Below are 57,614 nucleotides of genomic sequence, written 5' to 3' on the forward strand. Positions count from 1 at the left end.
TCAATTTCCAGCTGCTTTGGGCTTCCCATCGGAATCATTCGCATTAAGCGAATAACGGCCGATGACACTAAATGTATACTGGTCGACTCCAGAGGCTCAATAAAGCCGCTCGACAAGCCAATTGCCACACAGTTCTTACGCCAAATTTCTTTGCGCCTGCCCGGCTTAAAGCCAATAAATCTTGGCTCGTTAATACACTCGCCTTCAATATTGTTTAACAATAAACTACGCGCTTGCTCATCGCTTAAATATTTACTGCTAAACACCAGACCATTACCCACCCTGTTTTGCAATGGAATACGCCATTGCCAGCCACTTTCATGGGCTATGGATCGCGTATAAGGCACAGGGTCTTGGACGGTTTCGGTTTGTACGGCTACCGCTCTATCGCACAAAAAGTAATCGGACCAATCTTCGTAACCAGAGTGCAGTGCTTTATTGATCAATAAACCTCTAAAGCCTGTGCAGTCTATAAACAAGTCACCTTTTATTTCATCCCCTTGTTCCAATAAAAGCGATTCAATATCGCCCGCTGGGGATAACTTAACATGGTTAATATCACCTTCAATTCTACGCACCCCGCGCGACTCACTGATTTTGCGTAGGTACTGCGCGTACAGCCCGGCATCTAAATGGTAGGCATAGCCCAACCTTGGATTTTTGGTAATGGCGAATTTATTGGCGAAAGCCGCCTGGGCTTCAGCGGAATAATCAGCGTACGCTGTATGCTTGCCGGATAATGTTTCTCGCAACCAATAATGTTGAAACTGTCCGGCCCAAAACTCATGGCCGGTATCCCCAAATGAATGAAAGTAGTCTTTTCCTACCTCACCCCAATTTTCGAACTGAATCCCCAGCTTAAACGTGGCATTGGTGGCGCGGATAAAATCTTGCTCGGGCAACTGCAACAACAAATGAAAAGTCTGCATGGTTGGGATAGTTGCCTCACCTACCCCAACGGTTGGAATATTGGCCGATTCGACCAAAACAACGTCTACACAGTGCCCCATTTGGGAAACCAAAGCACAGGCTGTCATCCATCCAGCTGTTCCACCGCCCGCCACCACAATGCGCTTAATACCTGCGTGCTGATTATTATCCATTGAATCCCCCATGGCCGTATTATATTTTGCTCAGTCGATGTTCCAAGATCGCGGTTAAAATTTCGCGATTACTGGGAAGTCCGCTTAGATGTCTGTCGAGTTTCTTTTCGACCTCCGACACGGCCGCCACCCCACGTTCGATATTGGCGGATGATCTCAATTGATTTATAGGCGAGGTTTCAAATCCCATGCCGTATAACACAAAGGCATAGCTTGCGGCGGGAAACAGCTCTTCCACATGCAGAAAATCGCGCATACTGGGAGGTCGATCTTGCCACAGCAACAAAAACTCTTGTAGCGACGGAGGGCACGATTCTATTGCCGTAACATCGCGCCAGTATTGTGTGTCTCGACGTTCACTCAATACATAGTGAAGTTTTAAAAATTCAATTATTCTCTGCCAACGATAAGCAAATAGTGCATTAAAGCGTTGACTGACGATATTCATTGCATCGCGAGATTGTGGAAATTCATCGCGAATCATATTAGCTGACAGCTCAACCAAGGCTAAAGCAGAAGCCTCTAAGGGTTCAATAAAGCCTGCCGACATTCCGACAGCCACACAGTTGTGGTGCCAAAATTTTTGCCTATGCCCCGGACTGATGGTTAAGGTTCGAGGGGTCAGTTGATCAAGTACATCTGCCGATACGCTATTTTCAAGATATTGCCACAACTGAGTTTTTGCTTGCTCTTCGGTGCTGTGGGCACTGGAATACACATAGCCGACACCGCGCCGGGTGGTGAGGCCGATATCCCAAGTCCAGCCCGCCTCTTGCGCCGTTGCTATGGTGGCACTGGCAATGGGTGTTTGATCATTAGCATAGGGCACCTGTACCGCCATTGCTCGGTCATTAATTGAGTAGTGAGAGCAATCTATAAAAGGTATTTGATAGTGCTCACCCAGTAACAAACTGCGTGAGCCCGTGCAATCAACAAACAAATCACCGGTGATGGCACCGTGCTGGCGCGTTACAACAGCGGCGATATCGCCGTTTTCGGCGTTTTCTACTTGTTCCACATGGTCTTTAATATGTCGAACATTTAAATTATTTGTGCAGTGTTCTTGCAGTAATTGCGCAAACTTACCTGCATCCAGATGATAACCGTAATTCAGTGCGCCCGCATATTCGGGCATTGCCATACTTTTTGGCGCGCAAAAACTCTCGCTAACTTGTGCCTGCATACCAGCCACATCGGCAAAGGATTGCTCGGCATAATGTGCACGCCATACAGCGTGAATATCTGACTCACCAGTCGCTGTGGGCAAGGTGAATGGATGGTAGTAATAATCATCAAGCCCCCCAACGTGCCAGCCGACAAACTTTGACCCCTGCTTGAATGAAGCTGAGCATTGTCTGAGAAAATCCGTTTCAGATATTCCAATGCGCTTGAGAGTAGTGCGCATAGTAGGCCAGGTTCCCTCCCCCACACCAATGGTGCTCACCTCTGGGGATTCAATCAATGTGACAGAAACTGTTGCCGCGCTTTTAAACTCCGCCGCTAAAATACCTGCTGTCAGCCAGCCAGCCGTGCCGCCGCCAACAATAACGATATCTTTATTCATACCCACACTTCTTTTTTGTTGTCACAGGTATTCGATTCTCCCATGAAAAAAGCCGCTGTTTCCAGCGGCTTTTAACAATCGACTCTCTAATTAGATTAGAAAGTGTAGCGAGCGCCAACGGAGTAGCGAGCACCTAAGTCTTCCAGGCTAAACATTTGATTCTCAGAACGACCGTACAGTCGTGAATCTTCACCTGTAACATTCAGACCTTCAGCGGAGAGAGTAACGTTGTCGGTCACTTCATAACTGATAGAGAAGTCGATTTGGGAGTAATCGGCAACATAACCTGGCGCATTGTTGCCACCTTGGGCAAGGCTGGTCAGGTAAGAATCACGCCAATTGTAAGTCAAACGAGCTTGCAAGCGATCGTGGTCATACATCAACGCTAAGTTGGCTGTATCACTGACGCCCAGCATCGCAAACTGCTCATCTTGACTGGTGTTATCCACGTCCAGATCAGACTCTACGAAGGTGTAGTTCGCTTGAACACCGAACCCAGTCTCACCAAAGAAATGCTGCACGGAAAGCTCAGCACCGGTAATGGTGTCATCTTGGAAGTTGCTCGGTACCGATACATTCCACTGCTGAATAGGATCACTTGAATTTGCCACAATAGATGTGGTTTCGTCATTAGGATCCAAGCCTTCGTTGATCAGCATCATATCGTGCTGATGGGCTTCACTGTTAGGATTCCAAAGTGTACCGTCGCGGTTCAAATCGCCATTAGACCGTGCAGACTCAATATCTGCAATAGCTTGATCAAAGCGTGGCCCCATACGTGGGTCGCGCAGATCGTAGACTGGCATTGAGGTTACACCGGTTCCAATAAAGTCAGACACTTCTTTTTGGAACAAGGCTACCGACAAGTAGCTCGCGTCGTCGTAGTACCATTCAGCCGAGATATCGAGGTTTTCTGATTCCAGCGGAGTCAGCAGCGGGTTACCACCACTTGCACTGCGATCATATTGGCCGCCGATGCTAACAGTAGAGCTTAAGTTACCATAAGATGGACGAGCAATGGTCACACTGTAAGAAGCGCGTAACTTGATGGCCTCTGTCAGAGCAATGTCAAAATCGACATTAGGCAGGAAGTTATCATAGCTGTTTTCTACCGTTACAGTAGTCAACGGACCTGGGTTGTAAATCAAGTGGAAATCGTTATCACTATCCCAGCTTTGCTGATCAGGGGTGTTAACAACCGAACTTGAGATCAGGTCAGTTTCTTCTTGGCGTAAACCAACAACCAAGTTGGAAGCCATATCACCAATATTGAATGAGCCTGAGAACTGAACGTAAGCTGCTTGCACTTCTTCAACAATGGTACGATCGGTGTTGATAACATTGTTTGGCTGAACTTTACCATTCGGGAAGTCCGCGAAATTGGCACCAATTGCCGGATCAGTCAAGCCACGAGCATACATCCACTCCAGGTTATCAATGATTTTATCGATATCACCTTCAACACCACCACTTAAGAAGTTGGGATTGTCGGTTGTTTCACTGAAGCTTGGGAAGCCTTCAGAAAAATCACGGGGCGAGAAATAACTCTGCCAGTCAGAGCCAAACAAATCGGGATCAACACCACCCCAGTTACCCATAGTGATACGAGGTGAAGTACCTGTATTTACCAGAGCTTGGTTAGTATCTTTACGATCTTCAATACCGAAAGTAACGTCAGCTTGTTCGAAGAAAGCAAAACCACCTAGATCTAAAGAGCCGTCGATACGCAGCTGTTCAATGTCGGAATCTACGCTGTCCCAGCGGGCAGAACCCATCGCAGCCGAGATATCACCGCCGTCGATATAACCATTACCATTGCCCTTATCTTCAGGGGAGTCATCAATGGTGCTACCCATCACTGGAAGATCTGGACGGAAATCAGCATATTCGCCCACAGTAACGTTAGCGTTTAGACCGATTTCAGTTTGCGTGGTGTAGTTACGAGCACTTGAGTTATGGTAATCCAAAGCCAATGCAAAGTTGTCGGTTACATTCCACTCTAGGTTTAGACCCGCAGACTCCATTTTACTATTCGCGGCATATGCTTGCTGGGCAAACGAGGTGTCTTTACCGCCACCAACAGCGTAAACTTCATTATAAATAACAGGCGTATACACTTCTTGGTTGGTGTCGAAAGTTAATGCGGTAATCGCTGATTCGTTAAACCAAATTGATTGTTGCGCGCGTTCAAAATCCAAATCATATTCTGTGTAGGTGTAGTCAACAGTCGCCGTGAAAGAGTCTACTGGGCGGAACTGCATGGTCATCTGACCATTAGTTCGCTCACGGTGACCATCTTCCAAGGCGTAACGCAAATCGGTAGGAAGCGCGTATAGATCGCCAGGCGACAGTGGGTTGGTAATAGATGCTTCGGCTGGAGTATTACCGTGGGTGCCATCGGCCGCCACTTCACGCATTTGCCAGTTGTTTACAAACGCGTTAGAGCGAACATTATCGCGCTCTTGGTAAGCTGCACTAAGCGCCACACCAAAGGTTTCATCGTCGTTTGCCCAGCTAAATACACCTGATACTTCTGGGGTTACTTCACGACCATCGCCATCACGGCCAATGGTTGTGTCGTGAACGGCTTTTACACCCACCGATGCTTTAGTATCACCCACATCCAATGGACGAAGAGTCTTCAAGTTAACGGTTGCACCCAAACCACCACCAGAAAGATCCGCGCGGCCAGTTTTGTAGATTTCTGCGCCACTCACACTTTCAGCGGCCAGTGATGCAAAGTCAAAAGCGCGGCTAGCGCGGTCGCCAGCGCCGCCATCGTTGGTTACCGAAGGCATGTTACGGCCATTCAAAGTCACCAAGTTCATCGATGGGTCAATACCGCGGACGGTTACACGCGCACCTTCACCATTACTTCGAGTGATAGACACACCCGCCACGCGCTGTAGCGATTCAGCCAGGTTGGCATCGGGCATTTTACCGATGTCTTCGGCAGAAATGGCATCAACCACACCGGTTGATTCACGCTTAACATCCATTGCGCGATCCAAAGATGCACGGATACCAGTTACTACGACCTCTTCGATTTGACCAGCGTCGTCTTGTGCGAATGACGGGGCACTAAACCCAGCCATAGCACAAGAAGCCACCGCTGAGGCGATCAACTTGCGCTTAAAGTTGGCATTATATTTAGACATGGGACTCTCCTTCGTATTATTAAGATTATGCTGTGCTTTAAATTGTGGTGCTTAACATTATTAATATTTAGTGTTCTTTGCACTTAATCAAACAGGTGGTCATTCTTTAAACAACGAACCATCCCATCGCGTACAGCTGTGCATTTGTCATTGTTATGCGTTTACCAAGATGATGTTTAAACCAACCTTGCGTTCAGAGTTAACCCTGTTTTTTTACCGCACCCATTGCATCAATTGAGCAATAAGTAGGTTGAATTTGAATTTTATTTTGGCTCTTAAACACGCTTTATAACTTCGACTCGTCAACCAATTTACGGCAAGGATTTCCACTATTCAATACTCCAGTTCACATCACCACAAATGTATCCGGTTACATTTCCTATGTTAACAATAACGCAAACATTAACGAGGCCTAATGGGCCCCACTTTTCACGAGTTAAAGCAAGCCGTTGAAATTAATCCTAGTTAAGCCATGTTATGTTCCATCATTAGCTTTCCAACACTGAGATATACCCATAACCTGTTGTTATTATTAGATATATTATCCATCTAGTAGCCGCCACGCTCAATGCCAGCGTCGCCACCAATGACAGCGCTACCATTGCTGTAACTCCAAAGGCTACTTGATTCATTGGTAGAATTAATTTTTTTTAACTTTTTTTCTTGTTAACGCTAACATAATCATCTTAGTATCGATGGTAGTGGGAAATCATTCTCAACCACAAGTAAAGCCGCACCAGATAAGGCCTACAGAGGGAAACTTGAGCCCTCACTATTCAGCAATAGCAATGTAATCGTTTACACTTATGACAGCGGTGTCAATTTAGCCTTAAAAATGATCTGAAAGATCGAGAAATGGCGCAATTATCAACACAAAGAAGGTAACTAAAGGCTCAATCGAAGACGCAGAAAAATACAGCGAAACCGCCTTAACAGGCATTTAAAAGATGGATAGAGCCACACTGAAAGTACTTCCCCACCACCGGTGGAATCGAACTAAGAGTGGTTAGTCTGAAATAGAAACTTGATAGCGGGTGAGTAAACGTACGAATAAAATTTGGGGAGAGCGTTGCAACGAACTAGGGGCCCCGCCGATACAATCAACACTGCGCTAGACGCTTAAGCATTTGACCTTGCCAGACACCAAGGTCAATTTTCATACCTGTACCACGACCCATTGCTAGCGCCGACGCTAAACCGAGTGAAAGAAACCGTAGATTTCTTCAGCTAAAGTGCGGCTAATCCCTTTGGTTTTGGCCAAATCAGTAATGCTCGCCTTTTGCAACTCCTGCAATCCGCCAAAGTGGCGCAGTAACTCCCGACGCTTGGCGGGCCCTACTCCGGGTATATCATCCAAAGTGGAACCCCGACGTTTTTTATCGCGGCGGTTTTTATGCCCGGTAATCGCAAAGCGGTGCGCTTCGTCGCGAATTTGCTGGATAATATGCAGTGCGGGTGAGTCGCTGCCGAGCACAATCTCCTGCCCTGTTTGGGCATTGTACAGTGTTTCGAAGCCGGGCTTGCGAGTGGTACCTTTCGCCACCCCCACCAATTGCACACCGCTTACCCCCAGCTCGCCCAATACGCGCTCTGCCACCCCCATTTGCCCTTTACCACCATCGATAAACAAAATGTCGGGTAGCTTGCCCTCACCTTTTTGCAAGCGAGTATAGCGGCGAGTGAGGGCTTGCTCCATGGCGGCGTAGTCATCACCGCCGGTAATGCCGTCTATATTAAAACGGCGGTAATCGGATTTTGCCGGGCCTTCCTTATCAAACACCACACAGGAGGCCACCGTAAGCTCACCACTGGAGTGGCTGATATCAAAGCACTCCATACGCGCTGGGATTTCATCCAGGCCCAGTACATCCTGTAACGCCAGCAGCCGCTCGGTCACGGTTTTACGGCTATTAATGCGAGCAATAATATTCTGCTCGGCCGCTTTTTGCGCCATATCCACCCATTTAGCCCGATAGGAGCGCACCTTATGGGTAATCATCACTTTGGCCCCCCTGGCGGTTGCCAACGCTTGGCTCAGCAGTTCGGCGTCCTCCAACGGGGCGCTAGTTACCACCGCTGCGGGCACTTCGCGCCCTGCGCTTAAATAAAAGGGGGGCAGAAACTCACCCAGCACATCGGCATCTGTCTCGCCTAGCCCGAGCTTGGGGTAATAACTACGACTGCCCAGTATCCGCCCTTGGCGAATAAACAATACATGCACGCAGGCGTTACCACTTTTGAGCGCGACCGCCACAATATCCATATCGCCGGTGCCTTCTTCGACACTTTGCTGAGCTTGTACGGTGCGCAATGCACTGATTTGATCGCGCAATTGAGCCGCCCGCTCGAAGGCTAATTGCTCCGAGGCCGCGTCCATTTCATTGGCCAGCTCTTGCAGTAATTGCTGGTTCTTGCCCTGCAAAAATAAGCGCGTATGGTGCACATCCTGAGCGTAATCCTGCGGGGTAATCAGATCCACGCAGGGACCGGTACAGCGATCAATTTGGTATTGCAGGCACGGGCGTGAGCGGTTGCGAAATACGCTGTCCTCGCACTGGCGTACTTTAAAGGTTTTTTGCAGAAAACCGAGGCTATCGCGCACAGCGCTAACATTAGGGTAAGGCCCATAGTAATCGCCGGTTTTCTTTTTCGCACCGCGGTGCAGCGCAATCCTAGGATAGGGCTCGGCGGATGACATAAATACGTAGGGGTAGGACTTATCGTCGCGCAGTAAAATATTATACGGGGGGCGGTTCGACTTAATTAAATTCTGCTCAAGTATCAACGCCTCACTTTCGCTGGTGGTGATGGTCACCTCAACCCGAGCAATGCGGGCCACCAGCGATTGTGTTTTTGGTGCCAGGCCTGTGGCTCTAAAGTAGCTCGCTAAACGCTTTTTTAAATTCTTCGCTTTGCCGACATAGAGAATGTCCCCCTCGGCATTAAACATTTGATATACGCCGGGGGCTTGGGTCTGATGAGACAGGAACTGTTTGGGGTCAAAATGAGCATCTACCATGGGGGTATTATACCCATAATAGTAAGCCTAAAACCCACACGGATAAGGCTATCGTTATACTACGGCCTCTGGATCTAAATAGTTGTGCTTGACTGCCAGAAGTGCCAACTCAACATCGGAGTTGATGCCCAGCTTTTCGAATATTCGATAGCGATAACTGTTAACCGTTTTAGAGCTAACACAGAATATATTGGCGATATCCTGCGCTTTACGGCCGCCGGCGATTAGCATTGCAGTTTCCAGCTCACGTCGCGAGAGCAGTTCGAAGGGGCTGACATCGGCCTGACCAGAAATATTCTTTAAGGCAAGCTGCTGAGCAATGGCGCTGCTCATATATTGATTGCCACGTACCACTGTATCAATAGCGGTTGTGATATCGCCAAAGCCGGTACCTTTGGTGACATAGCCAACGGCGCCGGCTTGTAGTAATCGGGAAGGGTAGAGATCATCATCACAGGCCGTCACGGCGATGATTTTAACCCCGGGGTTCGCGGCCAGCATTTTTCGGGTCGCCTCTAAGCCCCCAATACCGGGCATTTTCACATCCATCAGTACAACATCTGGGGTGAGCTCCCGAGCCTTAGCAATGCCCTCCTCACCGCTTTTGGCCTGACCTACGACTTCATACCCATTAACGTCGTCTAGCATACGGACAATGCCCATACGCACTAGGTCATGATCATCTACGACCAGTATTTTCGTCACCGGATACTCCCCCGCAAAATAGGCACTGCCTACCTTGTTTTTAATACGACTCGGGCTGTATAAGCCACTTTATGTTTATGCACAGAGAATATTAGCAGTTTATAGCTAAAATGGGGAACTGTTATCCTTAACTATCCTTAACGGAGGGCTTCACCAGACGAAAGGTTAAGTTAATTCTAGGCTTTAATAATCGCTGAGATTTGACCAGTTGGTGTTGCCAATGATGTTGTAAGCGCCCCCCCATTAGCAATAAATCACCGGAGGCCAATGCCACCCGGCAAGTGTGCCGACTTGTTTTGTGACGCAATGTGAAGTGGCGTGTTTGCCCCAAGCTAAGCGAGGCTATGGTAGGCTCTGGCCCCAGTTCTGGCTCATCATCACTGTGCCAGGCCACACTGTCTCGGCCATCGCGATATAAGTTAGCCAGCACACTGTTAAATTCACATTCACAAAAATCTTCAAGCTGGCAGCGCAAAGTGTGAAGTTCTGCCGTCCAAGGCTTGGGCGTGAAACTCGCTCCGGAATAACGGTAATGAGCACTGGGCTCACCATACCAGGCATTGAGACGCGGTATAGGCATTGATTTGCCATACATCCTAAGGACAGTCTGCTGCCAAACAAGCTGATCACTGAATATCGACAATAGCCGCTCAGCCTGTACCTCGGGCAACCATTGCCGGTGCAAGGTAGCCCAACCATCATGCTCGACCAATACCTCGGGGCCTGAACGGGCAAACAAATCACGTTGCATAAGAGTCAGTGGGCTTCTAGGGGTAAATACGCGGCTCTATCTCTAGTGTTACTTCAAACCGATCCTGTATCTCTTTTTGTATCGTGCGGGCAAGCGCCAAGACTTTTTCGCCCTCGAGCTTAGCCGGGTTGGTAAGGACCAAAGCTTGCTTATTGTGCACACTTACCCCATCCAAGCTACGACCTTTAAAGCCGGCCCGGTCGATCAGCCAGGCGGCGGCCAACTTTACGAGATCATCGCGTTGCGGGTAACCCACCACGCCTGGCTCAGCGCGGCGCAACTGCTCAAAGTGTGAACGGCTGATGACGGGGTTTTTAAAGAAACTGCCCACATTGGGAAGCGTGTTAGGGTCAGGTAATTTCTCTCGGCGGATATCGCAGACTACATCGCTTACCAACTGCGCGGTAATCTGACCAGGGGCTACCGACTCTAAGCGCTTGCGCAGCACGGGGTATTGCAGTTGTAGATCCGGGGTTTTACTAAGCTTAAACAACACACTGGTAATAATGTATTGGTCGCGCAGCGCCTGCTTAAAAACACTGTCGCGGTAAGAAAACCCACAACCGTCCCGCGTAAAAGTTACCGGCAAGCAGCTATCGATATTCACCGCACTTAATTCAGCAAAGACCGACTCCAACTCGACCCCGTAGGCACCAATATTTTGAATGGGGGCGGCCCCTACCGTCCCCGGAATCAGCGATAAATTCTCCAAGCCGAACCAATTCATGGCAAGGCTATAAGTCACAAAGTCATGCCAGTTCTCACCAGCCTGTACCCGCACCCATAGATGTTTATCATCTTCTTTTTCGAGCTCTATACCCTTTAGGTTAATGTCCACCACCATGCCGGGAAAGTCGCCCACCAACACAATGTTACTCCCCTCACCCAAAGGCAATACCGGCCAGTTTTCTGCGCGGGCAAGTTGGATGGCCTCGACTAACTCCTGCGTTGTCTTAACCGATACATAGGCCTTCGATTTGGCCGGAGCTGCCAATGTGTTCAAGCGAGATAGGTCGAATTCAGGGAGTATCAAGGGCATGGTGTTTCTCTTGTGGCTGCTGCGGCTTCGAGCTGATAAAGCTCAGGTCAAATGTCGTTGGCGAATATCGGCGAGCAACCCCTCGGCGGCCTGCTCGATTAAGTCCAATACATGCTCAAAACCTTCATCACCGCCATAATAAGGGTCAGGCACTTGTGTTTGCGCGGTATCCTGAGCGTAATCTAAAAACAGGCTCAGCTGGCCGGTAAAGCCCTCTGGCCTAAGCGCCTGTAGATCCGACAAGTTGGCGCTATCCATGGCCAGCACATAATCGAAACGATCAAAATCAACCGCTTGCACCTGGCGTGCACGCAAGACACTGATATCAATTCCTCGTTCAGCGGCCGCTGAAATAGCGCGTTTATCTGGCGGGTTGCCCGTGTGCCAACCGCCAGTACCGGCCGAATCGGTGGCTACCACATCCTCGAGGCCAACCTTTTCCAGCTGAGCCTTAAACAGCCCTTCAGCGGTTGGAGAGCGGCAGATATTACCCAGACAGACAAACAAAACACTAACACTCATAGTGACTCCTAGTAAAAACGGCCGCCATTAAGCTTTCGAGGATAACAAAACGGCTTGAACCCGGGCCAGATCTTCCGGGGTATCTACCCCGCCGGGTACCGCGGCAACCGCATCCGCCAAATGGATTTTTTCACCGTAGGCCAACACTCGCAGTTGCTCCAAACTTTCGGTTATCTCCAGTACGGCGGGCTGCCAGCCGACAAAGCGATTTAATAAGGCTACCCGGTAAGCGTAAAGACCTATGTGTCGACGAGCGGGAAAGTTTACCGGTAGAGCGAGATCACTATCCGTGTCTTTATCATCGCGCGGCCAGGGAATAGGCGCACGGGAAAAGTACAGGGCGTAGCCATTGCGATCACACAATGCTTTGACGATATTGGGATTGCGAAAATCGCCATAACTGGTCAATGGTTCACACAGTGTGGCAACGCTTGCCTGAGGATGTTCTGCTAAGTTTACCGCCACCTGATCAATCACCTGCGGCGGTAGTAAGGGCTCGTCGCCCTGCACATTAACGACAATCTCTTCATCGCCCAGCCCCAGACTTTGAGCCACTTCTTGTAAACGGTCGGTACCCGACACATGGTCAGCCCGTGTTATTAAGGCCTCACCGCCAAAAGCCTCTACCGCCTGTTTAACTCGGGCATCATCAGTCGCCACCAAGACCCGGCTCGCCCCGCTTTGTGAGGCGCGCCGATAAACATGCTCGATCATAGGCTTGCCGGCAATATCGGCCAGCGGTTTGCCCGGCAATCGGGTGGAGCCAAAACGAGCGGGAATAACCACGGTAAAATTCATAATACAGGTCCTGAAGGCGCCGATGTTGAACTGTCTTCCACGTGTTTAAGGGCGGCATCCAAGGCGGGCCAGAATTTCTTATCGATCACGGCATCTACTTCCAGTGCAAGCCAATTAGGTGACGCAAAAGGCTGACATTTTACGGCGTCTTTGCTGGTCATCACCACCGGTAAAGGGGCTTTAAAGGCAAAGTTCGCGACAGTAAATTGATGATGATCGGGGTATATGTGCGGTTGCGGAGCTAAATTTAAGCGCGCCAGTGTATCGAAAAAGCGCTGCGGGTTGCCAATACCCGCCACAGCGTGCACTCGGGTACCCGGGACTAGAGTATCGAGCGGTAGGCGCTCTAAGGTTTTGACCCGAAACCAATGCCTTGGCTGTAACCGCATATGATAAGCGCCGGTGGCGATATCAACCTCACCATCTAACTGAGTTTGGTTGGCAATGACAAAATCCACACTTTTTAAACGCCCAGGGGCTTCTCGCAGTGGTCCCACCGGCAAGCAGTGGCCATTGCCCATACCGCGGGCGGCATCCAGTACCGCTATTTCGATATCGCGCCCCAGCCGGTAGTGCTGCATGCCATCGTCGCTAAGCAGCAGCGTGCAACCGGACTGCACTAACGTATGAGCGGCGGCCACCCGGTTGGCATCAATACAAACGGCACAACCGGTGGCGCGCCAAATAGACAGAGGCTCATCACCGGCCTGTTCGGCGCTGGAGGCCGCGGTAATCACGTAAGGGTATTCAGGAGCGCGCGAGCCATAGCCGCGACTAATCACCCCAACCTTGTGCCCGCGTGACTGTAGGTATTGAACCAGAGCGATAATAACGGGGGTTTTACCGGTGCCGCCCACCGATAGGTTACCCACCACAATGACCGGCACAGGGATTTTTTTCTGGCAGTACTGACGGATAAAAAAGCGTCGAATAAAGCTGATACCACGAAATAACCCTTCCAGCGGTAGCAGCCAGTAAACCCAGCGCTTACCACCGTACCAAGCCTCTAACCAGCGGGCTTCCCGGTCATTATTCATAGTTTATTCGGCGCTGCCCTCTGGGCGACGTGTAGTGAGACTGAGATTAGAAAACCCCAACTGACCGGCGGTGTCCATTGCCCGCACCACATTCTCGTGGGCGGCCTTGGCATCGGCGGTAATGATAATACGCTGCTCGGTATCCCCACCGGACACCTCACTCAGTGCTGCACTCAAAGTCGCCGACTGGTTGTTCACCAAAGCTTGACCGTTGATGGCATAGCCGCCTTCGGCACTGATAATGATCTCCAAAGGTTCGCTAACCTCTGGTGCTGGTGCACCCACCGCTTCCGGCAGATCCAATTCTAAATGGGTTTCTTTGGTGAAGGTGGTCGACACCATAAAGAAAATCAACAACAGAAAAACCACATCAATCAATGGCGTGAGGTTAATAGAGTCTTCATCGCGCGACTGTCTGCGAAACTGCACTATGCTTTCCCCGCTCAGCTTTTGGTTTTGACGTCGACACGACGGTCGCTGTGCAAGGCATCAACCAACTTAATGGCCTCTTCTTCCATGGTCACAACCAGCGAGTCGATATGGCGCTGAAAATAGCGATGAAAAATCATGGCGGGAATCGCGACACACAAACCCGCAGCGGTGGTGATCAGCGCCTGCGAGATACCACCGGCAAGCACACCGGCATTGCCCGTACCCTGCAGCATAATCGCGTTAAACACCTCGATCATGCCCAGTACCGTACCCAGAAGCCCGAGCAGTGGAGTAACCGCGGCAATCGTGCCCAGTATGCCGATAAAGCGCTCCAGCTCATGGATCACTTTATTGGCGGCCTCTTCGATGGAGTCTTTCATGATCTCTCGGCCGTAGCGCGAATTGGAAAGCCCAGCCGATAAGATTTCACCCAGCTGCGACGATTGCTTTAACTCTTTTAAGCGCTCGGCATTGAGTTCATTGTTTTTAATCCAACCCCACACCTGTGCCAAAAGATGACGCGGTGCAATTTTATTGGGGTTGAGACTCCAGTAGCGCTCAGCGCTGATTGCCACAACGGCGATTGAACATAGAATGATCGGCAGCATTAACCAACCGCCAGCGGCAATCACTTCAAACACTCAGCAAACCCTCTTCAATGGTTTTATTATTGCCCGTTGTACAATTCGGGGCGTCAATTAGTAAAGGCGGTAGACTACCACAGTCCTAGGGCCTGTTAACACTAATTAGATGCCGACTGTTGCGCCTAAAAATTTGCCAATTAAGGCGCGAGGCCAATGGGTTATAGCGCCGGTTCACACTTGCTCGGCAAACTTCAACGCCAATATCGTTGCGCCATTTGACGCTGCCCGCGAATGATAAGTTCCCCCTGCGGCGTGCCCGTAACAATCACTGCCCCATCGGTGGCGGTATTGTGTAAGTGGGCCCCCGCGCGCCGGTAACGCGCCACCACATCCTCATGCGGGTGACCGTGGCGATTGGCAAAGCCTGCCGAGAACACAACATAATCTGGTTGCAATGCGCCCACCAACGCAGCACTGGAAGAGCTGCGACTGCCGTGATGCGGCGCGACGACCACATCAACCGCACCCACCTTTGCCGCTAAAGCAGGCTCCAGTACCGCCTCGGCATCGCCTGGCAACAACACTCGATAGCCGCGCCACTGCAACAGGACAATACACGAGGCGTTATTTCCTTGCGCGCCGTGCTGCTCGGGCAGCGACAGTATCTCAACGTCTAACTCACCCAGTTGCAAAGATTGTTCGGCATCACAGCGCTCTGCCCGCCCACTATCAGCGGCCTGCAAATACTGCAAGGGCTCGCCAATTATCAACCTTGAGACAGGCAACTCTTCGAGCAGCCCCGCCGCCCCACCGGCGTGGTCACTGTGATGGTGCGACACCATCAAAAGCTCCACACTCGACAAACCCAGACTGCGAATATAAGGGGTCACAATATCTGCCCCGGCATTGAGATTTTCCCCAAACCAAGGGCCGGTGTCGTATACCAACGCTTGCTGTTGCGACTGCACCACCACGGCCAAGCCCTGCCCCACATCCAATACCGTCATGGCAAAACCAGGTGGCCGTGCCGGTGGCAGGAATAAAGCCGAACTAACCAAAAGCACAGCCAAGCTCCTAAAGCGCAAACCCACCGGCAGAAGCAATAACAAACACCCCAGTGCCAACAGAATTAGCGCGCCGTCAGCCAACTGCAGGCGCAGAGTCGCCGCTGCGCCGAACCACTTCGTTATCGCCACTAAATGCTCCAGCCACCACCAGAGTACCTGCAAGCCTAAATCTGCCCCTTGCAACAGCCCGTTAGCCGCAGCGGACCATACAAACGAACAGACAGCTGAGGCAAACAATAAGGGCACCACCCACACACTCACCAAAGCAATCGCAACAATATTTGCCAGCGGTGCCACCAGTGAAAATTCACCAAAGAACAATAACAAGGGCACCAATAATGCGACAAAAACGGCCAACTGCGAGCCAACCCAAGGGATCCAGCGCCGGCGAACAATCGGTTTTTGCCCAGCAAACATCAACAACAGACTAAATACAGCAATAAATGATAACCACAGCCCCGCATCCAGCACCGCAAGGGGATCCAACACACCCACAATGATCAGAGCTCCAGCCAAGACCTGCATGCCCGACAGTGGCATACCGCGCCAGCGCCAGAAATAAAATAGCAACAGCATAGCCAGGGCCCGCTGAGTGGGCAGCGCAAAACCTGCCAAAGCGCTGTAGACGATAGCCAGTAGTGCACCACCGGCAAAAGCCATATACACCGCAGGCCACGGACAAACAAGGCTCAAACATCGGCCCAACCACACGCCCAGGAAATAACCGATAGCCGCGGCTAAACCGACGTGCAAACCAGAAATTGCCATTAAATGATTGGTGCCGGTGGCGCGAAATAACTGCCACCGCTCATCACTAATGGCCGAGCGATCCCCCACCAATAGCGCTGCCAACACATCGTCGTTATTAACCTCTGCCCGAGCCAGCCATTGGCGTAAATAATCGCGCGGGGAAGAAGATGTCGCCGCTTGTGCAGCCCCCCTAAGTGATATTCCATTGCGCACATAACCCACTGCACCTACCTGACGGCGCAGCTGCCAGAGTTTGTAGTCAAACCCCTGCGGATTTAAAAAACTGCGCGGCGGCTTAGCCCTCACCACCAACTCCAAAGGCGCCCCCGCTGGCAGACGCGTCAGCCAATCGGGAGCGCCATACCAACTAAGCTGCCAGCGCTGTGGCAACCCGGGGGCTTGCGTTTGCAAATCAAAACGCCAGCGCCGCCCTTGACGTTCAGCCTCATTGACTAAATGTCCTTGTAGCGTGATATCTTGCCCGGTCAGGTGATTCGGCAAAAGGTTGGCCGTTAACTGTAACCCGTGCCACACCGCTAATACCAAACCTAAACTCAACCCCAACAACGCAGGACGGGCTGAGCGGTAACGCCAGGCAAGCATTAACGCGATGGGCACAGCGAGATAAATACCGATCAACGGGGGTAATTGGGGCGCCAAGGCAATGGCGAATAAACTTGCGGTAAAGGCGATGGCAAATAAATACATATTCATCCTTGAATACGGGGTTTTGTGCCTTCAGTGTAGCAAGGGTTGCTCAGTTATGCGGTTATCGGCAATGAGAGATAGCGACCCGACACATTTACGGGTAAAATGCGCGCACTTTTGAGGTGAAGAAGTAACTATATGGCTCGCAAGGTAATAAGACGGTATCTACCTGACCCTGCCGCCTTCAAAGAAAAACCAGCCCTGCAGTTTTTAGGCGACCTGCTCCACGACCCTAATCTGTTCCACTTAAACCGTCACTCGGTTTCGCTGGCCTTCTTTTTTGGGGTGTTTTTTGCATTTCTGCCGCTTCCAGGACAGATGGTGCTTGCAGCCCTGTGCGCCCTTTGGGTGCGTTGCAATATGCCTATTACCCTCGCGTTGGTGTGGATCACCAACCCTTTGACCTACGCGCCGGTTTTCTTTGCCACCTACCAACTGGGCCGCTGGATACTGGATGCGCCCCCGCTCGAACGAACATCGGAACACAATTGGGCTTGGCTGCTAGAGGAGTTTTCACTGATTTGGAAACCCTTGATGCTGGGCTCGATTTTAACCGGCCTGGTGTTAGGTGGGGCCAGCTATATAGCGATGCAATTGTTTTGGCGCTGGCATGTCGTGCGCGCTTGGGAACAACGTAAACGCACACGTCAAAACCGCGAACAATAAACTATTCGTACCGCAAGGCCTGGGCCGGTTCAATTCGCGCCGCTTTTAGCGCTGGATAGATGCTAGCCACCACACTCAACACCACCGCTGAACCACAAATGTAAGCAACGTCCTGCCACAAAATTTGTGAAGGTAGGTAGCTGACTGGATACACATCCGAATGCAAAAACTGAATGCCGGTTAGCCGCTCTAAGCCGGCCACCGCCGAGGTAACAACCTGCGACAAAGCAACCCCTAAGAACGCACCGATAACCGTTCCCAATAAACCAATGATCGCCCCCTGTACCACAAAAATACCGACAATATCACCACGGCGTGCACCTTGAGTACGCAAGATAGCTATGTCCGATTCTTTATCCACCACCACCATAACCAAGGTGGCAATTAAATTAAACGCAGCAATACCAATCAGTAGCAGCAGCAATAAAGCCACCAGCTTTTTTGACATTTGAATGGCTTGGTAAACATCGCCGTGAGTGCGCATCCAGTCGCGGCCGTAATAGCCCACCGGCAATTGCGCGGCAAGATCAAGAACCGTTTGATTGGCTTTAAATAAATCTTTAACGGTAAAACGAATACCGCTGACCATCCCTGGATGCAAAGTTAGCTTTGAAGCCGCCATTAAATTCATCAGGGCGAGGTGTTGATCAACCTCTGTGCCGGAGTCAAATATATCGACTACAGTTAAAGCCACAGTATTGGGCGCGCCGCGAGCACCACCGCGCGGTACAATTAACGTGAGCCGGCCGCCCACATCAAGACTTAACTGTTGAGCTAGAGCGCCGCCTAAAATAACCGCTCGTGGATCATCGGCGAGAGCATCAAGTGCTTTTAAGCGCAAAAAATTATCGATGGTAGACGTTAGCCGCTCCTGCTTAGGTACTACCCCAAACGCCTGTACCGGCACCACCTTACCGCGTGCATTCATTAACCCCTCTAGACTGACATAAGGGGCGCTGGCAACGACTTCTGGGTGATCTTCTATTTGCGCCATAACAGCGCCCGGGTTTTTGATCCCACTGTAATTATAGATAGTGCCCTGGGGCATCAATTGCAGAATTTGTTCGCGTAATTCGCGGTCAAAGCCATTCATCACTGACAATACAGTAATCAGCAAAGCCACCGAGATAATCAGCCCGCCCACCGACATGCGGGAGATAAAACTCACCAAATGACTGCCGCCTCTGGCCAAGGCGTAACGAGCGCCCACCTTTACTGTAAACCGATTAAACACTCTGTTCGACCTGAGTGGCTGAGGGGGTTGCAGTCAATGTCCCTTCGTGCAAGGTCAGGGTACGATCCATTTGCGCGGCCAGGTTTAGATCGTGAGTCACAATAATAAAACTGATGCCGATGCGAGTGTTCAGCGATTTGATTAACGCCTGTATATCCGCTGCGGTATGAGTATCGAGATTACCGGTTGGCTCATCCATGAGTACGCAGGCAGGTTCAGTAACCAGCGCTCGGGCAATCGCAACGCGCTGTCTTTCACCGCCGGAGAGTGCCGATGGTTTGTGACCGACCCGAGACTCCAGCCCAACACTTGCTAACATAGCCCGGGCACGCTCTTGGGCTTGGGCTGGGCTTAGCTTGCCAATCACCAATGGCATGGCGACGTTTTCCAGCGCGGTAAATTCGGGCAGTAAATGATGAAACTGATAGACAAAACCCAACGCCTGATTGCGCAGCCGCCCGCGGGCATTATCACTCAGGCCAGACAAGTTTTGCCCGGCCACCTTTACCTCACCAGTGTCGGGGGTATGCAGTCCACCTAGAATATTCAGCAGCGTCGATTTACCCGAACCCGAGGCACCAATAATAGCAACCCTTTCGGCCCGCTCGATGCTCAGGTCAACGCCCTGTAAAACAGAGACTGCTTCGGGCCCCTGCCGATAGGTTTTTGCCACATCCCGACACATCAGCACCGGTGAATTACTCATAACGCAAAGCCTCTGCGGGTTGTATTTGTCCGGCCCGCCAAGCGGGGTAACAGGTTGCCAATAAACTTAAAATAAAAGCCGCCAGACAAATAATAAATACATCTGACAGGTACAACTGTGAGGGTATTTCACTGATGAAATAAACACTGGGGTCGAATACTTTAAGCCCCACCATGGTCTCAATCGCACTGACCAGAGCACTGATATTGACCGCAACCAGAACACCCAAGACACCACCAATGGTGATACCCAAAAGCCCTACGCCTACCCCCTGCACCATAAAAATCTTAATGACTTGCCCTGAGGTCAGCCCCATAGTGCGTAAGACGGCAATATCGGAGCGCTTGTCGGACACCATTAACACCAAAGACGAGACGATATTAAACGCGGCCACGGCAATTATGGTACTGAGCAAAACCCCTACAATCATTTTTTCCATTTTAACCGCTTGAAACAGACTGCCTTGACTGTGACTCCAGTCGGTTAGCGTCATATTTTGTTGCAGGTCTGTGGCCATTTCCGATTGCAATTGAGCCAGCACCCGCCCCGTCTGATAGATATCGTTTACCTCTACTTGCAGCCCAGTGGGTGCGCTTAATCGCAACAAGCGCTGCATGTCGTCCAAATGCAACAAAGCCATGCGTTGGTCCACCGGCGCTCCGACTTCAAACACACCTACCACCTCGAACCGTTTTGCCCTTGGGTAGACACCTGCCGGGGTGATGCGTACCTCAGGCAAGGTAACGGTGACTTTATCGCCGGGCATCACCCCGAGCTGACGGGCTAACAACACCCCAAGCACAATACCAAAACGCCCCGGCTGCAACTGCTCCAAATCCCCGAGAATCATACTGCGCGCTACTTGTGACACCTCGGGCTGTAAGGTCGGCTCTACAGCGGCGTACTCAATTCCCGTGGTGCGTCTTGCGCTACTGGCCAGGGCATAACCATTAATACTGGGCGCCGCACCCACAACATCGGGGTGCTGCAAGACGTTTTGACGCAGCGTCTGCCAATCGTCTATTCCGTTTGGTTGCTCAATAAAGCCGTGTGGAACCACTTGCAAGACGCGGGATTTCATTTCCCGGTCAAAGCCATTCATTACCGAAAGCACCACAATCAGCGCCATCACGCCCAAAGCCATCCCCAGCAACGAGAAGCCACTGACGAAAGAGATAAATTGAGTGCGGCGCTTAGCGCGGATATAACGCAAGCCGATCATTAGAGGGACGTTTTTTAACATTCGCGCATTTAACCTTAATGGCGGCACTATCACAAGAGACGCCGCTTGGCAGGCTGTGCTATTGTGAGATAATCGGTGTCGTGTTGGCGGAGAGATAACAGTGAAAGAACGTCGCGAATACTTCCGAATGGAAGTACAGGCCAGTATCAATATGGCAACCCTAGCGGGTAAACCCACAGAGCAGGCTGATCCTGCCAGTCATTTTTCTGCCAGCCCAGTGCTGCGCACCATGGCCGAACTTAAAAAGCTCGATGGCGATGCCATGCAGCTACAGCAGCAAATCAAAGTCACTGATCGTGCCTTGGGCGAGTTTCTGCACGTTTTATCGCGCAAGATCGATGTACTGGCGATGTACTGCCTAACCAGCAGTGCCGAGGAATTAGGTAGCTACCACACCACAACACTCAGTGAAGGCGGCATCAGTTTCGCCTACTCCACCCCTGCCCAAGTGGGTGACTGGGTCGCCCTGATGGTGATCTTCAGCCACCCTACCATGGCAATTGCCTTACACGGCCAAGTAACACGATGTGAACCAGATCCAGACACAGGCTACCAACTTGCGGCAGAATTCAGGTACGAAAACAGCGCGCAACGTCAACAGATTAGCCAGCAGATTATGCGATCCCAGATGGAGTCCATCCGCAGCAGCAAATCTTGACCGCGCCCCTTTAACGTTTAGGAGACGCCAGATGAAACACCGGTATAGCGTTTTGCTGCTTTCATTGATAGCAACTTTTATCACAAGCACCAATGTCAGTGCCGACGTAGTGGAAATACCTATCGGCCAGCAAACCGAGCAAGCCGAGCTAAAAACCCCAACCACCGGTCAAACCAAAGACACCGTCGAGCAAGCGTTTGGTGAACCCGAGTACAAATCGGGGCCAACTGGCGAGCCCGCTATTTACCGCTGGGAGTATTCAGATTTTGTGGTCTACTTTGAAGATAACTGGGTAATTCACTCAGTGGTAAAATTTACCCCCACGCTCACCAGCAGATAGAGCATCGTTATTAGAAACCGATGAGGTTCACAATATCGGCAAATAAAAAAGGCGACTCAATAGGTCGCCTTTTTTATTTGAGCGCTGAACGCTCGAGAACATTGCTCATGCTTTTTGAGTTTGGTAACAGTGGTCACCAGTTCAAAGTCTGAATCTGTGCCCTACCCAGTTAAAAGCTATAGTTGACCGACAACCGGATATCACGCCCCGCCTCCCAAGGACCAACCACCAAGCCATAACCCTCTACCGCTGAATAATCCCCCACACTGGAGTGATCGCGGTAATGCTCGTCAAACACATTGATGATAGCGGCATTGAGACTCAAGCCATTAACAACTTCCCACTCGGCAAACAGATCAACTGTGGTATAGCCTTCCTTTTCTAATTCATAGAGTGAGGGCAACCAACCTGCATCAAAATCTTGATAAAGTGTACCGATGGTTAAATCGTCAACGTAACCGATGTTAAACCCCGCTTTAAAACTCTCTACCGGACTGTACTCCAAACCCAGGTTCCAAGTGTCACCGCGGGAATTACCCAAATGTCTAAACTCATAGGCACTTAAATGAATAGTGCCAAAGTCTTGCGTATAAAAGCCCGCTTTGGGGTCGAACTCGGAGTCGACATTGGAGTAACCCATATGAGCATAGAAATCACCCAAAACGTAACCGAGATCGAACTCAACGCCACTGGTGTTTACCGTGCCCGCATTGTCGTAGAACGGGCCGCCGTAGAGTTGATCAAACATAGCGTTTTCAATTTCCGAATCGAAAATCGCTAATTTTGCATTCAAGTTTGACCCCGTGTACTCCACCGATGCTTCCACATTACTGACCGTTTCACCGACGATATCCTCAGCAAAGGGAGAACCTGCCGCTTCAGGCGTTTCAATGGTAAAACCATCGCCAATTTCTTTGCCTCGAAAGGCTTCAGCGTAACTCAAACCCAGCGCCCAATGCTGAGTCACTTCATACAATAGGCCGGCATTGAAGCTGACATCCGAGTCTTCAAATTCACCCGGCTCGCCCGCGGCCCCGGCCAGCACCTGCTGTTGGAATTCATAGTTGTCGTAGCGAACGCCATAGCTTAGTAACAACTGATCAGTGACTTGCGAGTAAGCCTGAACATAAGCGCCGAGCACTTCACCCTTCTCTTGTGCATACAAAGGGTCGCCACTATCGACCTGGTCATCGCGATAATCAACACCATAGGTCAGGCGATGATCGCCTATTTCGGTGGTATTTCTCAGATCAAAACCAAACGTAGCAATTTCGGTATACCAATCGAAGCGGCCGCCTTTAAAGGATGAGACCGTATCGTATAGCGTGGCCTCAAGGTTTAGCGCCGGCCCCTGGTGTAGCGCATAATTAGCGACAACAGTGTCGCGCTCGGCCTTGCTCGGGTACAACAGCTCATCGGGCTGTACGTGCCAGTTGGGGCGGCTGCTGAACATCGCCTCTTCCTCACGGGTTTCATAACTCAAGGAAAGATTTTGGTTCGAACCTATCGCACCGCTGAGTTTCACAAAGCCCATATTTTGGTCGGATGCTGTGCCCAATACATCGTCACCATTTCCGTCTTCAAAATTGTCGCGGCTGGTGTCGTTGTAATAACCCAGTAAACCCCAATCGTCGGTCAGGCGGCCATAGAGACTGACATTGTACTGCTCGCCGGCATTGGTGAAATGGCTGGCACTGAGTTTGCCGCCAAAGGATTCATCGCTCGCTAGCAGGTCGTCAACACTTTTCGTTTTAAAGCGGATCGCACCACCAATGGTTCCGGCCCCACTGCTCGCCTCGCCGGCGCCCGCTTGAACATCCACCTGCTTTAACAGATTGGGGTCGATGCTAACCCGGCCAATATGATGAAACAGGGTTGAAGCTTGGGGCGCACCGTCGACAGTGACGTTAACGTAGTTATCTTCCAGGCCGCGAACATAGATTTTCTGCGCAATTCCGAGTGAACCGCCGACATTGACCGAAGGCGTCAAACGGAACACATCTGACAAATCGTTCGCCTGGTAGGACTCTAATTGCTCCGAGGTGACCTCAAAGTTGGTTGCCTGCCCGACCACGGTAACCGTTTCAATGGTGCCCAGCTCGCTGTCATTGGCCAGAGTTGATGCGGACACACCGCTCAGCGCTGCAATAAACGCGGCGAGAATTCTTTTCTTTCCTACAGTAATCATAGAAACCCTACGTTTAAGATAATAGAAGAACACATGATACTGATAATTATACTCATTTGCATAATTATCTCAAGCACCAGACGTAAGACTTCACAGCCCGCCAGTTAATGAGCCGACAAACCGTCAAGAAACGTAATACAAGTGGGCTTTTAGCCACGCACCTGCCACCCCTCAACGCAGTGTGCTACATTCGTTCTACTTCTAATAACCCTTCGGAAAACGGAGACAGCGATGAAACTCGAATCCCTTGCCCTGCATTGTGGCTATACATCAGAACCTACCACCAAGGCAGCAACCACGCCTATATATCAAACGACGTCTTATACCTTTGACGATACCCAGCACGGCGCCGATTTATTCGATTTAAAGGTCGCCGGCAACATATACACCCGTATTATGAACCCGACCAACGCAGTGCTAGAAGAACGCGTAGCGGCAATGGAAGGAGGAATTGCCGGCTTGGCCCTCGCCTCGGGCATGGCCGCCATTACCTACGCGATTCAATGCATTACCGAGGCCGGCGACAATATCGTCAGTACCAGTCAGCTGTACGGTGGCACCTACAATCTGTTTGCCCACAGCTTGCCGCGCCAGGGTATTGAGGTGCGCATGGCCTCGTTCGACGACTACGACAAACTGGAAAGTCTGATCGACGACAAAACCAAAGCGCTTTTTTGCGAGTCCATCGGCAACCCGGCGGGCAATATTGTCGACCTACAAAAACTGGCCGACATCGCCCACAAGCACGGCGTGGTTTTAATTGTCGACAACACGGTCGCCACGCCCTTTTTGTGCAAACCTTTCGAGTACGGCGCCGACATCGTGGTGCACTCGCTGACCAAATACATTGGCGGCCACGGCACCACGGTAGGCGGCATGATTGTCGACTCCGGCAAATTTGACTGGGTGGCCAACAAAGCGCGCTACCCCATGCTCAACGAGCCCGACCCCTCTTATCACGACGTGGTCTATACCGAGGCTTTGGGTGAAGCTGCCTATATCGGCCGCTGCCGTGTCGTGCCGCTGCGCAATACGGGCTCTGCCCTAGCGCCCCACAGTGCGTTTTTAATCATGCAGGGTCTGGAAACTTTGGGCCTACGCATGGAGCGCCACTGTGAAAACGCACAGGCCGTGGCCAAGCACTTGCAAGCGCACCCCAAGGTAACCTGGGTTAACTACGCTGGGCTTACCGACAGCCCCTACCACGCCCTCAGCCAGAAAATAACCAAAGGGCAAGCGTCCGGCATTCTTAGCTTTGGCATTCAGGGTGGTAAGGAAGCGGGAACTCAGTTTATCGATGCGTTGCAGATGATTCTGCGACTGGTCAACATCGGTGACGCCAAATCTCTGGCTTGCCACCCGGCGACCACCACTCACCGCCAGCTCAATGAAGAAGAGTTAAAGTCGGCCGGGGTTTCTGAGGACTTGGTGCGCCTATCGGTAGGCATCGAGCACATCGATGATATTATCGCCGACATTGATCAAGCACTAGAAAAAGTCAGCTAACCCTCTGCAGCCGGCGCGAGATAACGCGCCGGCTATCTTTTCACTCCTCGCCATCACTCCTCTGAAAAACTAGTTGACAATATCAACCTTACTTTTATATAGTTGACAATGTCAACTATTGGGGCGAGACGATGACTACAAATATTGCTTTAAACGACACCCTTCATCGACTTATTCATACCTACAAAAAGCAGCTAGTACAAAACATTCGGGCTGAGGGTATAGCCCTGCCCATCACTCATATCCGCACTCTCAAATGTATTCGCGCCTACCCTCTCAGCACGGGAAAATCGATTGCCTCTAGCCTCAATCGAGACAAGGCCCAGGTTGCCCGGGTACTGAATGATTTAATTGCCACAGGGTTTATTGAAAAGCAGCCAAACCCAGACGACAAACGCAGCCAGCTGCTCGCACTCACGCTAACGGGAAACCAACTGCTGGATGAAATACAACGCATAGAGCAACGGGTCGGCATTCAATTAACCCGTGGTATCGACCCGCTAGCGCTAGAGCAATTTATGCAAACCTCCGCTCGCATCATAAAAAATGGGGCTGAGGAATCTGATCACAACCAGTGTGGGGATTAATATTATGGCAAAACCACCAGTCTTTAACTTGAGTGTCGAGCGAGTCCAGCAAGTCTCTCCTCATATGCGTCGCGTAACGCTCGGTGGGCAGGCACTTGAAGCCTTTCCCGCCGACCAAGCCAGTGCCTACGTTAAGCTGTTATTCCCACAGACCGGCAGCTCCCCGTTGATGCGAACTTACACTGTTAGCGCCCAGCGTACGGGGGAAATTGATATAGACTTCGTCTTGCATGATGCGCCGGGGCCCGCTGCCCAGTGGGCCAGCACGGCGCAGCCCGGTAGTCGACTATCGCTAGCAGGCCCCGGCCCCAAAAAATTAATCAACCACAATGCCGATTGGTTTTTATTGGCGGGGGATATGACGGCACTACCGGCGCTCCACGTCAACCTCGCTCAACTGCCGGCCCACGCACAGGGATACGCCGTGATCGAGGTGCCCTGCAACGATGATATACAACCCCTAACCCACCCGCCCGGGCTCGAGGTGCACTGGCTGATCAACCCAACTCCCGACCCAGAGGGCAACCCCTTGCTCAATAAGGTGGCCACACTGCCCTGGCTACCCGGAAAAGTTGCCGTTTGGGCCGCGTGTGAATTCAACAGCATGCGCGCTCTGCGCCAGTATTTTAAACACCAACGCGAAATCGAAAAAACGCACCTATATTTATCCAGCTATTGGAAGCTGGGCGACAACGAAGACGGGCACAAACGGGCTAAACAGCAAGCTAACGCAAACTAAAACGCACCGGAACGATCACCTCCAATGGCTTGCCGCGTAAGCTATCGGGACGAGTGGGCAAGGGTTGTGCACGCTGTAGAAGTGCCCGCACTTCCCGGTCCAGCAGAAAATGACCGCTCGTTTGGGTGATTTCTGAATGCAGCGTCTCACCATTAGCCGCTATAACAAATCGCACGACCGAAGTCCCTTGTGCGCGCTGTTGCCGAGCCAACCGAGGGTAGCGTTTTTTCTTTTCTAAATGGGCGGCCAAAAGACTCTGCCAGTTCGCACGCTGCCCGGCCAATCGCTCCTGCTTATTTTTTGTGTGTTGGGCGGCTTTTTTTTCTGCCGCGCGAGCCGCCGACGCCGTTTCTTGACGATTGGGTTGTAACTCGGGCGAATCTTTCTCGGTTACGGGCTGTTCAATATCCGCTGTAACTTGCTCTACTTTTTCGTCACTGACGGTTTCTTCAGGTATTTTTGCTGCCTTCATCGGTTCGGGCTTATGTACAGCAGGCGTCGCTTGATGCTGGTGCTCACGCGATTGGGCAGGCGCTGGTTTACGATTTTGTTTCTTTTTTACTGGCTCTTCCGAGGGAGCCACTGTGGGCTTAGGTCTTGCCCTACGCTGCATTTGAGAGGGGGCGTGTGATGGTGCAGCGGTATAAGTGGCGAAGACGATAGGCGCACCGCCTCCTGAAAACTGACTCATGTCACTAGGCCAATGATGACTAACAGCCCAGACTACAGCACCGTAAGCCGACAAGACTGCCGCAATGGCTACCGCCCAGTGGCGGGGTTTTAGCCGGTAATGTGCTTTAAAGTCTGTCACCGGTTATCCACCCTGCTCACCGACTAAAGCAATTTGGTTATAACCCAAGCCGCGCAGTTTATTCATTAAGTCCATTAACTCGCCATAGCCGACACTGCGATCGGCACGCAAAAAAATGCGTTCACCTTTGCGATCCTGTATCAGGCCGCTCAAGGCTGTTGCCAGCTCATCTTGAGCTACCGGCTTTTCGCCCAAAATAAGCGTTAGATTTTCATTCAATGTTAGATAAATAGAATCGTCTGCATCGGGCGTCGATTGACTGCTGACCTCAGGTAAGTCAACCGGGATATTAACCGTCGCCAGGGGCGCCGCAACCATAAAAACAATCAATAGGACCAATACCACATCAATAAAAGGGGTTACGTTTATTTCATGGTTTTCTTGTAATTCAGAATCGGTCATTTTTCCAAAAGCCATTACTTATGTTCCTCGCGGTCAATATGTAAAGACACCAGTCGCATGATTTCATGAGCAAACCCTCCAACATGCGTGCGGTAGTGAGCAATTTGACGGGACAAAGTGTTGTAGATCATCACGGCGGGAATAGCGGCCACCAAGCCCATCCCTGTAGCAAGTAACGCCTCAGCAATACCGGGAGCCACCACCGCTAAATCGGTCGTTTGTGCTTTAGATATACCAATAAAACTATTCATAATGCCCCACACAGTGCCAAATAAACCGATAAAGGGTGCTGTAGAACCAATAGTGGCTAGAACACCAGTGCCGCTGGCAATCCAGCGCCCCACTTCGGTTTCCAAACGAGCAAACCGATACCCCAACCGCTCCTTCGTTCCCATCGCTGCCAGTCCATGTGATGTATTTATTTCGTCGATCGCGGCTGACAAAAATGTTTTCCCCACACCAGCTTCCAACACGTCAACTGACAGAGGTAGCGTGTTGCGATTTATCATTTGTGCCAGCGCCTCTTTTATTTCCCGCTTTGCCCGAAAAAGCTGAAAGAACTTTAAAAAAGCTATTATCCAAGTTAAAAACGATGCGAGTAAAAGCCCCAGCATAACGGTTTTTACCACCCAATCCGCCTGCAGGTACATTCCAAGAGGAGATAAATCGTGAGGCACTTCAGCAGCTTTACTCGGCGTAAAGCAAAAACCCAATAAAATCGTAATGATAAGTTTTCTCAACACTCTAGATTGCATTAATCGCATCATGACACCTTTGCCGCTGTGGTTACGGCTCTTTGTTTTATTTGATTTTTTTTAACGGGCCTGCGGCGCCACCAAAAAACTAAGCCGGTAATAACAACTGCCACCAATGCACCACTGACCAAACTCCATAGAATCTGACCTGCCAAGCCCAACATCACACCGGTATGCCAGGTATACCACGAGCGTTCATAGGCACTAGCAGGGGAATGGCTATAACGATTATTAAGAGCCACTGTTTCACCTGTATTGGGATGTATAAAAATTTGTTCCCAGCCACTAGGGTGCATCTGACCCGGGCGACGCAACCAGAATCCATACGTATTTTTTTCCCCACCCCGGTCCCCCAGTGCGCTAATATCCGTGTTTTTAAAGCGTGACTGGACCACATCAATCGCATCTAGTAACGTCAATTTCGGGTTTTTTATAGGGAAAATTTTTGGGGGCTTGGGAGGCATAGGCGAAAAAGTCACCGCGCGCACAACTGGCATCACTTGCTTATTGAAAGTGAGTGTTATGCCCGTAAATGCCAAAAGAAAGACAATTGGCAAAGTCACTAAACCCAGCACATTATGCCAACTAAGTGAGTCATTTTGTTTACGCAAGCGCTTTACGGTTGAGCGCCGCATTGGCCACCACAAATAAACCCCCACCAACGACAGCACCATCAATAATAAACTTGCGCCGCCAACAATGTATCGCCCTGGCGGACCGATAGTGAGGTTGCGGTGTAACGCTAAAATAAAATTAACCGGCCCCTCGCTAGTGCGTCGAACTAGCTCGCCGGTGTAGCCGTTAAGATATAAATTGAAATGATCACGTCCGCCCGCAGAATTTGGCACCGAGACAAACGACGCATAAGGGCGAGCTTCATCAGGTTTAGGAACGCCAACGTAATGAAGCCTAATGCCCGGAGCATAGGACTTTAACCGCTGCGCTGCCTGTTTAAGCGTCATAGGTTTACCTTGAGGATTGACCGCAAAATATTGCGGCTCAAGCAAACGCTCCAAAGTAGGCTGATAGGCCAGCAACACGCCAGTCAATGCCGTAATTAATAGCGGTACAGCGCTGGTTATGGCCAGCCACAAATGCATTTTTCGCCAAAACTTTCTGCTCGTGACGACCATAAAAAACCGCACCCCTAAAATACGAAACCTTTCTATTTGCAAAGGAATTAACCTACCAAAAACCCGCACGGATTGTAATGCTAATAATAATGATTTGCAACATCGATAAGTTTCTGACAGAATTCTGCCCCCAGTTACGGATACCTGTTGGAGCCACGCAATGAAAAAAACAATACTCAGTACCACAATTCTTAGCGCCCTATTCGTTGGCACAAACGTCAACGCCGAAGAGTTTGTATTGGCCCCCATCAATGTTGTGGGCGATAACGAACACAAATCACAAACAGTACAAAAACAAGTTGAACAAAGTTTAAATGGCGCTCGTACTATTTCCGAGGTTAGCGGAGGAGTAGTGCAAAACTTGAATGCAGTCAATAAATTAGACGGTTTACGCTACCATGCTACTGGCCTGATTAACTCGCCCTGGGGTGGCGACCGCTTTGGCGGAACAACCAAGATTCGAACCTTTGGTGACTGGGGTGCTTCTGAATCTATCGACGGTCTCCCTGCCTTTCGCTCATCGGGTCAGGAGGGTGGCGGTTTTGCACATACCTTAATCCCCAGCATCGCGATCTCAACCATGCAAGTTCGCAAAGGCGGGCAAGCGGTTCAATATGGTAATGGTACCGACGGCGGTGTTCTGCAGACCAATATCAAATCTGGGCAGGGTTACGATAATCATGCGGCAATTAGTCTTGATGCCAGCAATATCAAAGAAGCTCAGTTGCAAGCAGAAGCTGCCGACAGCAGCGAATCATGGGATTATTACGTCGCTGGTAAATATTTTGACGGCGAATACAATGGTGAGCCTGCCAATCTTGACAGCCAACAAGTACAAGGGGCTGTTGGTAAATTTGGCTGGAATGCAAGCGAGGCCACGCGCGCCGAATTTATGTTGATTTATGACCGCAGCACCCCCGATGTCATTCGCAACGGTGAAGTACAAGCGGTGCAAACTCACTCCCAGATAGGCTCAATAAAAGTTGACCACAGTATTTCAGAGAATAACAGCTTAGAGGCTGGGGTTGTTGCCAACCATAGCCACGCTATTTGGAGTGCTCGTAATCGTGACCGCAGTACCGACAACACCATCGGCTTTATTAATTATTTTCATAACCAATCGATTAACGATACCCTCACCTACTCAGCCTCAGCGGGCTTAGAAGCCAAACAAACGCAATCCACTCGAGACGGTCAGTGGGATAATCAGTTTGATGATTATTCGGTGATTATTCGCAATGGTATTAGTTCAGATAAATTTTTATTAACCGTAGGTTTGCGACAAGCCTGGTTTAATAACGACATTGTGTTAAACGGTGAGCAACAAATCGATAACCTAGCTTCTGATAATGCACTGGGCTACGAACTTACCGCGGCCTACAATGTCGCAAAAAATACTCGAGTACGTGTCTCCGCCAGCAGTGGTTACAACCGCTACATAGAAAAATACGGTAATTTTGGTGCCGATGCGCTTAACACCACAGGTGCCGGCGATGAAGTCGTTGAATCCGACACAATTGAAGTGGGTATAAAACATACCTTCAGCAGTGGTTCATTCGATATCGCGATATACAATACCGTGCAAAACAATGTGCCTCGGCGCAATAGCGGCGCTATTGAAAGTATGGAAGTCGATCAAGCCGGCTTAGAGGCCGAAGTATTCAGCGCCATCACCCAGCGACTTACCTTATCTGCCGGTTATATGCATCTCATTGAGGTCGATGCAACACGCGCCGACGGCACGAAAGTCAATGGTAATATCTTCTGGGACGGTCAAGTGGTGTCCGTGCCCAAAAATCAATTTAACCTACGGGCTAACTACTTTTTAAGCGATCACATTCAACTTTGGAGTGCTAACTACTACTCTACCGGTTACGAAGCCGTGGCCGCAGATGGTGAAATCGTTAAAAACGAAGCTTTTGCTCGCCTCGACTTAGGGGTTAACTGGCAAGTGGCGAACAACTGGAACCTTCGCGCTCGCGCAGAAAACATACTGGATGAGCACAATTTTGGCTCAACCATTGAAGGCGTACCCAGTACTGACGACGGAAAAATTGGTCGCGTAATCTGGTTCGGAGTAGATCACCAATTTTAAACCCAGTAAGCCACCGTAAAGCACTGCTCAGCCCCTACCCATTATCTGTGCAGTGTTTTGCATCTATTGTAGCCTCGTATTTAAGTTGCAAGTCTTAAGCTTGTGCAACATTATGCTCATTTATGAGATGTCGGCGCGAGATACCACTCATTATTACTCTCCCCACCTTGTACGGGTTTTCATAATTTCCCTGAACTGATATTGTTTTAACCCTGCCCAATAAGTCTGCCCCTAGACTTAACTTACCGGTTTAACGTCACATCACACATTCAACTCCATACATTGCAATAGGTATCCGCAAATGAGTAAAACCCCATTACTGACTGTATTGTTCGTGTTTATCAGTGCACTGATAGGAGGCACCGCTATGGCTCAATCCGAGCAACCAGCCACACCAACGCCCAAAGTTATTATTTTTGATGTTAACGAAACCTTATTGGACTTAACGTCTATGCGAGCGTCAGTGGGCAAAGCACTCGGCGGTCGCGATGAGCTTCTTCCGCTTTGGTTCTCTACCATGCTGCATAACTCGCTGGTGACCACCACCACTGGTGATTACCACGATTTTGGTCAAATTGGTGTCGCATCGCTGCTGATGGTGGCGCAAAACAACAATATTGAGCTGAGCGCCGAAAACGCTAAAACCGCCATTGTGGAACCTCTGCTGAGCTTACCCGCCCACCCGGATGTCAAGTCGGGCCTGCAAAGCCTAAAAGCTCAGGGCTTTAAAATTGTCAGCCTCACCAACTCCTCCAATAACGGGGTTAAGACTCAGTTTGCCAATGCCGGGCTTACGGACTATTTCGACAATCGCTACAGTATCGAAGATATTCAAATCTATAAGCCCGACCTTCGAGCTTACCACTGGGCCCTCGAGCAACTGGGTATAGAACCACAAGAAGCACTGATGGTCGCCGCGCACGGCTGGGATATCGCCGGTGCCGCCAAAGCGGGCTTACAAACAGCCTTTGTTGCCCGACCAGGTAAGGCACTCTATCCGTTGGCGCAAAAGCCAGATTATATTGTCAACAACATCCAAGAACTGGCGGCTATTTTCGAAAAATAAATCACCGCACAGGCGCCGGCTGCAATCTGGAGCCCCGCTCTAAGGGTGGCTCCATTGTTCGTTCCGGCGTTTATTTTTTATACAACTATCCCCCGCCACTTTAAAAGTTAAGCAAAGCGCGTTAGGCTTCGCACCCGTCTTACATCGACCCTAGGAACAGGTATGAAATTGCTCGTAAAACTGCTGCGCGTTGGCTTAGGTAGTATTATTGCCTTTATTAGCTGGCTCACCCTCCCACGTAAACTTAAGCGTAGCCCCGAGGCCCAAGCCACTGTCAATAGTGAGCTAAACAACCTGGCCCTGTACCAGTTCTTTGCCTGTCCTTTTTGCATTAAAACCCGGCGCACACTGCATCGCCTCAACCTGCCCATGCAATTGCGCGACACACAAGCCGGCAGCCCCCACCGAGATGAGTTGGCCCAAGGTGGCGGCCGGGTAAAAGTTCCCTGCTTACGAATTGATGAGGGCGATGGAGACATCCGCTGGATGTATGAATCATCGGATATTATTGCGTACCTGGAATCTAGATTTGGCTAGCCGCCTTGTTACCAATCGGTTTTAGCACGCCGTTAATGTAAGCCAGAAAATACTGCACAATCTCTACCCTCGTGCCCATTTTTTGTCTCAGATCGGGTTTACAGAAAATGGGCCAGTTTTACCTGTCGATCCGCTTTCACGCTTGAAGTGCAATTGTACGTAGTACATTTCAGTGTCTACTTCAAATACTACACTCTGCTGCCAACACCTTTGTCCGGGCACAAAAAAACCGGCCTATAAGGCCGGCTTTAAAATAACCCCTAACGAGCGAGCTTAAGGTGTCGCTTCGGGCGCATTAGGGCCAACATCACTGGCGGTTAACGGAGTCGGGGCATCAATCGTGGGTTCACTGCCTAGCACCATAACCTCCGAGGCGCCCAGTGCACCGCCACCAACCGCAATCGCGGTACCGGTTGCATAAGCCTCGTTGCCAGACCAATCGTTAGACGCCTTATTGGCGTGGTTGTTAAACAGAATACCTGAGTTACCCATTACCACGTTATCGTCAATGGAGATATTACTCGGCATGTTGCCGTAATTATCACTGCCGATATGAATACCACCACCAACACTGTTGACGATAGTATTGTTATAAACCTCGATCATTGTCGGGGTTTCGTGACCATCACCGCCGCTGCTGTTAGAAGTATCACCTGAATCGATAAGAATCGGACGGCGCCAGCTTTCACCGGTTAAGTTCTCCATGTAATTATCAAAAACTCGATGGCCACTACCGTAGACGCGAATACCACCGGTCTGGTAGTTATCGTCTTCCCAGGTACTGCTCGCGCCTTCACCGTAGAAATAGTTACCGTAGGCTTCGTTGTTGGAGCCCAAACGGAAAGACAAAGAGCCCATAGAGTTTTTAAAGGTGTTGTAGCGGAAAGTGTTGTTCGAGGTCTTTACCGTGATAATTTCATTTTCACCATCGGTGTTCTCAAACAGGTTGTACTCCACAATATTGTTGGTCACAACGTCTTGTGAGTCAGAAATACCCATCGCCATAACTTCACGATCCGAATCACCCGCTGGGGTATCCTCGCCCTCCTCCAGGTACGGCAAAATATCTCGGAAATAGTTGTGATGAATATGCATGCGCTTGGTCATTTCCGGCTCATCGTACTGGGTTTTGATGTAGCTGCCCGTCAGTTTTTCACCATCACTATTAAACATTTGATTCTTGCCACGAAACTCGTTGTAACCAACTTCAATATCTTCACTTGCCTGCGTGGTCACCAAAGACGTTTGGTTTTCCTGCATATCGGTGTGATCAAACACGTTGCGAAGAATTTTGATATTGGTAGAGTTCACAATCTTTAGATATGTGCTTTCGTCATTCGGCCCAAAAACAAAACCCTGCAAAATAATGTTATTACTATTTTGAATTGCCGCGTTGTCCAGAGTAATGCCACCGGTAGTTTCTGCCCGAATGAGCACCGGCTCACTGAAATTCATATTTTTAATGGAGATTTCACCCGAACTGGTTACCACAATTTCATCGCCGGCAGCGGCCCCTGCCAACACATCACCCACATCGTCAGCTGGGGTATTATAGGTTGTCGTTCCGCCACCTGAAGGTGGAATAACCGAGGAAGAGGAGCCCTCGCTTGAAGATGATGAACTTTCACTGGAGGAAGAACTGCTAGAGCTGCTAGGCGTCGTCGGGCTATTGCCGTTGGCTCCGGACTCGCTAACGGTAATCTCGGTTACGGAATTCCAATCGCTGGAACTGTTGCCTTTACCGATATAGCGTATGTAGCGGGCATCTGTTTCGGCGAGCGCGAAGGTCTCTAAATCGTTACTGGTGCCAGAGCTAGCACCACCCTCGAGTACGGCTAACCAAGTGTTGCCGTTTTCGCTGGTGTGAATATCAAAAAAAGTATTGCGTTGATCACCATTGTGGAAAGCAATATTGATACTGCCGATTTGCTGCTCAGCGCCCAAATCAATTTGCAACCACTGCCCTACCCCTTCAGCCGACCAGCGGGTATTGAGGTCGCCGTCTAAAACATTGCTTGCTTCATTACCATCATCGGCACTGGCCGTGGCGTTCATTGGCGCAGCAGAGCTATCACTGGATGAGCTACTACTACTAGAGGAGCTACTGGATGAAATCGATGAGCTAGAGCTCGATACACTTGAGACCACCGAGCTTACACTGGACGAGCTGGTAGGCGGGGTGACATCATCATTGCTAGAACCGCCACAAGCGGTAAGACCGGCCAACGCGAGGGCAAGTGTCGCCTGGCGGCTCATTAAACCAAAGGTGCGTGACATAACAGTTTATTCTCCCAGAAATACTTAGATTTATTGGTTCTGAAGATTAGTACGCCTACCCATAAGGGATGACGAAAATCGCTCTACACGGTAGCCGCTCTCCTGCCGTTATGCTGGCTGGTAAGTCGAGTTATCTAGTGATGAAGTTCGGTTAGCCAGACAACTGTTGACTTACACGACTATTAAATGGAGTGTACGACGGCATACTATCTTGCTACTGCCCTTGGTGGCAAATCAAACTCTAGCCTATAGCGTGTTTTTATTGATTTCTAGCCTACGGGATAGAGAGTGAAATACTGATATGGGATAAAGTTGTACAGCGTATAGACAGCTTTATCCTAATCCTACTCCAGTACACCGCATTTGATGCACTCCCAAACCAGCACAGCATCTGCTCTTTACGGCACCCTCCTCTCTACACCGTCAAGCTCATGGTTATAACCAGTAACGCCCTTAACAACAAACTTATGTAAAGCCGGTTGAAGCTTATCAGCCTCGCCTACATTAAAAGAGATAAGCCACCGATAAAACAGAGGCGAGACATTACTTACACTGGAGGCACTATGACCAAGCACACCGAAATTCAACTGAAACACTATTACGAGCAAGGCACTATTGGGCCCGATCTATTTGATGTGGTGCAAACCACCACGCCCGAGCCACAAGAGGGTGAAGTGCTAATTAAGCAAACCTATATGTCACTAGACCCCGCCATGCTCGGCTGGATGATGGACGACCATGACAGCTACATACCACCGATGACACTGGGCGAGGTGATGCGCAGTAATGGCATCGGTGAAGTGGTCGCCTCTAAGCATCCAGATTTTGCTCAAGGCGAGCGCGTTATGGGAATGATGGGCTGGTGCGAATACGCTATCAGTAACGGTCAAGGACTGACTAAGCTGCAACCTGGCCTTAACGAAGAAATGGCTTTAAGCGTACTCTCGTTACCTGGACTAACAGCGGTGCAAGGGTTACTCAACATCGGCCAACCCAAGTCCGGTGAAACCTTGGTGGTGACCGGAGCGGCCGGCTCAGTCGGGTCTATTGTCGGTCAGTTGGGTAAAGCTTGCGGTTTGCGAGTGATTGGCGTGGTAGGCAGTGAAGAAAAAGCTGACTGGATCGTCAATGATCTAGGTTTTGACGGCGCCATCAACTATAAAACCGACAATCTAGCGGCTCAATTAGAGGCTTTAACTCCCGATAAAATCGACGTTTTTTTTGAGAACACCGGCGGCCCCATTCAAGAGGTAATCTTTAACCGTATGAACACCCACGGCCGAATAGTGGTGTGCGGAATGATTGCTGATTACCAAGCCGAGCAGCCACGGCCAGGCCCGAACTGGATTACCGTTATTAAACAGCGCCTAAGCATTCAGGGCTTCGCCATGCCAGACCATTTGCAAGATGCCCCAGCACTGATTCAACAGTTAATGCCCTATGTACAATCGGGAAAAATTCAGTATCGCGCCCATGTGCTTGAAGGCTTAGTTAGTGCCGTTGATGGTTTGAACCTGTTTTTTTCCGGCGAAAACAAAGGGAAGCTAATGGTTAAGCTTTAAGGATTTTGATTTAAAGAGGTTACATTTAGAGCAATGTTAACTCAAGGGGTGGGTAAAGAGTTTGTGAAAGAAATTTATCACTCTGCACCTATCCTATTTGCTGCCTGACTATTTTTTGTAACGAACAACCGACAAAGCTCGATATTAGCCACCAGCATTAACTTAGACATAAAAAAATAGCGCCACATATCATGTGGCGCTATTTTCTGTAACTTAATTAAAAAGCGATTGCTTTAAAATTTAGTCATTCGCGATTTCAGCAACAGTCGCATCTTGCGTTCTATCCGCGAATACAGAAGCATTGTCTTCGGTTGGCACCAAGTCAGTATCGACAGCCATGCCCTCGAAGTCTTCACTAAACACTACGGATCCACCGTCTACAGCATCATAAATGACGATGTCATCAACATAGATACCACCTGATGAAATAACAGTACCAGAGTCACCAATGCGGAAAGCTACATTGGTCACCGAACCATCTTCGTCAGCACTAGAAGTACCCGTAGTGGTAAAGGTACCACCAGCTACTTCTTCACCATCAATCTTGATAGTAACTTCTGATAAAGTTGTTGCATCTGGTGCGGTCCAAGTGACTTCTACGTCAAACCACTGATCCAGAACCATTGCAGTTTCAATATCCAGATCGTCTGCATCTCGAATTTCAAAGCCACTGTCGCGAACTTTTAGATCGAGGATAGATCGGTTACCGCTCGTGCTACCCGTGCTGTTAAACAAGGTAACGTAGGCATCAGGGTTTTTCTCTTCACCATCTTTTGCTGCTGTGATTGGAGTTCTTAGCATCGATGCGGTCAAACGACCGGCAAGCTGGCCATCGCCAAGACTCACTCTAATTTCACCGGCATCATCAGTGGTGCTGTCATCAACAAAGGCCGCTTTGTTCGCGCCGCCTGAACCGCCTGTACCACCTGAACCGCCTTCACCACCGTCACTGCTTCCAGCCACTACGGCTTCGTGAGTATTGGAATGATAAGGCTCAGCGTCCAATGATTCATCTACACTGTAGCTTTCAAAGTCATCCTCAAAGACTAACGCTGTACCTGCAACATCAGAGTAGACTTTCAAGTTATCAACTTTGAAAGCACCGCCCGATAGAGTTTCGGTATTGAAGCCGTGTCTAAACGATACATGGGTTACACCACCTAACGCACCCGGTTGCGCGGTAAATGGGTCTGTTGTTACGGCTTCACCATCAATAGTCACCGTAATCACTGGCAGTGTTTCGCCATCTGGAGTATTCCATGTAATCTCAACGTCTTGCCATTGGTCATTGTTTGGTACAATGTCACCATCATCGATAGAGGCGATGTCTTGATCACGTATTTCAAAGGCATCACCTTTAACGCGAAAGTCTATAATTGCACCCGCATTATTAGTATTTTCGTTAAATAACGTGATGAAAGCATGTGAAGGGGTACCCACCTCATCTTCATCTCCAGGCTTGCGTGTTGCCCACACTGCAGAAGAGTCTTTTAAGAAAGACAGTGTTATTTTACCCGAAGACAAAGGACCATCGTCATCCAGTGCGTAGCGAAGCTCGCCGGTATCGCCATCAGTTGTGTCGGTAATGGCGGCGTATTTATTCGCGCCACCGGCAGCATCAACACCTGTAACGGTAATGGTCACAGTCGCTGCAGTGCCGTCAGCAGATTCAATGGCGATGGTATCTGTCAGCGTATCGTCGGCGCCATCTAAGGCGGCTACATCAGCACCAGCGGTATCTAAGGTGTAAGTCCAAGCGCCGTCAGCGTCTATAGTAAAGGTGCCATAGGTCGCGGTAGCATCAGTTAAGGCGACAACGGTGTCTTCACCCGCATCAGGGTCAGTAACAGTAACGGTACCACTTAAGGTGGCTGTATCGTTAGCCACAGTACCCTCAAGCCCAGCAAAAGTTGCAGAGGTATTCGCGGTAGAGCTAACGCTTGAGCTAGAAACCACACTGGAGGTGCTTGAGCTTGAAATAGAGATTGAGTTATTGCCGTCGCTGTCGTTGTCGCTACCACAGCCAACAAGACTAGCCGCAATAATTGACGCTGCTAAGAGCTTAAGTTTCATCACATTGTATCCTTTGCTTATTAGTTATATTTGATACAGCTAAAGGCGCATCCGAGAGGGCACTCGTTTAGTGCACGCCCACCGTACCTTCCCAAAACACGAAAATTAACCAATTATTCTGCATTTTGGTTTACGCCAGTCTATCTAACCACAAAGAATTAGCCGATTCTAGATGTCAGAGGGATTGATTTACACTTTTTACTACAAAACTAACTCATAACGCCTTTAATATGATCAACAGCGGTAGATTTCTAAACTCCACAGGTAACAATTTATCTGTATGCTCCGAAATCGTGCGTATTCTCCTTGCGACAATTTGGAGCAACCGGCAAGGCCAAACAAAACCCATGGCGCATTAATCAACACCCTGGCGAGTAGTTAAGCATAATGATTGTAAGGGGTAGCAGCGGCTGGTCGCCCTCGCGGCCTTTTGGTGCACAGGCTCAGAAAACATGCCCTACCCGTCGGACGGTATTCCATGTGCAAACTAAAGCTGCCTCGTACTCAGAGCTAAACCAGTGATTGAGCAACAACATCGGCTAAATAAGGGGCCACTGAAAACTTCCCAGTATCAATGGGGTAAATTCGCCCAACCTCGTATGCAGCCATGCCCGGGGCATTATTGGCTATGCAATCCCCGCTTCACTTACGACGAGTTTTTGGTCATTTTTGCAAGCAGTGATTTTCCTATACAGCCCTCGGCGCTCATCTTAGCCCTAAGCCGCCGATGGCGGTTTGGTTTAACAACTCTCAGGCACCTCGGTTTTGTTCAAACCAAACAGGGACTTTTGCAGCCCCCACTGACAGCTCTAAATGGCCTATAAAAAGTAAACACTAAAGATCAGAACACAAATGACCGGCGAGACCCGCCCAGTGGCCAGGGCATCAAAAATATCTCCCTTAACCACGCTGACTAATCCTGAAACGACACCACCCCTTAAACCAGATGAATTTCGATGCGCACGATTAATTTAGTATCGGTATCTTCGTAAAATTAATCTACTGCGATTCGTTACTTACTCAGGTTTGATGCGACGAAAGTCATGCCAGGAATTCATAATTTAAGGCTTGCCCTTTGTGACCGGTTTACGTGCAAGCCGGCAAGCCTTACAAAAACTTGGCTGCATCTTTCAAACGCTAGACCTCGTAAGTGCCAAAAACACCACGTCCTACACCGCTGCTAGCCCTAACTTCACATTTAAGTTATTCAAAACATAGTCGATAACATGCTAACCTCAGGGTGCCCCCCTAATTGCGACCTTATCAGATGGAAATACTATGTCCATTAACCGAAAATTCACACTCGGACTGATCGTCCTTGTCTTTGCTCTGATCACCCTAGCCGCCGTTTGGATCGTATCAATCGAAACTAGCTTAGCCAACAGCGCAGCCACGCGAGCCGCCGCTGAAAAAAGCGCACAAGCTTTAAACATGCTGACAATTACCAACACAATCATGTCTGAGCGGGTGCAAAGCAGCATGAATGTACTGGTGAAACGAGGAAAATCTCTAGGCACTCCCAGTCTGGGCGCAATCACTGAGGTGGCAGACCGTAAGGCGCCTGAGCTGTATTTGGGGGATGATGAACAAAGTAACAACTACCGGTTGGTGGACGACCTTACCTCCGATATGGGGGGAACCGCCACTCTCTTCGCTTACGATGGGCGCGATTATATTCGAGTCTCTACCAACGTAAAAAAACAAGGCAAACGAGCCACAGGGACAATCCTGAACCCCGAGGGTGCGGCGTTTAAATCTATCGAAAACGGTTCGGCCTTTTATGGCCAGGTCGATATCCTAGGCTCTCCCTACCTGACAGGCTATGCCCCCATGCACAACCTGTCAGGTGACACCATCGGCATATGGTACGTAGGCTATTCGGCAGACTTAAGCTCCCTAAACCAGCAAGTGGCGAGCGCTCGTATATTAGAACAAGGATTTGTCGCCATTTTAGATAACAAAGGTCGACTTCGGTTCCACTCCGACAATCACAGCAAAAGCGATATTGAATCCATACTCGCCGCCCCTAACGCCTGGAATCTAAAACAGACTGAATTTACACCATGGGGTTACACCATTGTCACCGCTTACTCCAAAAATGAAGTCGCAAGTGTTGCCCGAAATGTTTCAGCCAAAGTCGCAGCAGCTGTCGCACTGTCTGGCTTGCTGGTCATTGGCTTAGTGCTCGCGCTACTCAAAGTATTTGTCACCCGCCCCATGCAACATTTAATTAATGCCATCAAAAGCATTACCGAGGGCAATGGTGACCTCACGGTCCGGCTCGACAGCGCAGGCAAGGACGAATTTGGTGTTGTTGCCAACGAATTTGATCAGCTAATGGAAAAATTTCAAAATACCATCCGGGCAATCACCGACTCTTCCGGCCAACTGCTCGACTCCGCCGATTCTCTTACCCAAATAGCCAAAGACTCAAAAGCCTCCGTAGAACAACAATATCAAGGCATAGACAGTGTTGGCGAAGCCATGCTGCAAATGAGCTTGGCAGCTCAAAACATTGCCAAAAGTACCAGCGATGCAGACCAATTAGCCAAAACTGCCAGCTTACAAGCCAATAGCGGACAAGACTCTTTACATCATACCATCGAGATTGTTCAGCAACTGACCCAGAGCACGCAGCAATGTGCCGACACGATCAACCAACTAGGCGAGCACAGTTTGAATATTGCTGGGGTGCTTGATGTCATTAACAGCATCGCTGAGCAAACAAATTTACTCGCCCTAAACGCCGCCATAGAAGCCGCAAGAGCTGGTGAGCATGGTCGCGGCTTTGCCGTTGTCTCCGACGAAGTTAGGCTTCTGGCCACCCGAACACAAAACTCCATTGGAGATATACGTGAACAAATAGAGAAGCTGCAATCGGGAGCGCAAGAGGCCACCCGAACAATGGCTGAAAATCGAAACATTACCACTCACTTAGCAGAAAAAGCGACAGAGTCTGGCCAAGCTATTGGCGAGTCAATGAAGTCTGTCAGAAATATTTCAGCGCTTAACACAGAAATAGCCAGCGCGTCAGAAGAACAAAGCCATGTATCCGATGAGATCAATCAAAACGTCGAAAACGTTAAGCAATTAGCGCTGCAAAGCTCGGAGCAAACCGAAGCTACCCGGCGCGCCGGTGATGCCCTAATGAACCTAGCCGAACGGCTAAAAGAGCAGCTGAGCCTTTATCGCGCATAATTCCCGTGTCATAAAAACGGTAAAAAACTGCGCAGCCTAGTGAAATGTGAAAGTAGCAACCGCTGGCAGCGCTGCTGAGTAAAAAAAGGAACAACCTGTTAGCAGAGTTCTATAGTCTCTGGACGCAGAATACTGACCTCTGCGGGCTTGATTAAGGTCCGACAATACTGCCCAGGCGATACCCCCAAAGTTTGCTTAAAGCGCTGGGCAAACCGGGTGCGCGACTCATACCCACACGCTATTGCCGCTTCGGTAACCGTATACCCTTTTTGCAGTACAGTCAGACTATATCCCATACGAATATCCGCTAGAACCTGTCTGAACGAGCTATTTTCTTGTTTTAACCGCCGGTGTAATGTTGCGCGGCTAACTCCCAGCGCTTGCGCGACGGCCTCCAGTGAATGTGCGGCTCCGGGATCTGCCATCAAAAAACGGGCAACACGATCACGCCAGGTAAGCTCCTCACCGGGAAACAACAAGGTTAGCTTGTTGGCCTGGCGCAACTGGGCAAACAAAGCCAGTGCTAAATGCTGTTGGGCGGTCTCATCCACTCGGTGCGACACACCATTAACCAGAGCGTCAAAACAAAATGCCAACGCCGTGTTGGCGCCCAGACACGGCGCCTCCACGGCGGGCACAGCCTCGGTCAGCCACTCCCCCGGCGGTTGCGCTAAAAAAGACAGAGTCACCGACTCAAATCCCCGATCACCTGGTTGATTAACAAACGTCAGCGATTGGCCTGCCGATAATGCCAACCAGCGTCCAGGGGTCACCTCTACCCGCTCACCGCGCCACACAAGCGATTTACTGCCACGCAGCACCCGCACCAGTGTCGGCGCGGGTATATAGACATTGCGCAGAAGTTGTTGCCGCTGCCCCTGGTAGCGAGTGATGTACACCGCGTTCTGGTGAGCCACAGGCTTAGCGAGCGTAGGTAGCCGTCAGGGTATCTTTGGCGATTACCGCGCTATTGAGCTTATACCCTACAACCGCCGCCGGCGTTTCAGCACTGACATCCAACGCAGACGTGTTCAGCGCCCAAACCGTAAACTGATAACGGTGCATTCCGTGGTCAACCGGCGGGCAAGCACCGCCAAAGCCAGGGGTGCCGTAATCGGTTTCCACCTCCAGCCCTTTTTTCAATTTGCCGGAAATACCGGCGGGCAAGCTTGCGGTATCCACCGGTAAATTCACTACTAACCAATGCCACCAGCCACTTCCCGTTGGGGCATCCGGATCATAAGCGGTAACAGCAACACTCTTGGTGCCCTCTGGCAGGTTCGTCCACTTAAGGTGCGGCGATATATTATCGCCCGAGCAGCCAAAACCATTAAACTCCTGAGCCTTATTCAGCATATGCCCCTCTTGCATATCATCACTGTGAAGCTCTAGTGCGTGGGTACTCGCAGCCATACAGGCCAATACCGTCAATAAACCAAAACGTCTCATAGATACATCCTTTATGTTGGTAAGTGGTATAGATGAGATAGTACGCGATTACAGCAAAAATGTGACGCCGAGAAGTATCATTATAAGATGCAAAACCCATTATTTGATACTTTATGCGCTTATTGGTGGTTAATGTCGGATCGGGCCAAAACAGCCCAGGCCTGCCTTAACGCCTTATAAGCACGCCTAACGTCAAAACCTTAGAAATACGCAGCTTTGGCGGCCAAACAAAAGTGGGGTTAGAGGCGAAAGGCTCCTTGGACAAGAACCCCTCGGTCTTTTTATCTCGCACAAACCAGCTAGCCGTGGCAAAGCTCAATATAAAAACGAGCAAAGTACCGGTAACAACGGCGATCATAATATGCCCATCGGTGGCAGAACCGAAATTCGCGGTAACGTTACTGACAAAAAGCAACTGTACCCCTACTATTAAATACGCCATAAGCCTTCGGCCCCACTTATCCTGAGCCCACTTATCCAAAGCCAAGTAGTAAACCGAACCTGCCTATTGCACGTATACCAAACAAGCGCCAATACCCTGAACACACATTAGGACTCAATATGCTGTCACTCTTTCGCAAAGACCCCGCGCAAAAACTGCAAAAAAAATATGAGGCAATCTTAGAAAAAGCCATGTACGCCCAACGCAGTGGCGACATTAAAACCTACTCCCTGCTAACTGAGGAGGCCGAGCAAATTCGCGCAGAAATTGAAGCCCTGCAAGCCAACAAACACTGAAAATATATCCTTCACAGATCTCTACAAGCTCCGCCATTCTCTCAGATAGCGAGTAAAATCGGGGGTAAGAGTTGGGGATCCCAAAAATTTTCCATCAGAAAAATTGGGGGCGGGTAAAAGATCACGGTATTTTTAAACCGCGACAATTGAGTTTCCAATCTTGCCTGAAATAATTTTTGAGAGGTTATGCCCTTCACGAGCAGCAAACAATTCAAGACTCATCCCTAAACCCCCAAGGTTGGCGTCCGGTTTTATTAGACCACTACACACATGACGAGCTTAGGGATCGTAAGGAACTTTCTTACTGAGAGAAAAATCTACTCAGACCTGGAAGATAGATACATGACATTTTTCTTAATACACTCATTGTGACTGACAAGATGGGACCCCCACCCATCCCAACCCTTGGCCGCCATTGATGCTAATGCCAGATTGTTTAGGTTTTCAACAACCTTGGGTGCAGAATCGTTGAAAGGCTTCAGCCGTCTTTTCACTCGCTCATCATTGAGTTTTTTATAAATATTTGCTGCAATCCGTTCTATCTCATCATAATCACTGGCATCAACATCAGTGACTGCCCTGCCCTTTCTGAGGCGGTAGACCGTTCCTTCAATATGCATGTAATCACCTCTCAACGCGGTGAACTGGTGCCAGGCAAGCGAGCGCAAATACATCTCTTTTGCTTTATCCAGCTGCCCAGATTCTTTAAAAGCTCTTGCCTTGGCTTCATAAGCTAGCATTATAGGAAGCAAAGAAGGCCCGGTTGAGCCATAAACAGCGGATTCATACGCAGCTTGTAGCTTAATATCGTCTGCACCACTTGTAGCAAGCACTGCCATTGCGGTGGTGTCACCTTGATTCATTAATTGTTCTAATGTGTCTTGGCTATATGATGAATATGCATTTTTATTTTCCATGATATAACCGTGGTCTTTTAACCAACTATCGTGGTCTTCTTTAGCTTTTTTATTGGCCTCCTCTGTCAGTTGTATGCTGTTGCACCACTGCGAGTCATAACTCATGTTATCTTCAAAAATATCACTATCCTGCTCAGGCGGATTGAGTCTCACCTTTTCCACACTGTGACTGGCACTATCAACTCTACGGCTAGGCATAGAGCTTGGCAATCTAGAATCATGTGCCCGATACTTATTGGGATTCCCCAATGAGAGTTGATAATTAAGAAAATACCAACCGAGACCACAAATACATAGCGCGGCTACGCTCGCAACAACCATCTTAGCCTTCACTTGTAGTCCTCCTACAGAAAATCGCAATTTTGACTGAGCTCAGCCTGCTTACACCTTAAAAACTGACACTGGCATATTCTCTAACATATTTGAGGACATATTTGAGGACATATTTCTCCCCTCTAATTAGAGGGTGGTCAACCCACAAGAGCACTTGCAAAATATCGTTTCTTGACAGTATAAAGGGAACGGGCATGGCTCAGCGGCACCTATTAATCATCGCACTAATAACAACACTCGCCAGTGGTTACACATTTGCCGATGCTATCGAAAACCCGGCAGGCAGCGGCAACTGGACCATTAGTGGCACCAGCGGCCCTAGCGACCATTACTTGATTGACGGGGGTACTGACCCCAACCCCACAATCACTGTGGACGCTACAACCGATATTGCAATCAACTCCTTCACCTTGCCTTTTATAAGCATAGCGGCACCAGATTACACCGTAAATATCGCTTCCGGCGCTAAAATGATCAACTCGAATTCTGGCGGATTGTTTACACTCGAAGCCGGGCATACAAACTTCAATATTGCCGGAGAGTTATCGGGAGGCGACTATAGAGTAATCGCTGCAAACGTGGCCGGCGCCCCAAGCTGGAGCATCAACCTAACCGGTTCAGCCATAAGTACACATAGTAATATACTGCTTCTCGGCCAGGGCGGAAATGACTCGCTCACATTAGAACCCGGTAGCACGCTGGCCTCAGGTGGGGGAAGTGTCACTTTAAGAGGCGGGACCGATACCGTTACATTTAATGGCGGGACCATGAATAATGTAAGCGGCTTTCGCTTCGAAGATGGTGACGATCAGCTGGAATTGAATTTTGCCCCATCAAGTACAACCCGATTTTTAGGCGGCAGCGGAACGGATACGGTTACTCTGACCAACAATGGTAGCTATACACTCGACACACTGGAGTCAGGTTGGGAAGTGCTTACCATGAACGGCTCCAGCTGGACCCTGACCGGCACCACCACCAACACCTTCAGCAATGCCATTAACCTGAACAGTGGCAACCTCACCCTGAGTAATACTGCCGACATCACAATAGCCGGCGCTCTAACCGGAGCAGGTACACTGACCAAGTCTGGCGGTCATACATTGTTTTTAACGGGAAGCAGCACACACACCGGCTTAATCGATATTCAAAGCGGCCAACTTACGGTTAATGGCAGTACAACCTCAAACATTCAAATTAGCGCTACAGCGCGCCTTGCCGGTGGCGGCAGCTTGGGGTCTGCGCAAATGAACGGCACACTTGCTCCCGGCAACTCACCGGAAACGCTCACCGTTAACGGTGACCTCGATCTGACAAGCACATCTGTGCTGGAGTTTGAGTTGGACACCTCAGGCACCATCGGCAGCAGTGTCAACGATTTGGTGGAAGTGAACGGCAACCTAACTCTGGATGGTACACTCAACATCACCGATTTAGGCAACTATGGTCTCGGTACGTACCGATTAATCAACTACACAGGCTCACTGAGCGATAACGGCCTCACAATTGGCAGCCAACCCAATGGTTTTTCCGGCAGCATAGACACAAGTACTGCCGGTCAGGTGAATTTAATCGTTAGCGCTTTAGGTACTAATACCAGCGGTAACGTCCACGCGCTTCCAGCTATTGGTATCCCAGGGCTCGCACTACTGATTTTTACCTTAATTTTAACGGGGCTAGCCGCGGTTCGGCACGGAAAATTAACTCGGTAAAATATTAAGAACGTTAAAATTGGTTTCACCGAAGGGCAAAGAATTTTGGCCGCATGAGTACATACATTAGAATATGGCCTCAAAATACTTTGCCCTATATTCCCTATCACCAAACCGATACAGGGCATGGGGCAGCACTCTGGCAAACAGAAAGCGTCAAGGTTTGGCCGTTAATACGACGTTATAACTGTAAATGTGACTCACATTTCAAGACCTAATTTCGGCATCCGCACAACGCCCTAAACAGCCCCCGGAACTCGCCGCCATGCACAAAGTAATCACCTAAAGCGTCGGGGCAAACGCCTCGACAAGCCACAGCCCGACGGTAAGGCTCACCAAGCCGAACAGCGTTGTTTGCACAATCATGGTCGCCGCTAAAGCGGCATTGCCGCCCATGCCGCGAACCATCACAAAGCTTGCTGTAGCGGTGGGGGCAGCCGCCAATAAAAAGACCACCGCAACCGCATCGCCCTTAAGCCCCAATAGTAGCGCCAGCGCCACCGCTATGACTGGCGAGATCAACAGCTTCCAGCAGCTAGCGGCCAGAACGCCGTCGCCCATTTGGCCCAGCGATTTCATATTAAGCGATCCGCCGACGCACAACAGCGCCAGCGGCAAAGACATGTCTCCCAGATAGCCCCCCGCGCGCCGAACCGGCTCGGCAATAGACGGGCCCCAAGCGCCGTAAATAAGCCCAGCGACAATGCCGATAATCAAAGGGTTGCGCGCAATGGCCACAAATACGCCGCGAAAACCGCGCTCGCCGTCTAGGTCCCGGTTGAGAGCGACTACGGATAAAACATTGTACAGAACGATGGTGACGGCCAAGGGCAGAGCCGCCATAGCGATGCCTTTTTCTCCGTAAGCATTCGCACAGTACGCCAGGCCGATAATAATCAAGTTGCCGCGAAAGGCCGCCTGGGTAAGAACCCCCCGGTCTTTTTTATCTCGCACAAACCAGCCGGCCGTGGCAAAGCTCAATACAAAAACGAGTAGAGCACCGGTAACAACGGCGATCATAATGCGAGCATCGGTAGCCGAGCCAAAATCCGCGGTAGCGTTACTGAAAAACAAAAGCACGGGTAGCCCGACGGAAAAAACCAAACGTGAAGCGGTGTTGATAAACGCTTCATCTATCAGGCCCACACGACGCAATACCGCGCCCAGAGCAATCATCAGGAAAATCGGTGTACTTACCGACACCGAAAAAATAAAGGTAGAGAGTAGATCGCTGTTGTTCACGGAGGCTAGCACCAAGATATGAGTGATTTGTTAGGTTCCGCTTTTTGCGGAGGTTTTGTCAAGGTAAAGGCTGTGGTTTAAAGGGTTAAGCTTGCCGTGAGTGTGTCTGGGTTGAGTTGGTTTTGTTCGTGGTCATTTTTTATTCGAACCGAGACTGGGAACAGCGCAGCCTAAAAAATTAACTGCCCCCCGGTTGACGGGTAACGAGTAACGGGGGTGACGAGGTCTCCGGGATTCACAATTCAAGAGCTGCCCCCCTTCCGGTACATTGATCCCGGCCCTACTGATCCATATCTCGCGTACCGAAATAGAAAATTTTCTCCGGTACCATTGGCAAAACCTACATATTGCGCCACAATCTAGCGAAATCGCATAAATAAAAGTGCTCAATAAAACTCTAATGCTTAGAAAGTAAATAAAAAACCAGTAATTCAAAACAAGTTTTTTGACTATCTCTGAGCGATTATTCATTAAAACAATATATTTGAGGGATCAAAATGAAGCTTCAACAAGTACTTTCTTCACTCAACCAAATTGAAAAATCTAAATTTATCAACAACTTGGATAAACTTTGCGCCATTGCCGAGTCAGGAAACGAGGACGTTACCAAGACACTTGAGAAAATAAACCGACAGATTAAGGAAGCCTCTGGCCGCGAAGTAACCCAGTTATTTCAAGCTATAGCCAATGAGTATCAGCAGTCAGTTAAAGAACAACTTTCTCTTTCTGGAGCCTCCGTGGCGCTACTAGTGAACATACTGACTCGCGACGGGAACTGTGTCGCACGTATCTCTTGGATTGAGCAACTTTATTCTCGAGAGTGTGAGCTTCTAGAAAAAACCTCACAACAAATTATTGCAGATATCAAGGATTCCTCAACCGAAGGGTTTGACAGACCCCATAGGTTGAAAATTTTCAAAGACTGCTTAGAAGTTGCGTACAACAATGACTTGCGGATCAATCGACAAGCAAACATTTCCGATGATGAGCGAAGCGTTCTAAACAAGCTCGCTTATCATCTTAAGATCTCTCACGACGAAGCCTCAGCAATCGAACATCTTTCGAATCCGGTAAAAGCAGGAAAAGAGACTGTTGATGAATGCTTACAATACTTACGAGAAATTGGAGTAATCTTCATCAATAAAAAAAGCTCTGAAGTGTTAGTTCCGGATGAGGTTGTCAGAATTCTAAATGATGCACAAGGAAAGGAACTAGCGGACAAACATGTTTTAAGGATACTCAGAACCTTATCCGATGCCGAATTATCGAACATACTAAAGAACTACGGACAAAAAATAAGAGGTGTAGACCGGTCGGAGAAAATAAGAACCATTATGCATTGCTCGACCAGCATACGCGATGTTCTTACAACTGACTTATTTGACAAAGACATTAATGTAAGTAAGCGAAAAGATCGTCTTAAGGAACTAATGAATGACCTCACGATTGACTCAGACCGCCTAGGGGTGACGCTAGACGATAGAGTACGTGTCATATTCAACAGCTTAAATCAATCAATCGAAACCGAACTCAACGCCATTAGCGTAACGAGCTATAAAGATATGTATTTAGCGTTAGAGAAAAGGTTTTCAGACATCTACCCTAACGGTGAAAACCTAAGCGGACGGCTAAAAAAGGAGTTTGAGCTAGAAGACAACGAAGAGATAAGCATTGACAGACTTAGGGCTTTATCCATTACCCCCCATGACATACTTTACACACTGTCAAACGATGAAGTTAAGCAAGTCCGAAACTCCTTGGAGCTTTCTAACAGAGGGAATCCTCGATTAGCCATTCTCGAAGCATTCTCAAATGCGAACGACAAACTAATCGAAAACTACGAGGCTCTTGCGAGAAGAGACTTAGCAAACCTGAAATCAGTTGGAATTGATATAAACGAATCTGAAATTGGGTTGAAATTTGAAGAGGCAACTAGAACGATATTTGAGGGCTTAGATCTCGCCGTCGATGAAGACCTGAGGAATAGAATTAATACAGCAAAAGATAAAGCCGACATCATAATATCAATAAGTGACGATGATGTTATTATCGGTGAAGCTAAAACCTGCAAGAACGGCGATTTTGCGAAGTACTCAACCGCCTCTAGACAAGTAAAAGCGTATGCTAACCGCTGCGAGAATCAAGGAGCACGGGTGGCTCAAGTGTTGATCGTGGCCCCTAGCTTTTCTGAAGATTTCATCGAATCTGCCGAAATGGATACCGAGGTAAATATTTCCTTGTTAACGGCAGATGGCCTAAAAAAAATATACGATGCCTACAAAGCCAAAAAGAAACCCAATTTTTCTCCTAAGCTTTTCACGAAGGGCGGCCTTCTGAAAGCAGAACTAATTGCGAAAAACCTTTGAATAATATCATCCAGAAATAAATAGGTAATGTCGTTCAGACACAATGCGTGCGCAAGGAAGCGCAAGCATCTCTCTTGATAATATTTGTGCATAGACATGGGAAATTAAGGGTATCCTGCTATTGAATACGCCATAGGTCTCACTTGGGCCGACTTCTCCCAGTGAGGTGTGAAATGTAAGGCCCGACCCTGTGTCCCGAGCCGGAATTTACCGCGCATTAAATATTTTTAGCTACGGGTTGAACCACTGTCGCTTATTAGGCATTTTCGCTTCTTAGTTGCATAATTTTTTTATCCAAATCCTCAAGTCCATTCAATAGCGCTTGTACCGATTCAAATTCATCCTTAGGATTTATAGTTCCCTGGGTTCGTTTAGCCTTGTGTGCAACTTCTCCTCTTTTTGTGCCAAAACTATCAATATTTGTTAGCCAGGTTTGATCAAGGGAGCCAATATCTATTCCAGTGGGGAGAATAAGTGTCTTAAAGTTTTTATCTTTGATTCCATGATTGTCTTTGAGCTTTTTAGTAAATTGCCTTTGGGCCAAATCTATTACTTCTACGACCGAATCCTTAGCGTTTTTTCTAGATTTAGCTATTTGAATGAGCTCTTCGTTTTTAATTTCCTCCGTTACACTCCAGCTAGAATGATATGCTGCTAAGAATGATACGATGATGTTAGATGGCTTGTTACTTGTTTTCCAGTCGCGTATAGCTTGAGTGACAGTTTCTCTCGATACATCTTCTAAATAAGATTCAATTTCCGCATGAACAAGCAACCGATAGCCTCTAGCTCTATCTTGCTGTCTATCGGTATAATCGCCGGTTGGAGAAAAGTTCGCAGGCAACAGGTGGAGCCGAAGCTCTCTTAACCTGCCCCTAAGCTCTTTAAATCGGTTGGATAAACGCATAATCCCGACTCCTTTTACACAATGCGATTATCTATCAACCTTGGAACGTGTAAATTTGCTCCTAAAAGATCATTCAACACCTCGAACCAAGTAGAGATTCTTATTTGCGTCGCTGACAAACTCTTAGTGGTTGACTCAATAGATGTCATGAATTCCTTGTTTTCATCGCAGAGTTTTATATATGCAGCCTCTATTTCCTCTTCCCTTCCTGCTGATAAGTCTCTTATTTCTTCGTCAACAAAAGACAACATTAAAACATCAAAAACTGCTCTATTAAATCTGGACTCATAGGATGAACCATTCCATTTCCTGTACTGATTACCGTTAAATATGGATTTAATAAACCTGTGAGCGATTTCAAAAGACTGTAGCTGACTAGCTATCAATTGTTCTTTTTCTTCCCAGTTTTCATTTAGGTTCTTGCATGTATCATCAAGAAATTTCTTTAATGTGCCACCATATTCAGAAAGAAAGTTTTTAAACGAAAAAAATCTGAGTAACAACTCTGCATCCCTCATCCTAAAGTCTGGTTTTTTCAACTTTAGTATCTCCCGTAGGGCATCACTATTTGATGAGGATCGATCCAAAAAGCTAACAAATGGTCCAGGGTGAAGGGCCTGTCTTAATTCTTGGGGTGAAAGAGGTACACTCCCAGTGTTTAACCTCAAAAATACATGGTACAAAAAATCTTCATTAGGCCAATTTTTGATAACCACTGTCCTGATAGGTTGATTCTCAAACGCAGATAAATCATCGAATAAGTCAAGGTCACCCCTAAGGTTTTGAAGATTTTTTCGTTGCAAATCAACTCTTATTTCTAAGCCAGTTAATTTTAACTGTTCATAAACTTTATCATCAGGACCAGCAGAAAATTGGCGAATGCTCAGTAAGCGCTGCTTTCCATCTAGAACGATATATGAACCTCTTCGTTCTTTAGACTCAGCCAGCACAACTTGTGGTATTGGCAACCCTAGTATCAAGGACTCAATAAATTTGCTTTTCCTCTTTTTGTCCCATGCATCTCTGCGCTGGAAGTCAGGATTTAGTAGGATGTTTCCCTTATTGATCTGGTTGAGAAGAGTTTCCGTTGTCCAGTCATTTCCGCTGACCACAGCAGATGAGAAAGAAACTTGATCAAGTGAGCCAATATCTTCATCAGACTCTAGCTGCTCTTCATCTTCCTTAAATTCAATGTTTTCGTCACTCACATTAGTCTCCAAATTATATATCTCAATCCGATCTGTGATTGCCTAACGCCGCAAGCAAAGGCGCGCGTTAGCGCGTCCAGCCCGCAGGGCGATTTTGCCTTGCCTTGTATGGTTGAATATTCATAGAAACGCTGTTCCTTGCGACTGTTGACGGGTAAATTGAAGCCCGTAGCTAGCGGCAACTAGCCGGAATTCCGGGGACAGTTTACTCCATTTCGAGCAGTTTACCCCACCCAACCAATAGTCTTCCCTCCTACTGGATCTCGTGCTTCAAGCCGCCTCCGAACCTGCACTACAGATTGCCTTAGACAGCTCGGTTGAGGAAGCCCCCAACGCCAGCAATGATTTAATCAACGCGTCAATCGACACGCTCGGATCGCCGGCCTCCATTTTGGCAATGCGTGATTGGCTGGATTTTACTCTCTTAGCCAGCGCGACCTGACTTATTTGCTGGCTTTTTCGACGCTCTCTTAAGGCGTTACCGAGTGATATTTTCATATCAATATAAGCTGACTCTTCGGGCGTTAACCCGAGAAAATCGCTTGCGCCTCCAACTGCCCAGCCGGCGGCCTCTAGCTTTTTGCGTTTATCGGCACGCATGGTCGCACCCCCTGAATAAGGTAGAGCCGAAAGCATGCCATATATGACATACCATGAATAGCCCAGCAAATAACTCTGAGCAGACGTGACCCTATTCCCGTAGCGGTTCTAATTGGACTTAATATGGACTTAAATTTCAGTAGCTCATCTAAAACCCTCCAGATCTCAGCTACGAAGCGGCCACTACCCATGTGATCGAGCCGAGTGGAGGTCTGTTCTATTGGGTAAGCGAGCATGGATGCACGCGCAAGTATCTTCACGCCATGGAGGGCGTGTAGATACGGCCCAATAAAACAGACCGGAAGGAGGGAAGCCGAATGCCCGATCACCGGGTGTCCTCTTTTGGTTCCATTTCTGGACAAGCAGAAAAGGAACTCGCCATCGCCCGGCGATAGAGGGCGAGAATTACGGGAAAATGTTGATTTATAAAGATAAAACTGCAGAACTGAAAACAAAACCTGAAAACAATAAGCCGAGCTTCGAAGGTAATTGTGGGACTTTGACGATACGCATAGCGGTGGCTGCTCCTGCGCTCAGCCCAGGCTGCTCTCTCTGCGCTTGCAGCGCATTCACCTTGTCCCTGCGCCCGCGACAAAGCTGGCCCCGCGAGCGCAGCGAGTGTATTGGGTCTTCGTGCATCCATGCACATCAAACACACTGGCGTCAGCGGTCTCACCCACAAGACCCACAAACAAAAAACCCCCTGTCCAATTGGGCACTTCGAATGCGGATATGGGACTTTGACGATTCGCGGGATGCATGGCGCACCTCCCTGTGCGCCACCCTCTGGGCGACACCGTCGTGCTAATTTGCTCCCGGCAAATTAGTGAACCGGGGCTAAACCTCGCTCCCGCTGAACTTTCAGCGGAACAAACAAAAAACCCCCGTACTCTCGCGAGTACGGGGGTTTTTTGTTTGTTTGGTGGAGCCTAGCGGGATCGAACCGCTGACCTCAACACTGCCAGTGTTGCGCTCTCCCAGCTGAGCTAAGGCCCCAAAAGAGGTGCGCATAATAGGCCTGAGGCGGTGACCTGTCAATACTTTTTGCCAATAATTTTCAACGAGTTAGCCCATTTGCACGGTGATTATGCAATTTGTCGATTTTTTCAACATTCTAGGGATATCCCCTAACCGCCCACCTACTCTCTAGCCCACCAACAACCCTAGCTACGGAGTATTACCCCCATCGCAACCAGCCGAAGGGACGCTGATTTTGCGGGTGAATTGCACAAGGACGTGCAATTCAGGAAAAACACCGGGAGGTGATTTTTTCCGACCCGTAAAATCTGTGTGCATTCGGGAACCCGTAGGGCTGAGCTGCGCGGGTGCGCTTTTTCGTCCCTTTTTGCCGCATAGGAAAAAGGGGCTCGCCATCGCCCGGCGACAGAGGGCGAGAATTACGAAAAATCTGTTAAAGAACAAAAATGAGACAATTGGGGGCCAACCAGAACACAGCACCCAAAAGGAAAATCAGGCACATCCATGTGCCCACAAAACAATTAACCCGCAGGATTACTCCCCAAAGCCTGATACGCTTTCTCCAGCTTCTTAAGCTGCTTTTTACCCGGCTCCCCCAAAATATTAATCGCCTGCCGCAAACGCGCGCGGCTCATATCCGGGCCCAGTAGGGTCATGGAGTCCATCACCGAGAAAGAGGCGGTGGTGCCGGCAATGGCGACGAAGATGGGCGCCAGAAAGTCTTTAAGTTTGATACCCATGTGCCCGGCCAGCTCTTTTAGGGTTTCAAAGATGGCATCGCGCTCCCAGTGGCGCAGAGCTTCCAGCCGCCAGAGGGCAAATTGCAGCAGTTGTTTTTGCTCGTCCAGCTCGAGCTTATTGCTGGCAAAATGAGCTTCGCTGAGCGGCAGTTGGCCGGCGGCCAAAAATGCGACCAGCGGGATAAAGTCTCCCAGGGTTTCCATGCGCGACTGGGCGTGAGGCAGCACCTTTAACAGATTGTCGCGGTTGAGTGCCCACTCGCCTAAGCGATCCGCCAGCGCTTCGGTGCTTAAGTCTTCGCGAATCCACAGGCCGTTGAGCCAGCTGAGTTTTTCCACATCGAAAATCGGCCCGCCCAGGCTGACGCGATTGATGTCGAAGTGCTCCTGCATTTGCGCCAGTGAGAATTTCTCGCTCTCATCGGGCATGGACCAGCCCATGCGGCCCAGGTAATTAATCACCGCCTCTGGCAGGAAACCGGCCTTTTGGTAATACTGAATACTGGTGGGATTTTTGCGCTTGCTGAGTTTGGATTTATCCGGGTTGCGCAGCAGTGGCAGGTGGCACAGTACGGGAGCCTGCCAACCAAAGTATTCGTAGAGTTTTAAATGTTTAGGGGCGGAGTTAATCCACTCCTCGCCGCGAATCACGTGGGTAATACCCATCAAGTGATCATCCACCACATTGGCCAGATGATAGGTCGGCATGCCGTCGGCCTTGAGCAGCACTTGCATATCCACTTGCGCCCAGTCGATTTCGATGGTGCCGCGCAGCATATCATCCACCACACAGACGCCCTCTTCGGGCAACTTCATACGCACCACATAGGGCTCGCCGGCGGCGAGCTTGGCCTGTACTTCCGCCTCAGACAGCTTTAAACCCCGGCCGTCGTATTTGGGGGTTTCGCCGCGCGCTTGCTGTTCGCGCCGCATTTCGTCCAGCTCGTCACTGGAGGCAAAGCAGTAAAAGGCATGGCCTTTCTCGATTAACTCATCGGCGTATTGTTTGTAAATGTCCATCCGCTCGCTCTGGCGGTAGGGGCCGTGGTCACCGCCGACATCTGGGCCCTCGTCCCACTCCAGCCCCAACCAGCGCAGGCTGTCGAAAATAGCCTGCTCAGACTCGGCAGTACTGCGGGTTTGGTCGGTGTCTTCAATACGCAATAAAAACTGGCCGCCGTGCTGACGGGCAAAGCACATATTAAACAAAGCGATATAGGCCGTGCCTACATGGGGATCGCCGGTGGGCGACGGTGCAATACGGGTGCGAACGGTCATACGAGTCTCTTGTGTCGGTTCGGGAGTAAAGTCAGCGCTGAAGCGGCATAACTGTCAGCGTCTAAAAGCGCGCTATTGTAGCGTAAAGGACAAATGTGGGATATGGGTAGGATGCGGGACGCTGGACGCTGGA

At 49.5% G+C, this 57,614-nt stretch carries 46 protein-coding genes and 1 tRNA gene (1 of these 47 cut by a window edge); 14 read left to right on the plus strand and 33 right to left on the minus strand.

The window, feature by feature from the left end; translation table 11 throughout:
- The 13 genes from Q4526_RS14135 to Q4526_RS14195 all read right to left on the minus strand — a co-directional run.
- Positions 1-1,103, minus strand: partial view of a tryptophan halogenase family protein gene (locus tag Q4526_RS14135; protein ID WP_215977721.1) — the 5' portion only. The gene continues 388 nt to the left of window position 1, outside the view; the window shows 1,103 of its 1,491 coding nt (coding positions 1-1,103); the start codon lies at positions 1,101-1,103; the stop codon falls past the left edge of the window.
- A 19-nt stretch (positions 1,104-1,122) separates the two neighbouring features.
- Positions 1,123-2,667, minus strand: a complete 1,545-nt coding sequence (locus Q4526_RS14140) for a tryptophan halogenase family protein (protein ID WP_215977722.1) — start codon at positions 2,665-2,667, stop codon at positions 1,123-1,125.
- A gap of 95 nt (positions 2,668-2,762) precedes the next feature.
- Positions 2,763-5,825, minus strand: coding sequence for a TonB-dependent receptor (locus Q4526_RS14145; RefSeq protein WP_215977723.1), 3,063 nt, complete (start codon positions 5,823-5,825; stop codon positions 2,763-2,765).
- Positions 5,826-7,017: 1,192 nt separating this feature from the next.
- Complete coding sequence (gene uvrC, locus Q4526_RS14150; RefSeq protein ID WP_215977724.1) at positions 7,018-8,844, minus strand: excinuclease ABC subunit UvrC; 1,827 nt, start codon at positions 8,842-8,844, stop codon at positions 7,018-7,020.
- A 54-nt stretch (positions 8,845-8,898) separates the two neighbouring features.
- A complete protein-coding gene (locus Q4526_RS14155) occupies positions 8,899-9,549 on the minus strand; it encodes a response regulator (protein ID WP_215977725.1) in 651 nt (216 codons plus the stop codon).
- Positions 9,550-9,676: 127 nt separating this feature from the next.
- The gene (locus Q4526_RS14160) at positions 9,677-10,300 is read right to left on the minus strand and encodes an alpha-ketoglutarate-dependent dioxygenase AlkB (RefSeq protein ID WP_215977726.1); all 624 of its coding nucleotides are present in this window, start codon (positions 10,298-10,300) and stop codon (positions 9,677-9,679) included.
- Positions 10,301-10,316: 16 nt separating this feature from the next.
- Entirely contained in the window at positions 10,317-11,339 is a 1,023-nt protein-coding gene (murB, locus tag Q4526_RS14165; RefSeq protein WP_215977727.1) for a UDP-N-acetylmuramate dehydrogenase, read from the minus strand.
- A 42-nt stretch (positions 11,340-11,381) separates the two neighbouring features.
- Positions 11,382-11,861 (minus strand): low molecular weight protein-tyrosine-phosphatase, encoded by a 480-nt coding sequence (locus Q4526_RS14170; protein WP_215977728.1) that lies wholly within the window; start codon positions 11,859-11,861, stop codon positions 11,382-11,384.
- A 27-nt stretch (positions 11,862-11,888) separates the two neighbouring features.
- The gene (gene kdsB / locus Q4526_RS14175; RefSeq protein ID WP_215977729.1) at positions 11,889-12,659 is read right to left on the minus strand and encodes a 3-deoxy-manno-octulosonate cytidylyltransferase; all 771 of its coding nucleotides are present in this window, start codon (positions 12,657-12,659) and stop codon (positions 11,889-11,891) included.
- Positions 12,656-13,696, minus strand: coding sequence for a tetraacyldisaccharide 4'-kinase (lpxK, locus tag Q4526_RS14180; protein ID WP_215977730.1), 1,041 nt, complete (start codon positions 13,694-13,696; stop codon positions 12,656-12,658). Before lpxK ends, kdsB begins: the two co-directional genes overlap by 4 nt.
- A gap of 3 nt (positions 13,697-13,699) precedes the next feature.
- Entirely contained in the window at positions 13,700-14,125 is a 426-nt protein-coding gene (locus Q4526_RS14185; protein ID WP_215977731.1) for a biopolymer transporter ExbD, read from the minus strand.
- 14 nt (positions 14,126-14,139) lie between these two features.
- Positions 14,140-14,769, minus strand: a complete 630-nt coding sequence (locus Q4526_RS14190; protein WP_215977732.1) for a MotA/TolQ/ExbB proton channel family protein — start codon at positions 14,767-14,769, stop codon at positions 14,140-14,142.
- Between the two features lie 194 nt (positions 14,770-14,963).
- A complete protein-coding gene (locus Q4526_RS14195; RefSeq protein ID WP_215977733.1) occupies positions 14,964-17,237 on the minus strand; it encodes a DNA internalization-related competence protein ComEC/Rec2 in 2,274 nt (757 codons plus the stop codon).
- A 138-nt stretch (positions 17,238-17,375) separates the two neighbouring features.
- Here Q4526_RS14195 and Q4526_RS14200 point away from each other — a divergent pair, with 138 nt between their 5' ends.
- On the plus strand, positions 17,376-17,903 hold the full coding sequence (locus tag Q4526_RS14200) for a DUF2062 domain-containing protein (protein ID WP_215977734.1): 528 nt from the start codon (positions 17,376-17,378) through the stop codon (positions 17,901-17,903).
- Between the two features lies 1 nt (position 17,904).
- On the opposite strand, the gene Q4526_RS14205 is transcribed toward Q4526_RS14200, so the two are convergent.
- From Q4526_RS14205 to Q4526_RS14215, 3 genes are read right to left on the minus strand one after another with little or no spacing between them, the layout of a single operon-like run.
- Positions 17,905-19,137: a lipoprotein-releasing ABC transporter permease subunit gene (locus Q4526_RS14205; RefSeq protein WP_215977735.1), complete on the minus strand. Its 1,233-nt coding sequence runs from the start codon at positions 19,135-19,137 to the stop codon at positions 17,905-17,907.
- Positions 19,130-19,843: a lipoprotein-releasing ABC transporter ATP-binding protein LolD gene (lolD, locus tag Q4526_RS14210; RefSeq protein WP_215977736.1), complete on the minus strand. Its 714-nt coding sequence runs from the start codon at positions 19,841-19,843 to the stop codon at positions 19,130-19,132. The genes Q4526_RS14205 and lolD overlap by 8 nt, the downstream gene beginning before the upstream one ends.
- A complete protein-coding gene (locus Q4526_RS14215; protein WP_215977737.1) occupies positions 19,836-21,086 on the minus strand; it encodes a lipoprotein-releasing ABC transporter permease subunit in 1,251 nt (416 codons plus the stop codon). Before Q4526_RS14215 ends, lolD begins: the two co-directional genes overlap by 8 nt.
- Positions 21,087-21,186: 100 nt before the next feature.
- On the opposite strand from Q4526_RS14215, the gene Q4526_RS14220 reads away from it, so the two are divergent.
- Entirely contained in the window at positions 21,187-21,744 is a 558-nt protein-coding gene (locus Q4526_RS14220; protein ID WP_215977738.1) for a PilZ domain-containing protein, read from the plus strand.
- A 31-nt stretch (positions 21,745-21,775) separates the two neighbouring features.
- Positions 21,776-22,084: a hypothetical protein gene (locus Q4526_RS14225; RefSeq protein WP_215977739.1), complete on the plus strand. Its 309-nt coding sequence runs from the start codon at positions 21,776-21,778 to the stop codon at positions 22,082-22,084.
- 169 nt (positions 22,085-22,253) lie between these two features.
- Here Q4526_RS14225 and Q4526_RS14230 read toward each other — a convergent pair whose 3' ends face one another.
- Positions 22,254-24,272, minus strand: coding sequence for a TonB-dependent receptor (locus tag Q4526_RS14230; protein ID WP_215977740.1), 2,019 nt, complete (start codon positions 24,270-24,272; stop codon positions 22,254-22,256).
- A 231-nt stretch (positions 24,273-24,503) separates the two neighbouring features.
- Here Q4526_RS14230 and Q4526_RS14235 point away from each other — a divergent pair, with 231 nt between their 5' ends.
- The 3 genes from Q4526_RS14235 (at position 24,504) to Q4526_RS14245 (ending at position 27,104) form a co-directional block, all read left to right on the plus strand.
- On the plus strand, positions 24,504-25,778 hold the full coding sequence (locus tag Q4526_RS14235) for an O-acetylhomoserine aminocarboxypropyltransferase/cysteine synthase family protein (RefSeq protein ID WP_215977741.1): 1,275 nt from the start codon (positions 24,504-24,506) through the stop codon (positions 25,776-25,778).
- 131 nt (positions 25,779-25,909) lie between these two features.
- Positions 25,910-26,365, plus strand: a complete 456-nt coding sequence (locus Q4526_RS14240; RefSeq protein ID WP_215977742.1) for a MarR family winged helix-turn-helix transcriptional regulator — start codon at positions 25,910-25,912, stop codon at positions 26,363-26,365.
- A gap of 4 nt (positions 26,366-26,369) precedes the next feature.
- A complete protein-coding gene (locus tag Q4526_RS14245) occupies positions 26,370-27,104 on the plus strand; it encodes a siderophore-interacting protein (protein ID WP_215977743.1) in 735 nt (244 codons plus the stop codon).
- On the opposite strand, the gene Q4526_RS14250 is transcribed toward Q4526_RS14245, so the two are convergent.
- The 4 genes from Q4526_RS14250 to Q4526_RS14265 are packed head-to-tail and all read right to left on the minus strand — an operon-like array spanning position 27,091 to position 30,391.
- Entirely contained in the window at positions 27,091-27,915 is an 825-nt protein-coding gene (locus tag Q4526_RS14250) for an energy transducer TonB (protein ID WP_215977744.1), read from the minus strand. The two genes, Q4526_RS14245 and Q4526_RS14250, sit on opposite strands and share 14 nt — an antisense overlap.
- Positions 27,916-27,918: 3 nt before the next feature.
- Positions 27,919-28,332, minus strand: coding sequence for a TonB system transport protein ExbD (exbD, locus tag Q4526_RS14255; RefSeq protein ID WP_215977745.1), 414 nt, complete (start codon positions 28,330-28,332; stop codon positions 27,919-27,921).
- Positions 28,332-29,081 (minus strand): tonB-system energizer ExbB, encoded by a 750-nt coding sequence (gene exbB, locus Q4526_RS14260; RefSeq protein ID WP_303609666.1) that lies wholly within the window; start codon positions 29,079-29,081, stop codon positions 28,332-28,334. The genes exbD and exbB overlap by 1 nt, the downstream gene beginning before the upstream one ends.
- On the minus strand, positions 29,081-30,391 hold the full coding sequence (locus Q4526_RS14265) for a PepSY domain-containing protein (protein WP_215977747.1): 1,311 nt from the start codon (positions 30,389-30,391) through the stop codon (positions 29,081-29,083). The genes exbB and Q4526_RS14265 overlap by 1 nt, the downstream gene beginning before the upstream one ends.
- Between Q4526_RS14265 and Q4526_RS14270 the strand changes: the two genes are divergently transcribed.
- The 3 genes from Q4526_RS14270 to Q4526_RS14280 all read left to right on the plus strand — a co-directional run bounded on the left by Q4526_RS14270 (position 30,366) and on the right by Q4526_RS14280 (position 33,903).
- Positions 30,366-32,300 (plus strand): TonB-dependent receptor, encoded by a 1,935-nt coding sequence (locus Q4526_RS14270; protein ID WP_215977748.1) that lies wholly within the window; start codon positions 30,366-30,368, stop codon positions 32,298-32,300. The two genes, Q4526_RS14265 and Q4526_RS14270, sit on opposite strands and share 26 nt — an antisense overlap.
- Before the next feature lie 301 nt (positions 32,301-32,601).
- A complete protein-coding gene (locus Q4526_RS14275) occupies positions 32,602-33,366 on the plus strand; it encodes a haloacid dehalogenase type II (protein ID WP_303603522.1) in 765 nt (254 codons plus the stop codon).
- A 162-nt stretch (positions 33,367-33,528) separates the two neighbouring features.
- A complete protein-coding gene (locus tag Q4526_RS14280) occupies positions 33,529-33,903 on the plus strand; it encodes a glutathione S-transferase N-terminal domain-containing protein (RefSeq protein ID WP_215977749.1) in 375 nt (124 codons plus the stop codon).
- A gap of 273 nt (positions 33,904-34,176) precedes the next feature.
- Here Q4526_RS14280 and Q4526_RS14285 read toward each other — a convergent pair whose 3' ends face one another.
- Positions 34,177-36,180 (minus strand): chondroitinase-B domain-containing protein, encoded by a 2,004-nt coding sequence (locus Q4526_RS14285; RefSeq protein WP_215977750.1) that lies wholly within the window; start codon positions 36,178-36,180, stop codon positions 34,177-34,179.
- Between the two features lie 563 nt (positions 36,181-36,743).
- Here Q4526_RS14285 and Q4526_RS14290 point away from each other — a divergent pair.
- Positions 36,744-37,742: an NADP-dependent oxidoreductase gene (locus Q4526_RS14290; RefSeq protein ID WP_215977751.1), complete on the plus strand. Its 999-nt coding sequence runs from the start codon at positions 36,744-36,746 to the stop codon at positions 37,740-37,742.
- A 240-nt stretch (positions 37,743-37,982) separates the two neighbouring features.
- On the opposite strand, the gene Q4526_RS14295 is transcribed toward Q4526_RS14290, so the two are convergent.
- Complete coding sequence (locus tag Q4526_RS14295; protein ID WP_215977752.1) at positions 37,983-39,815, minus strand: VCBS domain-containing protein; 1,833 nt, start codon at positions 39,813-39,815, stop codon at positions 37,983-37,985.
- Positions 39,816-41,093: 1,278 nt separating this feature from the next.
- Here Q4526_RS14295 and Q4526_RS14300 point away from each other — a divergent pair.
- Positions 41,094-43,013, plus strand: a complete 1,920-nt coding sequence (locus Q4526_RS14300) for a methyl-accepting chemotaxis protein (protein ID WP_215977753.1) — start codon at positions 41,094-41,096, stop codon at positions 43,011-43,013.
- Between the two features lie 98 nt (positions 43,014-43,111).
- Here Q4526_RS14300 and Q4526_RS14305 read toward each other — a convergent pair whose 3' ends face one another.
- The 3 genes from Q4526_RS14305 to Q4526_RS14315 form a co-directional block, all read right to left on the minus strand.
- Positions 43,112-43,930, minus strand: a complete 819-nt coding sequence (locus Q4526_RS14305) for an AraC family transcriptional regulator (protein ID WP_215977754.1) — start codon at positions 43,928-43,930, stop codon at positions 43,112-43,114.
- A 4-nt stretch (positions 43,931-43,934) separates the two neighbouring features.
- Entirely contained in the window at positions 43,935-44,462 is a 528-nt protein-coding gene (locus tag Q4526_RS14310) for a YbhB/YbcL family Raf kinase inhibitor-like protein (protein WP_215977755.1), read from the minus strand.
- 166 nt (positions 44,463-44,628) lie between these two features.
- Positions 44,629-44,904: a hypothetical protein gene (locus Q4526_RS14315; protein ID WP_215977756.1), complete on the minus strand. Its 276-nt coding sequence runs from the start codon at positions 44,902-44,904 to the stop codon at positions 44,629-44,631.
- A 119-nt stretch (positions 44,905-45,023) separates the two neighbouring features.
- Here Q4526_RS14315 and Q4526_RS14320 point away from each other — a divergent pair, with 119 nt between their 5' ends.
- Positions 45,024-45,200 carry a DUF6435 family protein gene (locus tag Q4526_RS14320; protein ID WP_215977757.1) on the plus strand — a complete coding sequence of 59 codons (177 nt, stop codon included), beginning with the start codon at positions 45,024-45,026 and terminating at the stop codon, positions 45,198-45,200.
- A 317-nt stretch (positions 45,201-45,517) separates the two neighbouring features.
- Here the strand turns inward: Q4526_RS14320 and Q4526_RS14325 are convergent, their stop codons facing one another.
- Positions 45,518-46,450, minus strand: a complete 933-nt coding sequence (locus tag Q4526_RS14325; protein WP_215977758.1) for a hypothetical protein — start codon at positions 46,448-46,450, stop codon at positions 45,518-45,520.
- 194 nt (positions 46,451-46,644) lie between these two features.
- On the opposite strand from Q4526_RS14325, the gene Q4526_RS14330 reads away from it, so the two are divergent.
- Positions 46,645-48,162 (plus strand): hypothetical protein, encoded by a 1,518-nt coding sequence (locus Q4526_RS14330; protein ID WP_215977759.1) that lies wholly within the window; start codon positions 46,645-46,647, stop codon positions 48,160-48,162.
- 282 nt (positions 48,163-48,444) lie between these two features.
- Here Q4526_RS14330 and Q4526_RS14335 read toward each other — a convergent pair whose 3' ends face one another.
- Positions 48,445-49,404: an AEC family transporter gene (locus Q4526_RS14335; RefSeq protein WP_215977760.1), complete on the minus strand. Its 960-nt coding sequence runs from the start codon at positions 49,402-49,404 to the stop codon at positions 48,445-48,447.
- Between the two features lie 497 nt (positions 49,405-49,901).
- Between Q4526_RS14335 and Q4526_RS14340 the strand changes: the two genes are divergently transcribed.
- Positions 49,902-51,770, plus strand: a complete 1,869-nt coding sequence (locus tag Q4526_RS14340; protein WP_215977761.1) for a hypothetical protein — start codon at positions 49,902-49,904, stop codon at positions 51,768-51,770.
- Between the two features lie 256 nt (positions 51,771-52,026).
- Here Q4526_RS14340 and Q4526_RS14345 read toward each other — a convergent pair whose 3' ends face one another.
- The 5 genes from Q4526_RS14345 to gltX all read right to left on the minus strand — a co-directional run bounded on the left by Q4526_RS14345 (position 52,027) and on the right by gltX (position 57,481).
- Positions 52,027-52,677 carry a HEPN domain-containing protein gene (locus Q4526_RS14345; RefSeq protein ID WP_215977762.1) on the minus strand — a complete coding sequence of 217 codons (651 nt, stop codon included), beginning with the start codon at positions 52,675-52,677 and terminating at the stop codon, positions 52,027-52,029.
- Between the two features lie 14 nt (positions 52,678-52,691).
- Positions 52,692-53,885: a DUF262 domain-containing protein gene (locus Q4526_RS14350; protein WP_215977763.1), complete on the minus strand. Its 1,194-nt coding sequence runs from the start codon at positions 53,883-53,885 to the stop codon at positions 52,692-52,694.
- 270 nt (positions 53,886-54,155) lie between these two features.
- Entirely contained in the window at positions 54,156-54,485 is a 330-nt protein-coding gene (locus Q4526_RS14355) for a helix-turn-helix transcriptional regulator (protein ID WP_215977764.1), read from the minus strand.
- 920 nt (positions 54,486-55,405) lie between these two features.
- A tRNA-Ala gene (locus tag Q4526_RS14360) sits at positions 55,406-55,481 on the minus strand.
- Positions 55,482-55,984: 503 nt separating this feature from the next.
- A complete protein-coding gene (gene gltX, locus Q4526_RS14365) occupies positions 55,985-57,481 on the minus strand; it encodes a glutamate--tRNA ligase (RefSeq protein WP_215977765.1) in 1,497 nt (498 codons plus the stop codon).
- Between the last annotated feature and the right edge of the window lie 133 nt (positions 57,482-57,614).

This window comes from Gilvimarinus sp. 2_MG-2023 (assembly GCF_030547685.1).
Classification (GTDB): domain Bacteria; phylum Pseudomonadota; class Gammaproteobacteria; order Pseudomonadales; family Cellvibrionaceae; genus Gilvimarinus.

Excerpts from the sequence above, each read along its gene's own strand:
- Q4526_RS14140 (WP_215977722.1), bottom strand. The coding sequence starts at position 2,667 with ATGAATAAAGATATCGTTATTGTTGGCGGCGGCACGGCTGGCTGGCTG.
- Q4526_RS14145 (WP_215977723.1), bottom strand. The coding sequence starts at position 5,825 with ATGTCTAAATATAATGCCAACTTTAAGCGCAAGTTGATCGCCTCAGCG.
- uvrC (WP_215977724.1), bottom strand. The coding sequence starts at position 8,844 with ATGGTAGATGCTCATTTTGACCCCAAACAGTTCCTGTCTCATCAGACC.
- Q4526_RS14160 (WP_215977726.1), bottom strand. The coding sequence starts at position 10,300 with ATGCAACGTGATTTGTTTGCCCGTTCAGGCCCCGAGGTATTGGTCGAG.
- murB (WP_215977727.1), bottom strand. The coding sequence starts at position 11,339 with ATGCCCTTGATACTCCCTGAATTCGACCTATCTCGCTTGAACACATTG.
- Q4526_RS14170 (WP_215977728.1), bottom strand. The coding sequence starts at position 11,861 with ATGAGTGTTAGTGTTTTGTTTGTCTGTCTGGGTAATATCTGCCGCTCT.
- kdsB (WP_215977729.1), bottom strand. The coding sequence starts at position 12,659 with ATGAATTTTACCGTGGTTATTCCCGCTCGTTTTGGCTCCACCCGATTG.
- lpxK (WP_215977730.1), bottom strand. The coding sequence starts at position 13,696 with ATGAATAATGACCGGGAAGCCCGCTGGTTAGAGGCTTGGTACGGTGGT.
- Q4526_RS14195 (WP_215977733.1), bottom strand. The coding sequence starts at position 17,237 with ATGTATTTATTTGCCATCGCCTTTACCGCAAGTTTATTCGCCATTGCC.
- Q4526_RS14200 (WP_215977734.1), top strand. The coding sequence starts at position 17,376 with ATGGCTCGCAAGGTAATAAGACGGTATCTACCTGACCCTGCCGCCTTC.
- lolD (WP_215977736.1), bottom strand. The coding sequence starts at position 19,843 with ATGAGTAATTCACCGGTGCTGATGTGTCGGGATGTGGCAAAAACCTAT.
- Q4526_RS14215 (WP_215977737.1), bottom strand. The coding sequence starts at position 21,086 with ATGTTAAAAAACGTCCCTCTAATGATCGGCTTGCGTTATATCCGCGCT.
- Q4526_RS14225 (WP_215977739.1), top strand. The coding sequence starts at position 21,776 with ATGAAACACCGGTATAGCGTTTTGCTGCTTTCATTGATAGCAACTTTT.
- Q4526_RS14230 (WP_215977740.1), bottom strand. The coding sequence starts at position 24,272 with ATGATTACTGTAGGAAAGAAAAGAATTCTCGCCGCGTTTATTGCAGCG.
- Q4526_RS14235 (WP_215977741.1), top strand. The coding sequence starts at position 24,504 with ATGAAACTCGAATCCCTTGCCCTGCATTGTGGCTATACATCAGAACCT.
- Q4526_RS14240 (WP_215977742.1), top strand. The coding sequence starts at position 25,910 with ATGACTACAAATATTGCTTTAAACGACACCCTTCATCGACTTATTCAT.
- Q4526_RS14245 (WP_215977743.1), top strand. The coding sequence starts at position 26,370 with ATGGCAAAACCACCAGTCTTTAACTTGAGTGTCGAGCGAGTCCAGCAA.
- exbD (WP_215977745.1), bottom strand. The coding sequence starts at position 28,332 with ATGGCTTTTGGAAAAATGACCGATTCTGAATTACAAGAAAACCATGAA.
- exbB (WP_303609666.1), bottom strand. The coding sequence starts at position 29,081 with ATGCGATTAATGCAATCTAGAGTGTTGAGAAAACTTATCATTACGATT.
- Q4526_RS14270 (WP_215977748.1), top strand. The coding sequence starts at position 30,366 with ATGAAAAAAACAATACTCAGTACCACAATTCTTAGCGCCCTATTCGTT.
- Q4526_RS14275 (WP_303603522.1), top strand. The coding sequence starts at position 32,602 with ATGAGTAAAACCCCATTACTGACTGTATTGTTCGTGTTTATCAGTGCA.
- Q4526_RS14280 (WP_215977749.1), top strand. The coding sequence starts at position 33,529 with ATGAAATTGCTCGTAAAACTGCTGCGCGTTGGCTTAGGTAGTATTATT.
- Q4526_RS14285 (WP_215977750.1), bottom strand. The coding sequence starts at position 36,180 with ATGTCACGCACCTTTGGTTTAATGAGCCGCCAGGCGACACTTGCCCTC.
- Q4526_RS14290 (WP_215977751.1), top strand. The coding sequence starts at position 36,744 with ATGACCAAGCACACCGAAATTCAACTGAAACACTATTACGAGCAAGGC.
- Q4526_RS14295 (WP_215977752.1), bottom strand. The coding sequence starts at position 39,815 with ATGAAACTTAAGCTCTTAGCAGCGTCAATTATTGCGGCTAGTCTTGTT.
- Q4526_RS14300 (WP_215977753.1), top strand. The coding sequence starts at position 41,094 with ATGTCCATTAACCGAAAATTCACACTCGGACTGATCGTCCTTGTCTTT.
- Q4526_RS14310 (WP_215977755.1), bottom strand. The coding sequence starts at position 44,462 with ATGAGACGTTTTGGTTTATTGACGGTATTGGCCTGTATGGCTGCGAGT.
- Q4526_RS14315 (WP_215977756.1), bottom strand. The coding sequence starts at position 44,904 with ATGGCGTATTTAATAGTAGGGGTACAGTTGCTTTTTGTCAGTAACGTT.
- Q4526_RS14320 (WP_215977757.1), top strand. The coding sequence starts at position 45,024 with ATGCTGTCACTCTTTCGCAAAGACCCCGCGCAAAAACTGCAAAAAAAA.
- Q4526_RS14330 (WP_215977759.1), top strand. The coding sequence starts at position 46,645 with ATGGCTCAGCGGCACCTATTAATCATCGCACTAATAACAACACTCGCC.
- Q4526_RS14340 (WP_215977761.1), top strand. The coding sequence starts at position 49,902 with ATGAAGCTTCAACAAGTACTTTCTTCACTCAACCAAATTGAAAAATCT.
- Q4526_RS14345 (WP_215977762.1), bottom strand. The coding sequence starts at position 52,677 with ATGCGTTTATCCAACCGATTTAAAGAGCTTAGGGGCAGGTTAAGAGAG.
- Q4526_RS14355 (WP_215977764.1), bottom strand. The coding sequence starts at position 54,485 with ATGCGTGCCGATAAACGCAAAAAGCTAGAGGCCGCCGGCTGGGCAGTT.
- gltX (WP_215977765.1), bottom strand. The coding sequence starts at position 57,481 with ATGACCGTTCGCACCCGTATTGCACCGTCGCCCACCGGCGATCCCCAT.